Here is a 56,893-nt window from a genome sequence, read left to right as displayed (position 1 = left end):
CGATCTCGCTTGCTGGAACGGGTGGAACAGCCTCGTCCCAGCCTGCCAGATGACTTCGGCAAGAGCGGAGTTGTTGGCTCTCTCCGCCCTTGCCGATCAGGACACGGAGCGACTACTTGGCGGGATTGGGGCCGATGCGCTCGCCATGCTTGACCCGCTCGGGCGCCTTGTGAACATGCGTATAGGCATAGTCCACGCCCATGCCGTAGGCGCCGGAATGTTCCTTCACGATCGCCATCACGGCGTCGTAACTTTCACGGCGGGCCCAGTCACGCTGCCATTCCAGCATGACCTGTTGCCAGGTCACCGGCACGACGCCGGCCTGAACCATGCGGTCCATGGCGAATTTATGCGCGTCTGCGGAGGTGCCGCCGGAAGCGTCGGCAACCATGTAGATCTCGTAATCGGTGTCATGCATGCAGGAGAGCGCGAAGGTCGTATTGCAGACTTCGGTCCAGAGGCCGGCGACGACCACCTTCTTGCGGCCGTTCGCGGCGTTCTTCGCCAGCGCATCGCGGACGTTCTGATCGTCCCACGAGTTCATCGAGCTGCGCTCGAGTATCTGGTGCTCAGGATAGACGCCCAGAAGTTCAGGATAGGTGTTGCCCGAAAAAGCATCCGTCTCGACCGTCGTAATTGTCGCCGAACGCCAAATACCTTGGCCGCCTTCGCCAGAGCCACGACATTGTTCTTGAGCGTCTGCCGATCGATCGACTGGACGCCGAATGCCATCTGAGGCTGCTGGTCGATAAAGATGATCTGGGAATTTTGCGGGGTGAGAACTTCGAGATATTTCGACATCATGGTACTCCCGTTTCTTAAGGCCTCTGCAAGAGCGAACTGCACTCCTCTCGTCAGCCTCCGACGTTCCGCCAGAAGTCTGAGCCTGCCCGCGACCGTAATTGCTCATTCTGGAACCGGATTGTCATTTATGACCCTGATTGGTCGAAAATTGCTCAGAGTTTTACCGGCGACGGCAAAGCTTCGCAGCCGATGCAACGAAGAGTATTCGACACGACATCCAGTTCGCGTGAAATGTCGAAGCGCTGCCCGGCTATATGTGTAAGCAGTTGATAAGGTGAGGCTTTCCGGACCTCTTTCAATCGTGGTTGCCGGCAAAGGCGGAAACCACGATGGACTCGGGTGAGCGCCTGTGTGAAGATACCAAAATTGGGCAGGCTTAGGTGGGGTAGGTAGTGTTGGCTGCGCGACCGCAGATATCGTCGCTTCAATCCAGTTCGGTCAGCGTTCTTCGCATGCGCAGCGAACATACAGATCACGCCGAGAGCAAATCGCTTCCTCAGGCCGAAGCCTACAGCATCATCACCCAGCTCAAGCCGTTCGAGCATCATCATCTTTGGCGGGACGGCAAGCTTATATACGATGGCGGGCATGACGTCGGCGCGCTCTCCATAACGGACCTTCGCGATCTTTGGCGTTGCCATCATCGTTCGTCGTTCGACAATATCCGGTTCAATGTCTCCCGGCAGGCGCTTTCGGAATTCAGCTATGCCGCGGGATGTCCGCGATTCGACGGGCTGGACAGCCGTCAGGGGCAGTTCGACCCCGTCGTTCAGGGTCTTGCGATAGCGTTGCTTCCGGCACTGAACGAACCGAAGCACACCTCCACGCTGTTCATCGACCATATCCTGCTCGCACTTCAATCGCATCTACTGACGCGGTATGGCGGCCTCAACCTGCCGGCGATACATCGCGGCGGTCTTTCCAACCGGCAGCTCAATCTTGCCACGAGTTTTCTGGCGGCCGCCGCAAACGACCGTGTGGGAATATCGGAGATTGCCGATCAATGCGGATTGTCGACCAGCTATTTCATCCGCGCTTTCAAAAAGTCGACAGGCCGCACGCCGCATCGTTGGCTGCTCGAACACAAGATCGAAATGGCAAAGCAGATGCTGCTCGGCACGGCCACCATCGCCGAGATCGCCGTCGCTTGCGGCTTTGCCGACCAGAGCCATCTCACCCGTATTTTCACGAGCGTTCACGGCATCTCGCCGGGCAGCTGGCGCAGGGAGTTCCGGGAGTAGATTTCAAGGCCGTTTGGCCCGAGAGCGTTCAGGGCAGGAGAAGCCGGAGAGGGAGGTTGCGGGGGACGGGAACCGATGAAACTTGTGACGTGGCTGGCGGTGGCAGCCGGCGACGTCTGACAGGGATCGGAATGCGACAGAACTGACGTCGATCGCTGACGTTCGAGGGCCTGGGCGTGTTAGCCCGCCAGGCTGGACAAGCAGCGCGCGTGCCGTCGTTCAAGCCGCTTCGATCCCATACATGCAAAGCTTTGGCCGGACGCGATCCGGCCGGCTGTTGGCGGATCGACGGCTGAGGGAGAGGCCTCGATAAAATCCGGCCAAACATCATGCCACAGCATTCTTCGGGAGGGACAATACCGTCGTGACGGAACTGATATCGGACAACCGCAAGGCTGAAGCGAGGCTGGCGGATTGGAGACGGCCGTCGCTGCTGGTCGGCCAGGGCAACAGAACGGTCAATTTCTACGAGCGCTCCTGGAGCTCGATCTATGCCTATATCAAGGAAAGCGAAGTGGATGCCTGCTACAGGGTGGAGCTGCGCCAGGAGGTTGCGCGTCTGACGGTCACGCTCGATATCGTCGGCAAGCATCCCGAAGCGCGCGAAAGCCCAACGCGGCCGACGCTCGTGAATGACGATACGCAGAACCTCATGAATTTCGCACCAGCCGAGTCGACGGTTTGGGCATATTCCGAGGGCACGCGTTTCATGCGCAATATCTCCTTCCTTTTCGACAGGGCCGCGATTGCGGCGCTGGAGAACGATGCGATCAAGGTGGCCGTCCTGACGCCGCGGCTGCTGTTTTTCGACGCTGGCATATTCCATCTCGCCAAGCTCTTCGAGGCCGAGTTCGAGGGCTGCACTCCGCTGGAGACACTGTATGCGGATAGCCTTTCTCTGGCTCTTCTCATTCGCCTTGTTTGTCTGGGGCAGTCCTCGATACCTGCGCTGAAGATCAAAAGCGGCCTCTCGTCCCGGCATCTGAAACTCGTCAAGGAGTATCTTTGCGCCCGGCTGGGCGAGGCGGTGGCGCTAAGCGAACTGGCAAGCCTGACCAATCTTTCGCGCCCCTATTTTTGCCGTGCATTTCGCAATTCCACGGGCCTCACGCCCTATCAGTGGTTTCTCCATGCCAGAATTGAAAGGGCGAAGGAGCATCTCAACGAAGGGATATTGCCGATTTCGGAAATCGCGCTTCTGGTCGGTTTTGCCGATCAGGCACATTTTTCGAAAGTGTTCCGGAAAATTGTCGGCTCGAGCCCCGCCCTTTGGCGGCGGGAAGTCGCAAAATAGTTACGCGTCAGAGGAAGCCCGCTGCCGGTCGCTACAGGCCGAATGCGCGCGACAGCATCGAGCGAAACATCCATTCGGGGAGGGCCTGCATCACGCCGAACATTCGCTTGCCGGCACCGAGAGCGTAGCGGATACGTTTGGAGGGGGAGCCGGCGATATGCACGATCTCCCTGGCAATCAGGTCGGGCGGGCTTGCCGACGACATGCCTTTTTTCAACCGCATCTCCACCGCATCGAGACCGGACGCATAAGCGGGGTGACGCAGGATCTGCTGCTTGAACTGTGTGCGGCTTCCGGTCAACTCGATCAGTTTCACGCGAATGCCGAAAGGGGCGAGCTCGTATTGCATCGCTTCGCTCAGCCCCGCCAGGGCGAACTTGCTGGCGCAATAGGGCGCCAGGAACGGCAGGCCGGCCGCGCCGGCCAGGGATCCGATATTGATAATCATCCCGCGCCGGTTTTCCCGCATGCCGGGCAGCACGGCCTTGGTGACCAGGGCTGCCCCGACCAGGTTCACGTCCAGCAGCGCGTGCAGCTCTTCACGGGTCATCGCTTCGACCGGGCCGCCAAGCCCGACGCCGGCATTGTTGACCAGAAGGTCGATGGCGCCGAAGCGCGAGACCGCGTCCGATACCGCCGCCAGGATCGAGGCATCGTCTCCGACGTCGAGCCGGCCCATTGCCAGCTTTTCGTTTGCGGCGACATCGATCTTCTCCGGATCGCGGGCCGTCGCATAGACGTTCCAGCCGGCGGCAAGGAATTGCCGCACGCACGCTTCGCCTATTCCGCGTGCAGCGCCAGTAATGAAAACGGTTTGTGTCACCGGAAACTCCTGCCCGACGATGGGATTTGAACTGTTGCGGGAAGTGTGTATACATTATGGACTGAATTGTCCATAATGAGTGAGTTGCGTAGATGAATCTGAGACAGCTTGCCTATTTCCGTGCCGTCGTCGAGCATCGTTCCCTGGCTGCCGCGGCCGACGTTCTGCGGGTCGCCCAGCCCAATCTGAGCGTGGCGATCAAGCAGCTTGAAGAGGAATGGGGTGTGTCGCTGTTCGAACGCGCCGGCCGTGGCCTGACCGTCACGGATACGGGCAGGACGTTATACGAACGTGCGGCCGAACTGCTGAGCGGCGCCTCGGCGCTCGATCAGGACATGCGGGCGATAGGGCGCGGTTTTACCGCTCGGCTGAGGGTGGGATTTACGCAGGTCTCGCTGGAGATCATCACGACCGTGGTGGCGCAGATCCGCGAAGAGGGTGCCGCCGTCAGCTTCTCGCTGCAGCAGGGGGAGCCTCAGCTCCTCGAAACGATGGTCGAGATGCGCCAGCTGGATTTTGCCGTCACGCACATGCCGGTCGCGAACTTCGGACTTGGCGTCGAGGCCTTGGCTCCGATGAGCATTGTGCTTCTTTGCCGGGAAGGTGACGACCGATGGACGGCGGGTTCCGAAATCAGGCCGGAGGCGCTTGCCAATATCCCGCTCGTCCTGCTGCGCCGGCGATCGGGCGGCGGCATCTACGAGCGGATCATGGAGGCCTTTGCAAGTGCGGGCGTTTCCTGTTCCGTCGTGGCCGACAGCACCGATATTTCGGCGATCTATACGCTGGTTGAAAGAAATGTGGGGCTCGGGCTGCTGCCGATCCATGCCTTGCATGTGCCGCGGCCGGGATTCGCGATGCATCCGGTCGCGCTGTTGCCCACACCCGAACGCCTGGCGCTGATCTACCCGCGTGGCTGTCGCCAGCTTCCCGCTGTTCACCGGGCGATGGAGCTGTGCCGGGCGATCCTGCGAGGATGACAGGAATGCTGAAAATAACTGCGCCGCCTTCCAGCGGAAGGTGGCGCAGGGGTCGAATGCGATGCGTGGTTACTTGGCGTCCTTGGCGGCCTGCTCGATAAGCTTTGCCACGGCCTGGGGCTGGGACATGTAGATGGCGTGGCTACCCTTCACCTCGATCGTGGTGCTGCCCGCGCGCTTTGCCATGAAACGCTCGAGGTCCGGATTGATCATGCGATCGTTCGTCGCAACGGCATACCAGCTGGGCTTGTTGTGCCAGGCGGCGTTGGTGATTGCGGTGCCGAATCCGGTGACGCTGATCGGTACCTGGGAAATCGCCATGAAGTGAGCTTCCTTGGCGGGCACGTCCGCCGCGAAATCGGCATGGAAGGTCTTCGGATTGACGATCACGTAACCTTCGCCTGCCGGTACTGCGCTATTTGCGGCCGGCGGCGTCCGCTTCAGAAGGTCGCCGAGGGTTTCGCCGCTATCGGGCTGGAAGGCTGCGATGTAGACCAGGCCGCGCACCTGCGGCTCGTTGCCTGCCTGGGTGATGACGGCGCCGCCATAGCTGTGGCCGACGAGAATCAAGGGGGCGTTGACGCTCTGGATGATCCTTTTCGTGGCCGCTGCATCGTCCGCCAGGGACGTTTCGGGCTCCTGGACGACCGAGACCGTATAGCCGTCGTGCTCGAGGATATCGGATACGGCGCGCCATCCCGAACCGTCGGCGAATGCGCCGTGAACCAGGACAACATTTTTGATCGGCTCGGCGGATGCAATGCCGGACATGCCAAGAGCAATGGCTGCGAATGCGACCGAGGAGGTGAGAAGGCGTTTCATAGCTACTTCCTTTCTGATCTTGCTGAGGGTCAGCTGGTTGGGACAAAGCTTCCCCGACCGGCCGGGACACAGCCGATTGAACGGGCAGGGAAGAAGTGAATGCCGTTAGCGGGTGGGGGCTCCCCCTCTCAACGGCGCATTTTCACCGTCGTCGCCGACGGGAAAGGCTTCGAACAGTGCGCGGCGTATCTCGTCTGCCTGACGCCCGGGATCTTGGGGGCGCCGCGCTGTACGTCGATCGAAAAGCTCGACCGGCTTCAACAGAAATCCGGAGAGCGGTTGGTGCGTCAGCAGGCTGGCATTGGCCACCACGCGACACTGGATTTCCCAGCCGCCGTCTCCTTCCGACAGGATCAGGGTGGCGCGCCGGGTGGCCAACAGCGTGGCGCAACATGTCGAGGCGCTCCAGAGAGCCAGGCGGAACATGCCGTCCTCGCCGAGCATGATCTCGTCGCCGCTCAGCGAGGTGAATTCGGGCCAGTTCAGCGCCGAGGCCGCAGCGATCTGGATTGCGTCGCTGCCGTCCCGTTGCGCATCGCCGGCGAGCAGATGCCAGATCCCCTTGGGGAGCGTCATCGAGCGTTGCGATTGCTTGAGTAGGTTGTTTTCCATGACGCTAGAATTGCGCCACGGAGGGTCGTAAGACCAATACTGTTTCCGTCACGATTCTGACGACTGTCTTAAGAGTCGCGACTGGAAAAGGAGCGCGTGGGTGGCATTTGATCATCGAAAGACTAACGGCCACATCGAACCGGAGGCCTGCAGACGAGACGGGAGTCGCTGACATGCGCAGGTTTCGAATAACGGACGAAGGAGCGGATCATGGCGAGGCCTCGAGAATTCGATCATGACGCCGCGCTGGACAAAGCGGTCGAACTTTTCCGGGCCAAGGGGTTTGCCGGGACATCCACCGACGACCTGAGGACTGCGATGGGCCTTGGCAGGCAAAGCCTCTACAATACCTTCGGCGACAAGCGGACACTGTATCTGCAAGCCCTTTCCGCCTATCACCGGCGAACCGTGGATGCCCATATCGGCAGGCTCCGGTCATTGCCTTCCCCTCTGGACGGCATTCGCGCGATGCTGTTGGGATTGATCGTCGACGATCGAGCCGAGCGTGAACGAGGCTGCATGGGTGTCGGGGCGGCGAGCGAGTTCGGCACGAACGACGCCGAGCTTGCGGAGCTGCAGAACAAGGCGGGCGCCGCATTGCATCGGCAGTTGGTCGAGCGGATCGACGAGGCATCGGCTCTCGGTGAAATCGATCCCCGGCTCGATGCCGACCAGACCGCTTTCTTCATTCAAACTACGATGAACGGACTGCAGCTTGCTGCCCGGGCCGGCGCTCCGGCGGATATGCTTCGTGCTGCCGCCGAATTTGCCGTCGATCGATTGCAGGCCCGGTTGGATCGTGACAGACCGCAATCGTGACCGATTGTGGTCCGCATGCCGCAAATTCTCCTGCGGCACCGGCATCGTTGCGATCCCAGCTTCAGCGAAGCTTTGGCTTCCATGGGTGACGAACTAGGATCGCTGCTCGCCACCGAACGGTTCTTGAAGACTGCTCATCCAGCCGAGCCGGCGCGCAGGCGGACGATTTTTTTCGGCTCGCCGTACGATGCGAAGGACGCCTCTCCGTTCGATGTGGCCATGGCTGCACCCAAGTGGCTTGACTGCGCCGGCAGCTTGAAGCGCACGACCATCTGCCGCAGCTTTTCGGCCTCCTGGGCGAGCGTCATGCTCGAGGCCGTGGCCTCTTCCACCATCGCGGCGTTCTGTTGCGTCACCTGATCCATCTGATTGACGGCGGAGTTGACTTCCGACAGCCCGGTCGACTGCTCGTTCGCCGAGACCGCGATAGCCTGCATGTGCTCGTTGACCGTCGTGATATTGGCCTGGATCGTCTTCAGCGCATCGCCCGTTTCATGGACGAGCTTCACGCCATGCCTGACTTCGTCCGAAGAATTGCGGATCAGCTCCTTGATTTCCTTCGCCGCCTTTGCCGAGCGCTGGGCGAGCTCGCGCACTTCCTGGGCGACGACGGCAAAGCCCTTGCCTGCTTCGCCGGCACGGGCCGCCTCCACGCCGGCATTGAGCGCCAGAAGGTTCGTCTGGAAGGCGATCTCATCGATGACGCTGATGATATTGGCGATGCGGTCGGAGGATTGTTCGATCCGCGCCATTGCGCCGACCGCGTCGGCAACGATCTGGCCGGAGTGGTTTGCGCTGACGTTGGCCATTTCGGCTGCCTGGCGAGCCTCGTTGGCACGCTTCGAGGCATTCCCGACATTGACGGTGATCTCATCGAGGGCCGCCGCCGTTTCTTCCAGCGCCGCGGCCTGCTGTTCCGTGCGCCGCGACAGGTTGCCGGCGCCGTCGCTGATCTCGCGCGCGCCGTCGTCGATCAGTCCGGTGGAGAGGGAGACGGAGGCGAGCGTCTGGCCGAGCTGCTGCGTCGCCGCGTTCATGTTTTCCCGCAAGGCTTCGAAGTCCTTTGCGAAGGGCCGGTCGAGCGAGAAGCTGAGGTCGCCGAGCGCCAGCTTCGACAGGGCCTCACCGACGGTGCGGACCGCGAACACGCGTTCGCTGACATCGGTCGCGAACTTGACGACTTTCACGACCTTTCCGGAATCGTTCGTGATCGGATTGTAGGAGGCATTCAGATAGATGGGCCTGCCGCCTTTGCCGAAGCGCACGATATCGCCGATATGGGGCTTGTTGGCGCGGAGGTCCGTCCAGAGCTGCTCGAACAGATGGTCTCCCGTCTCGCCTTCCTCGAGAAACATCCGGTGGTTCCGGCCCTTGATCTCGGCAAGAGTATAGCCGACGGCCGTCAGGAAATTATCGTTGGCGCTGACGATCTCGCCCGCCGGCGTGAATTCGATCACCGCCTGCACGCGGTTGATCGCCAGCAGCTGATTGCGATAGTCGGTATTTTGGATTCTCGCTCTTGCGTCGGCCCATTCGACGACGAAACCCAGGATGCTCTCTCCCCGCTTGAGGGGCGTCACGATCAGATCGAAGACGCGGTGGCCAACCGTTATCGTCGCCTTGTGTTGCGACTTCAGGGCCGCAAGCATGCCACGCTGATGCGCCGGATTCCGATGGAAAATATCGATATTGGATCCGACGAGGGTGGACATGTCGAAGCGCGACAGCTCCTTCTTCAGGTCGCTTTCCGCTTCCTGCAGCAACTCCCGGGTGGCCGGGTTGATGTAGATGATGTTGAGCTTGGCATCGGCAATCATGATATTGGCGCTCATCGCATCGAGCGCACCGGTTTTCATCGTTCCAGCAGCACCATGGAGTCCTAACATCACCGTCATATCCTTCCGGCTATTCAACCACTGATTTATTCAACGCGGGGGGCTAATTCGTTCGAATTCGTAAAATTAGTATTCTCAATTTTATTAATCTATAATACTTAACAAAGACTTTAGCATGTGGTTTTACGCTTTCTTTACTTCGTGAACCGGATTGCAATACCTGAGGCGGGTAGTTTAGTTTAGCGCGTATGTAGAATTCCATGTAACGTTCGCGTTCTTGTTGCGCTTTTATGTTTTCGAGTGCCCACGAGACGAAAGCTGTCAATTTGCAATTCGAACCTAGGTTGCAGCGCCTGATGATGATTTCGATTGCTGGCGAACGATCTGCAACCTAGGAGTTTATCCCTTGCTCAAGTGCATGGAGGCTTCGATTCCCATGCGCCCCTCGAGCTATTCTCGGATTTCCATGAGAAGCAGCCATTGCTTTCCTGAGATTGAAATTGCGCGACCACTACATTCATTCGCGCGCAATATTCACGCCGACACCGGCGCGTCCGATGGCGATCCGGACTCCCTCCGCTGGTATCTTCGTTCAGGTGTGCCCGCGCTTGAAGTAGCGCGCGGGTGTCGTGCCGAAATGGCCGCGGAACAATTCGATGAAGGCACTCACCGTTTCGTAACCCAGATCGAAAGCAATGGTGGTGACCGAGTTTCCGGCCGCCAGCATTTCCAGGGATCGCAATAGCAGCGCGCGCTGTCGCCAGGCGCTGAATGTCAGGCCGGTTTCCAACACGAATCGCCGGCTCAAGGTACGCGGTGCAATACCCGCAAAAGCGGCCCAATCCGCCATGTGCTGCCGTGTTGCCGGATCATCGGCAAGAGATCGCGCAATTTTCTGCAGTCGCGGATCGGTCGGCATCGGCAATTCAAATGCCTCTTCCGGCGTGGCGGCGATCTCATCCAGAATGACGCCGGCGATGCGTTCCTGCGCCGGAGTAAGCGATCCGCCCGGCCAATTCGCCGCACGGGCTACCGCCTCGTTCAACAGGCCCGAAAGGCGGATGACGCGCGGCCTGTCCGGCAGGGCGAGGCAGGCAGCTTCCGCCACATACACGCTCCAACCGTGGAAGGCGCCGTGTGAAACAAACTCGTGCTCGACATGCGGGGGAAGCCATATCGCGTTGATGGGCGGAATGAGCCAGCGACCGTCATCGGTCCCCAGCGCGATCAGGCCCTGCATCGTACCAAGCAATTGACCGCGCGCATGGCCATGTCGATCGGTGCGCCGCATTTCGCCCTGTTGCCGGCGGGTGGCAAGGATCACCGGTTCCGCCGTTGAATCAAGACGAAGGGGATCGATCAGGAAATCGCGCATGGCCTCAAACCCGTATTGAATGGCCTGAATACGTTAGCAGCGCAAAATCCTTCGAGCTAGATACGAGATCGTCGCAACTCATGAAGCACCACGGAGAACCCAACCATGACCAAGACCGCCATGACACAAGAGGAAGTCCACGACCTGCTCCGCCGCATGTTTGACGCCTTCACCAATCCAGCCACCAAGGCGGAGCAATTCGCCGAACTGCTGACGCCCGACTGCATCCAGCGTGTCGATGGCAAGCAGCTCGACTATGAAGGTTTCCTTCGTCACAGCGAGGCGCTCAAAGCCAGCCTTGTTTCGAGCAGCGTTACGTTCGAGCACATCGTTACCGACGGAGTTTCCGCGGCGACGGTTCACATTGCCGAAGCCGTGAAGACCGGCGGCGAGCGCATTCGCCTCAAAGTGGTCGCCTACTATCAGTTTTGCGGAAATCGCATCAGCCTGGTGGACGAGCTGACACACCTTGTCGAGGGTTCGGCGCAAGACCAGGATTTGGGTTCGCGAATGCCGGGCTGAGGGACGGGACACGGCAACGGACGTGTGACCGATGGCGCATCAGTATCCCCGGATTGACGCCTCGGTCTCCAGAAACTCTCGAAAATGACATCCCATCTGCGTGCTCGCGTCGCCCATGTCGCGTACGATCGACATGTGATCGGCGCCCCGGATATGAAGCTGAAGGCTTGATGAAGTCATGTTTGCAAGGGCTTGCGCCTGTTCGATGAAGGGCCTCGTTTCCTTGCCGCCGACCGCGATCGTGATGCACGTGCCGGGGCGAGGCTTCGAATTGAGCGGAGACCATTCCACGGTCTCGTCATCCCGCAGCGATATTTCGGCCTGCAGGAAGCTGGAGACGATCGGTCGTAGATCATAAATTCCGCTGACCAGAAGGATCGATTTGACCGGTGTCGGCTGAAAGCCGGTCTCGGACGGCCCGCGGGCGGTGAGATAGAAGGCGAGATGCGCCCCGGCGGAATGACCACTTGCCGATATCGCCTCGGGATTTCCGCCGAAACTCGAGGCGTTGCGTTCCAGCCAGCGTACCGCGCCGCGAACCTGCTCGACCAGCGCGGCCATCCTCATTTTGGGGAGCCGGCCGTATTCCACTATGGCGGCGATCGAGCCTGCGGCGCAAACCGTGTTCGCGATGAAGGCATAGTCTTCCTTGACGTTTGCCCGCCAATATCCGCCGTGAACGAAGATATGGATCGGGCACCTGCCATCCGCATTCTCGGGGAAGAACAGGTCGAGACGATCGGAAGGACCGGGACCATAGGCCATATCGGTCCTCGCCGACCATCGTGATCGTGCGGCATCGCTTGCCCGGCGATATTCCTCGGAGATGAGATCGAATTCGGGAACATGCGCCCGGATACGGAACGGATCGGTCTCAGACATGGGTCAATCCAGAATTGGCAAGGTATGCCTGCACAGAAGACAAGAGAGCGTCTTCCGTCAATTGATGTGTCTCAAATGGACGACTCCCCACCATGAAACGGCGTGGCGAGTTCGAAACCGCCCTCATATCCTTCTCGCCACCTGCCGCCAGAACGACCGGCGGAACCATGTGGAGGAAAAGAATGGGCTCTTATCTATTTCGAAACGTCACGGTCTGGGACGGCATCAATGACGAAGCCTACAACGGCGAGGTGCTCGTCGAGGGCAACCGGATCAGGACCGTCGCGCGGGGCTCGAACCAGATCAGCAGCGAGAACGCCGCCGAAGTGATCGATGGCCGTCAGCGCTTTCTGATGCCCGGCCTCGTGGAGGGCCATTGCCATCTTTCCTTTGTCGGACCGACGCGAAACCAGGACCTCGGCGAGATCCCGCCAGAGGAGCATCTGCTCAAAACCTGCCGCAACGCCACGATGATCCTCAACCACGGTTTCACGTCATGCTATTCCGCCGCCTCCGCGAAGCTGCGCATCGACGTCGTCGTCCGCCAGGAAATCGAGGATGGCTATCTTGCCGGCCCGCGCTACAAGGCGGCCGGCCCCGAAATCACCGTGACCGGAGGTCTCGGCGACGAACGCAAGGCGCATATGCATGCTGAAAGCTTCGGGATGCTCGCGGATGGGCCGGACGAGATACGGCGCGCTGTTCGGCTTTGCTGCAGGGAAAACGTCGACAACGTGAAGTTCAACGTTTCCGGCGACGAGTTCGTGGGGCATGCCAGAGCGGAAATCGTGTCTCTGTCGGAAGAGGAGCTGCGTATCGGAGTGGAGACCGCCCATGATTGGGGAAAGCGCGTCGCCTGCCATAGCCGGGCGGCGGAGTCGGTAAAGCGGGCGGTGCGGGCCGGCGTCGACTGCATCTATCATTGCGATTTTGCCGATGAGGAAGCGCTCGACATGCTAGAGGCGGCCAAGGATCGCGTGATCGTCGGCCCGGCCTTCGGCCTTGTGCATAATTCGGTATTCGAGGGGGATGTCGTCGGGCTGACGAAAGACGTGGTCGACAGAATGGGGCTGCCGAGAAAGCTTGAGCATACGGTTGCCACCTATCACGAAATGCGCAGACGCGGCATGCGCGTCGTCGTCGGCGGAGACTATGGTTTCACCATTACGCCGATGGGGCAGAACGCCCGGGATATCGGCCATTTCGTCAAGTTTTTCGGCTACAGCCCGGCTGAAGCGTTGAAATGTGCAACGGCTGTTGGCGGCGACCTCATGGGTCACAAGGGCGAGCTCGGCGTGATTTCCGAGGGTGCCTTGGCGGACATCCTGCTTGTCGACGGGAATCCGCTGCTGGATCAGTCCGTTCTGGTCGGTCCCTCGAAATTCGACATGATCATGAAGGACGGGTCCATGTATCGCGATCCCCGCACGTCGCAGGCGTGGCGTTCGCATTGAAGCCAGCTGCAGGGTTTCGGCCGGACGGAACCCTGCCATGCCCGGTAGGGCTCACGAGCGAATTGCTCAGGCGCGCAGAAAGTTTTCCAGTTCCCTGGCCGTTGTCGCCGCGAGCTCCTCGCATCGTCCGAGGTCCTCGGCTCCGGTGTCGGGGTGTGGCGTGACGCGCAGCAGCGCGACTTCGGCGCATTGATATTTAAGGGAGATCATGATCGGTGGCTTGCGCGGCTTGCCGTGATCCCATCTGGCGGCATAGTTCAGCAGCATCGTGAACTTGGCGCCGTCGGAGGCGAGCAACGCTATCGAAGCGTTCGTTCTTTCGCGAAGCCAGGGAAGGAGTGTCTGCGCTGGACCGAACAAGGGTCCGACCCGCATTCCCGCATAGGCGAATTCTCCGGCGGCATTGCCCGGCAGAAGGTGTCCGTTCGGTTGCCTCGATACCAACCCCGCCGCTTCCATCCGCTTGACGACGTCAAATGCGGTCGAGCGCACGATTCCCTCGCTCTCGACGAGGCTGGCGACATTCTCCACGTTGCCATCCGCGATCCGTGAAAAGATCCGGGCGAATGCCGCGATGCCGGCCGATTCCTTGCTCATGGACCGAGCCTCGGTTCGGCGGAGGAGCGATTGTGATGGTTGCCCGGATAGTTCACCTTGAATGCCGCCGGGTTATAGGCCGCGCCCAATCCCGCGCCCATGATAAGCTCGTCCGGCATATCCCACCGCACGCGTTCTTCCGCCCAGAGGTGCGGTTTCGTCGGCCTTGTTCCACCCGTCCTCGTCGTGATGAAGGGAGAGGCGACGTCGAGATATTTTGGAATCCAGCTTCCCCTCAGGGCGCATAGCAGGATTTCAAACGCCCTGATCCCCATCACCGGCGGATAGTCGATCGATCCAAGCGGTACGCCCGCTCCCAGGGCAAGCTTGTACGAAAGGTTGAGATCGCCTCCGGTGTGCGGCGGAACGTGGCCAGGCTTGTAGCCAGCATCCAGAAACGCCTGGATCGAACCGGCGGAATTCAAACCGCTGTCGCACCACACGCCGGCGATCCGTTCGCCATGGTGTTCGATGACCTCCATTGCCGTTCCATAGGCTCTGTGCCGGTTGAAGTCGGTGGAACTGGCGACGACCGTGCGGATATTCGGATATCGCGCAAACACCTGCGCCGCCGCCGCCTGCCGGCTCTGCGTGAGTTCCGGATCCGCATGGCCGAAGAGCATCATCACGAGCCCGTTTCCCTCAAGCGTCCGGGCAAGCCATTCGGCTGTGAGTTTTCCGATCGTCACGTTGTCGGACGTCACGAAGCTGGCGCAGGGCAGGTTCGGAGTGCCGCCACGCTCGACGAAGACGACCGGGACGCCGTGTCTCATGAGATGTGCGGACACAGGCGCGAGTTTACGGGGGGAAACGGCGCTGACCAGAAGTCCGTCGACACCGCTTTTTTCGAGAGAGAGAATATCTTCCGTCTGCTTTTCCGCATCGCCGTCGGCGTGCACGACGGTAACGCATTCCAAGATGTCGCTTAGTCTCGAGGCGGCAAATTCAACGCTGTGGACGAGGGCGACCTGCCATGGATTGTCCATTGCGCCATTCGAAAAGCCGATGCGGAACCGCTTGCGGCGCGTCGCTATCGCCGGCCGTGACAAGGGCGGCGGCTTCGGCGCTGCGATTTCGGTCGAAGTGACGACCGGACGAACTGCCTCGCCCAACAGATGATCCCGCTTTCGGTCGGCGACCTGCATTTCATGGCAGAACGCCGAAACCAGCTTGTTGGCTACCGGTCCGACGCCGACCTTGCCTCTGGAACAGATAACGATGCCATGCTGTGCGAGAATCCGGGTCATGCGGTGAAAGCTGGCGCGAGGGATTCCCAATTCCGCCGCCAGAGCCGAGCTGGGACCGCTTCCGCCGCGGCGCGCGAGCGCCAAGATGATGTCGAGCGCGGCATCGACGCCATTCCGTTGCAAACCAGCCATATCGTCTCCTCCCTACGACATTGCCAGGGAGAAGAGTCGCTTAAAATCGATGCAAGTCAACGGGATTGTCTCAAATGCCGGACTCGGATCTCCGATTGACAGGTCATCGTCATCTGCCGATCGCCATTCCATGCGCGTCGAAGGCATGGACCCGGTTTTCCTGGAAGCCGATGCGAATTTGCTGGCCCACGGCGGCAGCGGCATCGCGCGGTGCCCGTATCGTTATGAGATCTCCGTCCTTCAGAGCGACGTAGGCGAACGTGTCCGATCCCAACCGTTCCACGACTTCGACCTTCGCGTCGAGGTGCCCCTTGCCGTCCTCGGCGATATAGATGTCTTCCGGCCTGATTCCGATATGGGTCGCCTCGCCTGAGGCACCGGGCATCGAAATTCCACCGAGCCGGGCCGGCAGAATGTTCATTTTGGGCGACCCGATGAATTGCGCCACGAAAAGATTTGCCGGGCGCTCGTACAGGTCAAGCGGGCTTCCCGTCTGCTGGATAATGCCCTTGTCGAGGACCACGATGCGATCCGCGAGCGTCATCGCTTCCGTCTGGTCATGCGTGACGTAGATCATCGTCGCCCCGAGTCTCTGGTGAAGCTTTGCGATTTCAAGCCGCATCTCGACCCGCAGCGCCGCATCCAGATTGGACAACGGCTCATCGAACATGAAGGCGACCGGTTCGCGGACGATCGCGCGCCCGATGGCAACCCTCTGGCGTTGTCCGCCGGACAGCTCCCTCGGCTTCCTCTCCAGCAGATGGGTAAGCTGCAGGAGCGCCGCAACCTTTTCGACCTGACGCCGAATCTCCTCGCGCGGCACCTTGGCAACTTCCAGCGCGAAGGACATGTTCGCGCGCACGGTCTTGTGCGGATAGAGCGCGTAGGATTGGAAGACCATCGCCAGTTCGCGTTCGGCCGGCCCCAGAGCCGTCACGTCCCGGCCATCGATCATGATCGACCCGCCGGTCGTCTCCTCGAGGCCGGCGACAAGGCGCAGGAGCGTCGACTTGCCGCTGCCCGACGGGCCGACGAACACCACGAACTCCCCGTGCCCGATCGTCAGATCGACGCCGGGAATGATATTGAGCGCCCCGAACGATTTGCGGACGGACTTGAGCTCGATGACTGCCATGGAAACTGCTCCGAATTGCCTGGTAGGTCCACTACGCCTTGACGCCGCCCGAACTGAGGCCGCCTTGCCAATAGCGTTGCATGAAGAGAAAAGCCGCAACGACCGGGAGGATGCTGACCAGCGCACCTGTCATCACGACGGAGAAGAGAACGGATCCGCCGCTGCCCGCCGTGGCAAGCTGATACCATTGCGACAGGCCGACCGTGACCGGGAAATTGTCGGAGGAGCTCAGCATGACCAGCGGCAGGAAGTAGTTGTTCCATGTCGAGACGAACGCCAGGATCAGCACGGTCGCGAAGCCGGGCATCAGCAGGCGAAATGCGACACTGGAGAAAATATGGAACTCGCCGGCGCCATCGACGCGACCTGCTTCGATCAGTTCGTTGGAGAGCGCGTCCTGCGCGTAGACGCGCATCAGAAAGACGCCTGGCGGGAATACCAGCGAAGGCAGGATCATTGCCAGCGGTGTATTGACAAGGCCCACCTTTGACAGAAGCAGGAAGATCGGGATGACGAGCGCCGTTTGCGGGATCATCACCGCGCCGAGCACGAGTGCGAACATGAGACGCTTGCCGGCAAACTCGTATTTGGCGAAGGCGTAGCCGGCAAAGGTTGCGAAGAAGGCCGCTCCAGCCCCGGATATCACGGCGTAGAGGATGGTGTTCAACAGCCATCGCGAGAAGATCCCGTCCTGAAACGTGAAGAGATCGCGAATGTTCTGCACCAAATGGAAATCGCTCGAAAACCACAGGCCGAACGTCCCGAAGAGGTCGGCGTTGGTCTTCGTTGCGGAGACGATGACATAGAGCAGCGGGATGAAAGTATAGATGAAATAGAGGACCAGGGCTGCGGTGAGCAACCGGCGGCTGCGGCGAAACGAAGGCGAATTGGCGGTCTTTGAAACGATCGTCACCGTGAAGCCCTCCGATTGGCAAGAAGCATGAACGTGTAGGAGGCGATAGCCACGATACCGCCAAGCACGAACGAGATCGCGGCGGAGTAATTGTATTGCTGGTTGGTGAAGGCGAGAGTGTAGGCATAGTAGTTGGGCGTATAGTGGCTGTTGATCAGCCCCGGCGCGAGAGTTCGGATCAGATAGGGCTCGGTGAAGAGCTGAAGCGTGCCGATGATGGAGAACATGATCGTGACGATGACCGTGGGCAGGATCAATGGCAGCTTGATGCTCAATGCGTGCCTCAGGCCGCCGGCACCGTCGACGGCGGACGCCTCTTCGAGATCCTGTGGAACCGCCTGGAGAGCGGAATAGTAGATGATCATGTTGTAGCCCATGTATTCCCACACGGCGATATTGGCGATCGACGGCAGGATCGTGGATTCGGACAGAAAGTTCGGCGCGGGCATTTTTAGGAATGCGGCCAGCTGCGCGAACGGACCGAAGGCAGGCCCATAGAGATATCCCCACAGCAGCGCCGCGATCACCGCCGGCACCGCATAGGGGACGAAGAAGCTGACGCGGAAGAAGTTGCGCGCATAGACCCTGCCGCTGTCGAGGATGAGGGCATAGACAAGCGCCAGACCCAGCATCACCGGAATTTGCATCGCGCCGAACTTGAAGAGAAGAAGAACACCCTCCCAGAAGGATCTATCCGTTAAAGCGCGGACATAGTTCTCGACTCCCACGAAGCGATTGCCCGCGGCCAAGGTCTGGCGGAACAGGCTGAGCCAGAAGGCATAGGCGAGCGGTGCGATGAGAAACGCCGTGAACAGCAGCATGAACGGGAAAAGAAAGAGGTAGGGCGCAACGGACTTGCTTACGAAAATTCGAGCACGCCGCTTTGCTCCATGGACATTGGGCATGGAGTTTTTCCTGGATGAGCTTGATCGGGAGGCGGGGAGGGGCCGGGAGGATGGCCCGACTCCCCGGTCGGGATCAGGAGACAGTAAAGCCCTGATCCTGAGCATAACTCACCACTTTGTCCTGAAGTCTGTCGAAGGCATCCGCCAGAGTTCCGCTTCCTGCGATGGCGGCGGAGAATTCGTCCTGTATCTGCTGGTTCACGTAATCCTGGAACGGCGCAAATTCGAAGGACGGATCGACCTGGTTTTCGGATGCCGCGAAGATCTCGTTGACCGCCTGGCCGCCGTAGAAATCATACTTGTGGCCCATCAGTTCCTTGTCGTCGATGAGTTCCTTCAGCACCGGGAACAGGAACTGCTTGGTGTTCCACAGCCGCGCGGCGTCCGGATCGCTCCCCATGAAGGCCGCGAACATAGCCGCTTCCTTGGGGTGCTTGCATGAGTTCATCACGACGATCGTCGAGCCGCCGAGATTTGCGGTGATCTTGTCGCCGGCCTTCCATTGCGGAAGCGAGGCGGCTCTCCATTTCCCAAAGCTCTTCTTCATCGACTGTTGCATGAGGATCGGAGCCCAGGCGGCCGTGACCCAGGTCGCATAGGTGCCGTTGTCCAGCCCAGCGAACCATTCCGTCGTCCAGACGGGTTTCGTGTCGATAGCCTTCGCATCGAGAAGCTTCTGCCAATAGGCGGCCCACTTCTTCGCGACGTCGTCATTGAGCTTGATCTTGATGTTCGTTCCTTCGGTATGGAAAGGTCGCCATCCGGCCTGCCAGAGCAGCGCGACGACCCAGCCGGGATCCGCGGCGCCGAAATCGGTGAGGTAGGTGCCAGGCGCGTCCTTGGCCAATTTTACCGCCGATTCCGCAAAGGCGTCCCAGGTATCGGGCGGCGTGATCTTGTGCGCGTCGAAGACGTCTTCCCGATAGAGAACGCCCATCGGGCCGCTGTCCCATGGAACGCCATAGACCTTGTCGCCATCGCTCACCGCCTTCCACGTCCAGTCGATGAACTTGTCCCTGGTCGAGCTGACGTCCGTCCCAATATCGGTAAGGGCGCCGAGCTGCCGGAAGCTCAGCAGCGAGTTGAATTCCATCTGGGCGAGATCGGGAAGGCCGCTTCCGGCCTGCAGGGCATTGCGAAGCTTCACATAATGGGGCGCACCCTGGCCGACGTTCTCGACCTTTACCGTGATGTTCGGGAACTTCTTCGTAAACATGTCAGCCTGGACCTGCGTGTCGGGCGTCCAGGCCCACATGGTAAGCTCGACTTTCTCCTGGGCGTTTGCAAAGTCCGGCAGCCCCATCAGCATGGGGGCTGCCAATCCAAGGCCTGTGGCTTGCAGAAAATCGCGCCGCCCCAGCGCGCCATGCAGGAGCCGCTTTCCAATGTCTGTCATTATTTGTTCCTCCTCCGATGCCGAACTTATGGGATGGCAGGCCTGCTGCGCATCGATGACCGGCTGACGTTCGTGACGCTTAAGTGGCACCAGAAACGGGGATGGATGTCAAAGCGCCGACAGACCCCTTCGAGCCCATTGTCGCAAACTTCGGACTCGGGCAGGGCTTTCGTCCGGTGACGGGGTGCGGGCGGGCACGGGTCTCAAGCCACGGAAAATCGGACAGCGCGCCTGGAATGTCCCATTTCTCAAATGGCGGACTCGTCGGAGGGAAACGGCATGGTCGTGACGGCGAACGCCGAATAGTTCTTCTCTCCGGTCGCCGATCGACGCGACCGAACATTGGCGTCAATAAAATCGAGCGGAAGAGCACATGGCGGAAAAGCGTTGGAACGTTGGCATCATCGGATGCGGTCACATATTCGATGCCTATGCGCGCCTTTCGCGCGTCTTTAAGCCGATCAATCTTGTCGCATGCTCGGACGTGGATATGTCGATCGGCCAGCGGCGGGCCGGCCAATACGGCCTGGAGGCACTGACCGTCGACGAGCTTCTGGCTCGGCCGGATATCGAAGTCGTCATCAACCTGACGAACCCCAGCAGCCATGCGCTCGTCACCGAGGCGATCCTGAATGCGGGCAAGCACGCATATACCGAGAAACCGCTTGCCCTTGCGATGCCGGACGCAAATCGGTTGCTTGCCACAGCAAAGGCGCAGGGACGGCTCATCGGTTCTGCGCCGGACACTTTCCTTGGAGGCGCGCATCAGGCGGCGAGACGCCTGGTCGATGAAGGAAGGCTCGGCGTGGTGAAGAGCGGCAGCGCTCACTTCATGAACCATGGAATGGAACATTGGCATCCCAATCCCTTCCCTTATTTCCAGGTTGGCGCGGGGCCGGTCCTCGACATGGGGCCCTACTATGTGACGGCCCTTGTCGCGCTGCTCGGACCGGTGCGGCGGGTCGTGGCGCTGGCATCGAAGTTCTTCGAGGAGCGCCAAGTGACCGCGGACGGCCCGGCGAAAAATACCGTGGTGCCGGTGACCACGCCCACCACGAGCCAGGCCTTGATAGAGTTTCGATCCGGCGCTCAGATCCACTTCTCGGTGAGCTACGACAACTGGGGCCATGGACACACCAATCCGATCGAATTGCATGGAACCCGCGCCTCCCTCATGGTGCCGGATCCCAACTATTTTGGCGGCGCTCTGACGATCATCGATGCGGAAGGGCGTCATTCGGTCGAAACCGCGGCAACCGTTTTCGGAAATCTCAACTGGCAGGAACCGGCAGGCGCGACCATAAGCAACTACAGAGGCTTGGGGCTGGCGGATCTTCTCTCGGCAGCCGAGAGCGGCCGTCAGCCAAGAGCTTCCGGCGAACTCTCCCGCCACGTCCTTGAAGTCTTGCTCGGCATTGTCAAATCGGCGGAGATCAACGATTTCGTCGCGATCGAAAGTACGGTCGAACCGCCGGCTCCCCTCACTGAAAAAGACGCGGCGCTTCTGAAAGCCGCCGACGCTCCATCCACGTTCATGGCCTAGAAGAGGTTCCTCGATGACGCACTATTCCATCTCGTTCCAGCTCTATTCCTCCCGTCTTTCCCCGCCGATCGAAGCGCATCTTCCGTATCTTGCCGAGGTCGGCTACGACGCTGTCGAGCTCTGGCTTCCGGCCTACGAGACGAACACGACGGACTTCCGCCGACGCATGGATGACGCCGGCCTTGTCTGCTCGGGAATCCATATGCCGCTGGCCGGGCTGATCAACGAGCCGAACAGGTTCTTTGACTATGCCCATAAGCTGGGAACCCAGACCTTGATCCCACCCTACATTCCTGCCGCCGAACGAAGCGCGACGGCCGACGGATGGCGCAGGGTAGGGGAGAGTTTGCGGGTCGGAGCCGAAGCCGCCAGCAAGGAAGGCCTCAAGGTCGCCTGGCATAACCACGATTTCGAATATCATCGGCTGGAAGACCGCAGCCGGCCCATCGACATTCTACTGGAGGCAGCCGGTGCCGGCGTCGATTTCGAAATCGACATCGGCTGGGTTATCCGGGGATGGGCGGATCCGGCGCAGGAACTGCAGAAATATGCCGATCGGATCACGACAATACAGCTGAAGGACACAGCCCCTGCCGGGGTCACGCTCGACGAGGGCTGGGTGCCGACCGGTGATGGAATAATCGACTGGAAAGGCCTGTATCCGTTGTTTTCCAAGACCCGTGCCGATGTTCTCGTCGTGGAGCACGACAACCCGACCGACTGGAAGGTGTTGGCGAAACGTTCGGCCGATTACATAAAGGCGCTGATCGCATGAGCGACATGGCTGCGCACCCACGGGCTCGAAAGCGAAGCAGGGCCGGGTGATTTAGGCTCCGCAACGGGGACTGTCCGGTCAAACCCTGTATCGCCTCTCTCCGAGGCTCGTCCCTGTCGTCTTGACGCGCATCGGAGAGAAGGAATGACGTCGAGCCGCCGCGCCCTCATGATTGGGGAAAGGCACTCGCCGTCCGCTACCGGGATCGCAGCGTATCCTCGACCATCGCCTCGAGGCTGCTGGCGTAAACGCCGAGCAGCTGCTCGGTGTCCGACGCGTCGACGATGCAGGGACGCTCGAAGAGGTAGGCCATTTCCGGAATTTCGCGCATGAGCTCGTCATCGCGCCCCAGCACCTCAAGGTGGTCGCCCGTCAGTGCCTGCAAATCGGGAAGCGGAGCGCCGGCGAATTCGGTGAAGCGAACCGCAAGGTCTCGAACCGAAGCATGCTGTGACGGGACATGGAAAGCCCGTCCCCAATTGCCTGAATAGCGCGACGCTGCAACGAGGGTTCGAGCGACATCCTTGGTAAAGGACCACGCGTGCAGGGCGTCGAGATCGCCGGGCATGAAAGCCGGCTTTCCGGCGAGCAGGGGTGGAAGCGTCATGAGCGTGAACAGCGAGCCTGCGCCATCACCCAGATAGTCGCTCGCGCGCACCTCAAGGGCCGGAACATTGGAGGTCAGGGCACGCTCCCACATCGCGGTCCTGACCTGGCCCTTGATGCTTGTCGGCGCCAATGGCGCGGTGGGGACGAGTGGCGATGCCGCTCCTTTGCCATATCCGTAGACATTTCCAAGCACGACCAGGCGAGCCCCGGCAATTTCCGCCGCTGTCGCGACCCCATCCATGATCGGCGGAAAATCCGTCGGCCATCGGGTGTAAAGCGCCATGGCGCACATGAAGATCGTTTCCGCACCGGCACTGATCCGGGCGAGTTCCTGCCCGTTCCGGGCATCGAGTGCCACACCGTCGATGCCGGTGCCCTCGGGCGCGGCGCCGCCTCTGCTGACCAGCCGCACCTCATGTCCCTCGGCTGCGAGAAGACGCGCCGTCGCGCGTCCGACAGGGCCGGCGCCGACCACCACAAACAAAGCCATCTGAAATCTCCGTGGATATTGAACCGGAGGTAATATTTTCCCCCAAGCATTGAAAGTCGCGCAGGAAACGCCGATCTTTGAGCATGTTCTGCTTTAAGTCCGGGGCAATCTTCATGCATGATTTGACTGGCTCAACATGGCCGCCGATCGGCGTCAGCGTCTCGCCGCGGCGCAACGAGGCCGGGCCGATCCTTTTGCCGCCGATCGACCATCACCGTATTGTCGTCCATACCAGCCGAAAAACCTGGTCCATCTGCCTGGCGGCAGGCACGCGTCACCTGCGCCAGGAAGGCGACATCGATCTCGTTCCGGCCGGTGAGGAGGGTGGTTACGAAGCCGAAACGGCCTGCGAGGCGTTGGAAATCCGGCTTGCGCCTGCCGTCCTCCAGCGCGTCGCCCACGAGATGGGCCGCGGCGACAGGCAATCGAGGTTCGAAACGCGGCACATTTTGAGAAACGAAAGCATCGTCCATCTGGCGCGGGCACTGGACAGCGAGCAGCAGGCCGGCGCGCCCAGCGGCTCCCTCTATGCCGACACCATCGGCATCGCGCTCGCGACGCAACTCGTGAGCCTGTCGAAGACGACGATCGATCGGAGGGGCGGGCTTTCGTCCGAGCAACTGAGGCGGTTGTTCGATTTCGTCGAAGCTCATATCGATCAGTCCTTGACGATCGAGGTGCTCGCTCGCGAGGCTGGTGCAAGCAGCTCGCACTTGCGCCATTGGTTCAAACAGGCCACCGGCACAACCGTTCATCGCTATGTCGTGCAGCGGCGCGTCGAAAGGGCGCGATTCCTGCTCCTGCAGGAAAGGTTGAGCGCGGGCGAGGTGGCGTTGGCCGCCGGCTTCTCGCATCAGTCGCATATGGCGCGATGGATGCGCCTTGTGCTGGGCTACACGCCGCGCCGGTTGCGAGGGGAGCAGTGACAAGATCGAACCGATATCGCAAGCCACGCAATGCGCCTCCCGTTCTAAAGAGCTGCCTTGCGCATGAGCCAGAAAAAATATGGCCCCCCGATGAACGTTGCCAATAGCCCAGCGGGAATTTGCGATGGGAACACGGCATTGCGCCCGAACCAATCGGCAATAACCATTATCAAAGCGCCCAAAATCGCCGCGCACACAATCTGAGCCATGGGGCGTTGGAGCCCAAGCATTCGCGCCATATGCGGTGCCAAAAGGCCGACGAAGCTGAGCGGCCCGACGACGAGCGTGGCCGAGGCCGTCGAGACCCCGGCGACAATGAGCAAGACCAGACGCGCCAACCCGATATTGACGCCGATTGCCTTCGTGCTGGTTTCGCCAAGCGGCAGGATCTGCAGCCATCGCCGCATAAATGGTAGTAGCATGAATATCAGGAGCGGCATCGCCGCCAGCCAAAGCGCCTGCCCCGCGTCAACGCGATAGGTCGAGCCTGACAGCCACGAAATTGCCGAACGCAAGCGTGGATTGTCGCCAGCCATCAGGAATGACGTCAGCGCGCTCACAACCGTGCCGAGAGCGAGTCCGGTGAGGAGCATGCGTTGCGGGGAGAACGCGCTGCGACGGCCAGTGAGCAGAGTGACAAAAAGAGTCGCGAAAGCGCCGACGCTGGCTGCGAGAAAGAGCATCCCGCCGCCAGGCGATGGCAAGATCAGAAGCAAAAGCAACGCGGCGAGCGATGCGCCGGACGATATTCCAAGAACCTCCGGGCTTGCCATGACATTGCCGGTCAGATGTTGCATCAGAGTCCCAGCCACGGCAAGCAGGGCGCCGGCGCTGAGAGCTGCGGCAACGCGCGGTGCGCGAAGCGACAGAAGTCCGCAGAGGTCGTTCCATGTGTCGAACCGCCAGCCGTCGAAACTTCGCGCGAGATCGAGAGCCGGCAGGAGTGCCAGAGCCAGCAAAGCCAAAATCGTATAAATCAGTATTTGCGGTCTTGGCGTACGCTGGGAGGATGCGCCCTTTGCCGGAAGATCCTGCTCCATGCGAGGTAGAAGCCAAAGCAGGAGGGGAGCGCCGATCATGGCCGTTGCGGTTCCTGTCGGCACGCGCCACCCTAAGTCTGCAATCAATTGCACAAGCTGATCGGTCAGCCATAATAGCAGTGCACCGAAGACAGGTGCCCAGATAAGCTGATCCTTGAAGCGGCGGGCGCCCATCAAGCGCGCTAGCGTCGGTGCGGCCAGCCCGATGAACCCAACTACGCCGACGCTCGCGACAATGAATCCCGCAATTGCGGTCGCCGGCGCCATGGCAAGCAGCCGGATGGCCCGAAGTCGCAGGCCGAGGCTGCGTGCGGCTTCGTCGTCGAGAGCAAGGATGGTCAGAGGGGACGCGATCACCGCGATTGCAAACGCCGCTACGGCAAGGCGAGGCGCCAGGTAGCGAAGGGTTTCCCAGTCGTTCTGGTTGAGCGAGCCGGAGCTCCAGATATAGACATTCCCAAGGGCGCTACCAAAAAGCTGCGCCAGGACCGCCGCAAAGGTGCCGGCGTAAAGAGACATCATAAGTCCGCCAAGGATGAGGCCCGTTGGCGACAAGGTTCTCCTCCAGGCGAGCGCTGCGATCAGGCAGGCGGCAAGAATGGCGCCACTGACTGCGATGGTCTCGGTGCCCAAAATGAGGAGCGAGGGCATAAAGAGCGTCGCCAGAGTCAGGGCCAGCTGAGAACCGGCCGATATGCCAAGTGTTGTGGGCTCGGCCAACGGATTGCGCAATACTTGCTGAAATACGCAGCCGGAAAGAGCAAGACCAAGGCCGCAGAGCAGTGACACGGACAGGCGCGGAAACCAGGCGTAGTAAACGACGACCTGTCGGAGATCGGCGAGGTCTGGATCAAAAAGTGCCTTCAGTGCCAACGGAAGAGGCAGCAGCCGGGAAAGAGACAACACGCTTAAAACCAATGCCGCCGCGGCCATCGTCAACGCGGCGCGAACAGGCGTTTGATCTCGACGATCGGATACTACCATTACCAACCGCTCACGTAGTTTGCATCCGAAGCAACGTCTGCGCGAAAAGCGCAGCGAATTGCGGCGCGGACGGCAGGCTGCCGAAAACTTCGAACCGGGGGATGCGGTAGACCCTTCCGGCGGCCACCATCGGCAGATTTATCCAGAAAGGGCTATGGGACAGTCTTTGAAGTGCGGCATCGGTCGGCCATCCATAATCGATATGCAGGATGGCGGCGTCCGGAGCAGAAGACAATTCCTCGATGCCGGCATTTGTAAAACCGAATTCGTTGGTGGCGCCATTCCAGGCGTTGCGGATCCCGAATTGCGACATGACATCATACATGATGCTGTTGCGGCCATAGACCGTCATGTTTCGCCCGTCGGGTGCAAGGGCAACGAGGAAGATCCGGCGCGACGAAGCCTCGCCAACGCGTCTGGCGTATGCCGCTATCATTGCCTCGACCTGATCGACGACCGCCTTTCCTGCGCCGGGGACACCAAGGACATCGGCAAGCCTTACGGTTTCCGCTTTCGCCCGATCCAGCGCGCCCTCGCGCCCCACATAGATTTCGAGCGGGAATACGGGTGCAACGCGGGCAAGAACGGCGCGGACGTCGGCATCAATCGTCGCAGTCACGATGAGCTCAACGCTCAATCGTTTCAAGACTTCCAAGTTCGGTTCCACGGGATTGCCGCTATCAACGACATTGGCCGGCATGACCGGTTCGATTCCCATTTCGTTGAAGAACTCGGCCGATACGGAAGCGATGGGGATAATACCCAAGGCAAGAACAGTCTGTGCGGCGGCGCGATCCGGCGCTGCTACCCGGTGCTTGTCGATCGAGGCCAAGGCCACTTTCGATTGCAGAGCCGCCAAACCGGCACCACACAGGATTTTGCCGGCTGCGATGAGCGCGTGCCTTCGCGTTAGCAGCGGCACGCCTGATGTCCCACACACCAGGCATGCGTCAGCGGGCAGCTTGCCCGCGGATCGAGAAATTTCATGAAGCAGCTGCAGATCCATTATGGGCTAGAACTTCGAATGCAGCGTCACGCTGACACGACGGCCTTCTCCGAAAGCCACTCCTTGGTATGTGGTCAGCGGCGTGAAGTATTTTTTGTCGAAGATGTTTGTGGCGTTCAGCGTCAGGGATACGTTGTCATTGACCTTGTAGGCGATACGCGCGTCAGCCGTCAGGAACGCCTTCTGCGTGATGCGTTCGGCGCCGCTTCCGCCATAAAGCTCGCTGCTGGCATTTATGCCTGCGCCAATCTGCCATTGATCATGCTCGCCAGGAAGCTGGTAGTTCGTCCAGATCTTGAAGAGATGCTTCGGTGCAATCTGGGAAAAGGCCGACGCGCTGGAGTCCAGGCTATCTTCGTCCAGATATTTGCTGTTGGTATAGGTATAGCCCGCCATAACGGTCAAATCGGGTATGATCTCGCCGGATAGGCGCAGATCGATACCGCGCGAGCGCGCCCGGCCAGCGGCCTCGAAATATTGATTGGTGGCATCGGTTGCGACCGCGCGATTGCTTTGCGTCAGCTGGAAGAGCGCGATCGTGGTTTGCAGCTGCCCGTCGAAGTAGCTCCCCTTCAAGCCGACCTCATATTGCTCCCCTTCCATCGGCTTGAGCAGGGCGCCGTTTACGTCTCTGAGCGATTGAGGTTGGAAGATCGAGGCGAAACTTCCATAGACGGAATAGGTCTTGTCGATATCATAGACCAGGCCGGCATAGGGGGTGAATTTGGCATTGTAGCGATCGCCACTCTCGGAATAGTCGAAGGGATTGTAGTCGGAATCTGGTCGAAACGCGGTGTCCCACCAGGAAAGCCGTCCGCCGGCGATCGCTGTCAAGTCGTCGGTAACATGGAAGCGCGTGTTTCCATAGACGCCTGTTTGCTTGATCTCCGTTGCGCCCTTGGACGTCGATGCCGGCAATCCGCTCCAGATCGGCTTGGAGAACACATAATTGCTGATATCGATCGTTTCGAAGTTGAAGAGGCTATCAGTGCCGTAATAGCTCGTTCCGAAGTTATACATTCGGGCATAGTTGGCGCCGATGGTCAGGTCGTGCTCCCGGCCGAATAGCTCGTATTTGCCTGTCGCGTTGAGGTCGTAACTTTGGTTGCGTTCGAAGTAGTCGGTGTTGGTCGTGCCGAAAGTCGCCTCGTTCGTCGTCTTGTCGACCATGCCGAATATTTCGCCGGAGAGTACACGGGCTGTCTTGTAATCATAGGTTCCGGTGGCCGTCAGCTTCCAGCCATTGTCGAAGCTGTGCTCGATGCTGGCGAAGGTATTGGTCTCTGCATAGCGATCACGGTTCCAGGGCGTGCCGTAGAAGTCCGATCGATCTCCCGCGACCGTGTAATCCGAGTAGAGCGGGATCTGATTTGCCCATCCGACATTTGAATCGCGGCGACTGTAGCTGGCGCCCAGGCGCAGGAGCGTATCGTCGGTAATGTCGGCTTCGACGGTCCCGTAATAGGATTGATCGCGATGCCATGTGGAGTGCTGGTCCAGGTCCCGGGTTTGCCCGGACGCGACGAAACGGCCACGCAGCGATGCGTCCGCGTTGAGTGCGCCGCCCACGTCGATGGTGCCGAGCAGATTGTCCTTCGTTCCGACTGTCGTGTCGAAGGAAGCGGCGAAATGATCCGGTGCGCGCTTTCGCACCAAGCTTATGACGCCCCCGGGGCTGCCGAAACCACCATAAAGACCGGCAGGCCCATCAAGCACCTCGATGCGGTCATACATGGCCAGGCTGGGCGCATTCGTGCTCGCGGTCGCGGACATGTCGGAGTTCATCACCACCGGCAGCCCATCGATGACAAGAGAGTTTATCGGAAAGCCGCGCGAATAGTATTGTACGCGGTCGGCATCGCTCTGCAGCACGGTGATGCCGGGCGTGGCCTTCATCGCTTCGTCGAGCGACTGAATGTTGCGTTCCTTGATCTCGCGCTGTGTCATGACCGCCACGGTCTGCGGGATCTCACGCTGTGCCAGAGGTATCTTCGAGCCCACGGTCGTCGGGGGATTGACGAGGCCGGCATAAGGATCGCTCGGATACTGGCCGGCTCCTTGCACCGTTATAGGGGCTAGCTGCGTGGCGCCGTCGGCGCCGCCTGCAGATACCGTCCCGCCGGGCGCGCGGATGGTAACAGTCGTCGCGTTGGAGAAGCGATAGTCAAGGCCCGTTCCCGCAAGCAGGATCGAAAGTGCTCGGGTGACGGTCATCGAGCCGTGAACCGGCTTGCCAATCACCGTTATCGGCGTGTTTTCGGGGAATACGACCGAGAGACCGGTCACGCGACCTATCTCGTTGACTGCCTGAGGGATCGGCTTGGCGACAATGTCGAAACGATATTGACGTTGAGTGGCCTGTTGCGCTTGCGCTGCGTCAATCGCCGTCGCGCTCACCGTGGCCAGCATCAAGGCTGCCAGTGCAAAAGCCGTCGACCGCGATACCCCATTCCCGTTCATTGATAAAAGCCCTTCTTGTCCGTGAGACCGTCTAAGGTGCGGTTCGGCACATTACGTCCCGTTCCGACCTGCTATTGACCATCACGTTTGAAAGGGTGGACTACTGAACCTTTCTCGGAAGATTTTTCCGAGAAATCTTTTATCCTATTGAACTTAAACTGTTTTTTATGGACTGATTATAGTCAGGGTTCCGCCGATGTCGGTCATGCGGAAGCCGACGCTTGACTGGAGCGACCCAAGGGCAGCGTCAGTGTCGTTGAGTGAGAAGCTGCCCGTCACCAGCTGATCGGCAAGTGCCGAACCGACTATGACAATCCTGCCGTTGCGATAGCGTCCGATCTCGGCCGCTACGTCTGCCAGGCGGGTGCGATAGAAGATGTATCGGCCGCCGTGCCAGGCGAGAGCGTCTTTCAGATCGACGACCTCGATCGCTCCGATACCGGAGCTGCCGAAGCGGACGCGCTGACCGGGGTCAAGGAGGACCTGTCGGGAGCTGTCCCCGGTCGCAACGGAAACCTGCCCGCTCTCGAGGGTGACGACACCGCCATCGTCCAGGAGATTGACATCAAAGCGTGTGCCGATATCGCGGATCTCGCCGTTGGCAGCCACCACTACGAAAGGTCGCTCTCCTGCGGCCACGTCAAAGAACGCAGAGCCGCGTAGGAGCGTGACGCGCCGCTCGTCCTTCGTGAATTGCTCATCAAGCGCGCTGTCTGCATCGAGCAGCACATTCGTACCGTCCGATAGAGTAATGTTGCGCCGCTCGCCGGCGTTCGTTGCATAGTCGGCAGCCAGATTCTGCCATAGATTGGGGCGTTCGAGCCAGAGGCCGGCAGCCAGGAGGGCAATGAGCAGCATGCTGGTCGCAGCCAGGCCGCGGCGGGCTTTTTTTCTCGACTTCGCGCGATCCATTGCTTGCAGATAGCCGGACAGGTCATCCGCATCAGCCGCCGCGATCCGCGTGCCCGGCTGCTCGGTTGCCTGCCATGTCGCGTCCACCAGTTCGAAAGCTTTCCGATGGGCCGGATCCGCGTCCAGCCATAATCGGAATCTTGCCTCGTCAGCGCTTGTCCAGGTCTGGAGCTTCTTGAGGAACCAGATTCTGGCTTGCGTCTTGACATCGTCATCCAGGTGTTTGGAGGATTGCGGCTCGGTCATCGGTTCGTCAAATGTCCATTCTGCCTGCGTGCTCTGCCGCACCGTGCCGCCCGACACCCGGCTTGTTTCGCCGCTGAAAAGCCATTCTAGATCGCTTCAAGCGTAATCGCTTCGCAGGCGGCGATGGCGCGTGCCATATGCTTGGCGACTGCACGCTCGGAAATTCCAAAAACCCCGGCGATTTCCGAAAAGCTTCTACCGTGAATGCGATTGAGAAGAAAGATATGACGCGTCTTTCTCGGAAGACCCGCAATCACCTCGTCGAGCGTTCGAATTCCGTCGCGAGCAATCAGGACGTCAAGCGGCGTTGCCGGTGGGGCTACGACTTGCTCAGGAAGCAGGTCGCTGAGTAATCGTCTCTTGCGCGCTTCGGAGCGCTGGTGATCAATTGCGGCATTGCGCGCGCTTCGCGTCAGGTAGGCGGTTGCATCGCCCTTGAGATCGGTTGTTCTTTCCCAGAAACGGAGGAAGATCTCCTGAACCAGATCCCCTGCCGTCGCCGCACAACCGACCTTCCGGAAAATCTGCCGCTTCAGTCTTGAAGACTCTGACAAATAAAGATTTTCGAGGTCTTCTGCTTTGATTGACATATTCTATCGGCTTGCCGGTAGGCGGCGCTTCCAAACGACCAAACATGGATGCTTGGCATAGGATCGTTGCAAATGGTCTGCAATCTCAATGATTTAGATTGTTTCTAATCCGCTTGGTCCGACAATCTGCGATTTTGGCCTAATCCATTGCTTTCATTGTCATCGCGCGAGACGACCATGTTGATTAATCTTGATTAAAATATTCATGATTTTATCGCTTTGTGTCATTGCTGCAACAGCGTGCGTGCATCGAACAATCCAGTTCAACCGAAATTTCTGCAGCCGCGCGTCGTCGTACGAGTTATCCGTTTCAGCGCCAACCCACCCAGTTTTGCGATTTGTCGCAACTCTCCTCCGATATGGAATGCATCTCGCTTGAGCCATTGATCTGGCACAAGGTGTTGGCTTGTGCTCAAAGCTGATCCCGTTCTCTTGTCGTGAAGTCCGGCGACACGCCAAGATGAGCGCCGGCCGGTATTTTTCCCTGGCCGACGCAGTCGTTCTTGTCAGATGGCGAAGGTCTCGCCGACCATTTCCTCGCTTTTGGCCCAGAGCGCCTTTGCGTGCTCGGGATCAAGCGCGTAAGAGCGCACGCCCTCGCTGATCGGATTGATCAGCCCTTCCGTCACCACGGATACATGGCAATTCTCACAATATTTGCCGCCGACTTCGCCTGCTTCGGCAACGACACCGGCCCAGACGGATGTGGCGGCACCCTGCGGTATCGTCTTGAACTGGAAGGGGGGCTTGCCATCTGCGGCCAGCTCGGCGTTGATCCTCGTCAGCATCTCCTCCAACGCATTTGAGGGAAGATGACGGCCGAGTTCGGTCTGGATGCCTCCCGGATGGATCGCCGTCGCCCGCACGCCGCGCGCCCGATGACGCCGGTCGAATTCGACCGCAAAGAGGATATTGGCGGTCTTGGAGCGGCCATAGGCCACCCAGGGGTCGTATTCCTTGCGCTCGAAATTGGGATCTTCGAGATCGACATCGGCGAAGCGATGGCCCGAAGACGAAACATTCACGAGCCGCCCACCGGGTGCAATCAACGACGCGATACGGTTGACGAAGACGAAGTGGCCGAGGTGGTTGGTGCCGAACTGCGTCTCGAAGCCGTCGGCGGTATGGCCGAAGGGGGCCGCCATGACGCCGGCATTGGCGATCACCACATCGAAGCGCCGTCCATCCGCAACCAGCCCGTCTGCAGCCTTGCGGACACTGGCAAGTGAGGCGAGATCGAGTTCAATAAGCTCGAGACCGCCGCCGTTTCTGGCATCGCTGCGAACCGGTGCAGTTGCAGTCTCCGCCTTCGCGAGATCACGGGCGGCTCCAACCACCTGTGCGCCATGCGCGGCGAGGGTGCGGGCGGTTTCGACGCCGAGGCCGGCCGAAACACCGGTGACGAGCACGCGTTTGCCGCTGAGGTCGATGCCGGCAAGCACCTCGTCTGTCGTGGAAGTCGCTCCAAAAAGTCCGGTCATGAAAATCTCCTTCAACCGTGGACCCATAGGCACGCCACGACGGCGGGCCATTGCCCGCCGCCCTCGAATGAATTAAGAGGAGGGTGCCTCCGGATTAAATACGGAGGCACCCTCCGTTTATCAAGAGGCATTTCGCGGACGTGACGAAAAAAGGTGATCAGCCCACCGCGCGCAGACCGCGCGCCGATGCCGAGCGAAATCGTGCCCGTCTCATGGAGGCGGCCAAGAAAGCCTTTGCGGAAAAAGGTGCCGATGCCAGCCTGGAGGAGATCGCGCGCATCGCCGGTGTCGGCATCGGCACGCTCTATCGTCATTTCCCGACCCGCGATGCGCTGATCGGCGATGTCTATCGCAACGAGACGGAACAGCTTGCCAAAGCGGCGGCCGAACTTGCCGAGAGCCTTCCGCCGAAGGAGGCGCTACGTCAATGGATGCTGGTATTCATAGACTATATGGCGACCAAGTATGGGATGTATCCGGTGCTGAATTCGCTGGTAGGCGGCACATCGACGCTTTACGCCGCCTCCGGCCCACTGATCAGCGGATCGATTGAAATGCTGACGGCGCGCGCAGTGGAAAACGGCGATATCCGGCTCGGCATTTCGCCCCTTGACCTTCTACGGGCCATCAGCGGTCTAGCGAACAACAACGGACCAGAATGGAAAGACGCCGCCAAGCGCCTGGTCGACATCATGATTGCCGGCATCGAAATCCGGCCGAATACGTAAGGGCTGGAAACTTCCTCTTTCATTGGTAAAGCGAGTGCGGCTCATACCGAGCCGTTGCGGGGTCTCCGCGACCGGATAACCGCGTATCGATGATACGTCGCTCCGCATCATGCCCGAATTCGCCGCTGAAATTTGCTTTGTCCATAACTGTTTCCCTGTCTCGGTTCCGGAAAACAAGGTGTCCATGGAAGCGCGGCCCTATGTCGTTGCGGCGACATAGTCGCGCCATCCGCCATAATGGGTGATGTCAGTCGCGTCAGCGATGGCAGTGGCCTCAACCAGAAATCCCTTGGCCGAAGTGCCATCAGACAAGAAGAGGGTGCCGATGCTGAGGGGGGATGGGATGGCCGCAACAAATTGACCGAAAGCGGCCGGCGCCATTTGCCAGATCTCGACATCGATTTGACCGCCGGTTCCTTGCGCGACGCGGATCAGCCCCGGTTTGGCCGGTATCTGGCCCGGCAGGGCATAAAGCCGGTAGCAGTCCGAAGTTCGTGCTTTTCCGAGAAGACGGCCGTCAAGGGCAAGCAATTGTGCGTTCAGAGGCATGCCGGAAAGATGGGCGCCGACGACCGCGATATCGACCAGCCCGAGGTCGTCAGCAAAGGTCGTGTCTTTCGTCGCGGGCTGCGGCCATCCAGTCGCGCCCAGCGCCAAGCCACTGCTCTGGTGAATCTCACGGGCGAGCGATGCCGTGAGACCGTCGCGTCCCCAAGGGGCCAAGAGGGTAACGCTGGCTGGGCGGCCATCGCTGCGCGTACCCGCCGGCACTGCTATGCCGCATAGATCGAGCAGATTGACGAAATTGGTGTAGGTGCCGAGACGCGAGTTCTCGCGGATCGGTTCGGCTTCAAGGTCCGCGCGCGTATAGTGTGTCGGGGCGGTTGGCACGCAGAGGACATCGACCGAAGCGATCAGCGGAGCAACCTTCTGTTTCAAGTCTTGCAGCGCATAGAGGCAACGGAAGGCGTCCACGGCCGAAAGCTGTTTGGCGCCGCCATAGATCTTGCGCGTGACAGGGTGAAAGCTTGCCGCGCTGGTGTCGAAGAAATCCTTCACTGCCGCATAGCGTTCCGCGACCCAGGCGCCTTCGTAAAGCAGCTCCGCCACGCGGTAAAAGTCGCCGAAGGGAACCTCCACGAGGCGATGGCCCAGCTCTTTCAACATGCGCAAGGCGTGGTCATAGGCTGCTTCCATGACGGCGTCGCCGAAAAAGAGCCGTTCCGCCTTTGCCGGCACCCCGATCGTTAGGCCCGATGGCGTTCGGACGAAGCCATCGGTTGGAACGGCTCTCGAGTAGGCGTCCGCGGCATCACGACGTGCGGCTACCTTGAAGACGCGCCAGGCATCATCGACCGTCAGTGCGAAGATCGACACGCAATCCAGGGTGCGGCAGGCGGGAATGACACCACTGGTCGACAATGCGCCGAGGCTGGGTTTCATGCCAACAATATTGTTGAGACCGGCTGGAATGCGACCTGAGCCGGCGGTATCGGTGCCGAGCGCGAAGCTGACGATACCCTGCGCCGTCGCCACGGCCGAGCCGGAGCTCGATCCCCCCGGCACCAAATCGGCATCGATGGCATTGCGCGGAACAGGATGGGGCGTGCGGACGCCGACAAGGCCGGTTGCGAACTGATCGAGATTGGTCTTGCCGATCACCAGGGCGCCGGCCTCTTTCAGCAAGCGAACGACGGTGGCATCCGTTTCCGGCATGTAGGCATAGTCGGGGCAAGCGGCGGTCGTCGGCATGCCCGCAACGTCGATATTGTCCTTGACGGCAAAGGGTACGCCCCAGAGCGGTCTTACCGTCGGATCGAAGGTTTCGAGAGCGATTGCCTGTTCAAGCACGCTCTCCTTGTCGGCAAGGTGCAGGAAAATGCCGGGATCTCCGACCTTGGCGATGCGTGCGAAGACGGCCTCTATAACGGCGGAAATGGTACCGCCGCTTGCATAGAAGGCGTGCAGGGACGAAATGTCGAAGGCGGGGCTGCTCATGGCGTTTCCTCTTCCAATATTCTGACTGGTCGATCCCATTGGATCAGCACGACGCAGCCTGTGTCGCTCCAGACCGAATGCTCAGTCCCGGCAACATTGACGATATAGCAGCCCTTGGCATAGTCCCCAGCTTCATCCGATTGTATGCCCTCGAGCACGAGAATCGTTTCCAGACCCTCGTGGCGGTGGCGGGGCACAGAAGCGCCGACGTCATATTTCAGCAGGGCGACGCCTGGTTGGTCGCGCTCGAAAGGCTTAATCCAATGGATCGTGACACCGTCCCGAAACGGGCCGAATGTCAGCTCCCTCCAGCCTCCCAGCGTCAGCAGTTCGCGTGTCGTTTCAGGCATGATTGATCGCTTCCAGGATATCGTCGACATGTGCCGTCCAGCCGACGATGGCGCCCTGCGCGCGGATCATCGCGATAGCGGCGGCCTTGAACTCGGGAAAATAGCTTTCGGTTGCGTCTTCGGCGAGCAGGCATTCATAGCCGCGGTCATTGGCCTCGCGCATGGTGGTCTGCACGCAGACTTCCGTGGTGACCCCGGCAAAGACAAGCTGCCTGATATCCTTGCTTTTCAGGATATTGCCGAGCTCGGTAGCGTAGAAGGCGCCCTTGCCCGGCTTTTCGATGACGATCTCGCCGTCGACCGGCGCGAGTTCGGGCAGGATTGACGTACCGGGTTCGCCGGCAATGAGAATGCGGCCCATGGGACCCTCATCGCCGATCCGGAGCGCGGGATTGCCGCGATCGCGCTTGGCGGCCGGAAGATCGGAGAAATCCGGCTTGTGGCATTCCATCGTATGGACAACCGGCAGGCCGGCATCGCGAAATCCCTCGATCAGCCGCTTCACGTCAGGGACGATCCTGGTGATGCGGCTGACATCGTTGCCGAGACTGGCGCCGAATCCGCCCGGCTCGGCGAAGTCGCGCTGCATGTCGATAACGATCAGCGCCAGCTGGTCGCGTTTCAGCGGGAATGCGAAGGGTTCAGCCTTGATCTCCGCCATCAGTGGTGCCCAGCCATGTGCGAACCGATCAAGGAAATATCGGCGGCGCGTGCTGCCGTCTCGTAGACAAGCCTGCCTTCGGAAATCACCATGATGCGATCGGACATTTCCAGCAATTCGTCGAGGTCTTCGGACAGCAGCAGAACCGCGGCCCCTGCATTGCGGGCGCGCATGATTCTTGCCCGGATTTCGGCGACAGCCGAAAAATCGAGCCCGAAGCAGGGGTTTGAAACGATCAACAGGTCAACCTCGCCGGTCAGCTCGCGGGCCAGTACCGCGCGCTGGACGTTGCCGCCCGACAGGGCGGCGATGGGGGACGAGGAGGAGGCGGTCTTGACCTTGAAGTCGGAGATCAGATCGATCGCGCGTTTCTTCATCTTCCCCTTGTTCAGCCAGATCGCATCCGTGCCGTCGGCCTTGAGATCGAAGGTGCGGAAGGCGAGGTTTTCGCTGACGGTCATTTTCGGTGCGCAGGCGTTCTGCAACGGCTCCTCGGGGATGAAGCGCACGTTGTTTTTCCGTGTTTCCTGCCGGGTCGCTCCGTAGGCTGCGCCGTTGACGCTGACCGTACCAGTATCCGTCGGGCGCTGGCCGGCGAGGATTTCGCTCAATTCCTTCTGCCCATTGCCGGAAATGCCGGCGATGCCGACGATTTCGCCGGAGCGCACCGTCAGGCTTTCGATCTCGATGGTCTTCAGGCCGGAGCGATCCGGCGCCTTGACCTGCTCGACCTTCAGCACCGCCTTTGCGGTTTCCGGCACAGGTATGCGCGTATCGAGTTCGGCAAGCTTGACGTCGCCGATCATCATCGCCGCCATGTCGTTGGTCGAGAGTTCGCCGACCTTGCCGCCGCCCATCAGCTTGCCGCGCCTGAGGATAGAGACGGCATCGGCGAATTTCGTGACCTCATGGAATTTGTGCGAAATCATCAGCACGGTGAGTTCGCCGCGCTCTGTCATGCCGCGAACGAGGCCGAGCATTTCGGCAGCTTCGGCTGGCGTCAACACCGAGGTCGGTTCATCGAGGATGAGAAAGCTGCGGCCGAGATAGAGCTGCTTGACGATCTCCAGCTTCTGCTTTTCGCCGGCGGCAAGTTCGCTTACCGGCCGTTCCAGCGGAATCTTGAAGGGCATCCGCTCCATGAAGGCCGCGAGATCCCTGCGTTCTCTGGCCCAGTTGATGACGGCGGGCACTTCGGCGCGGCTGATGACTAGGTTCTCCGCACCGGTCAGGGACGGGACCAGGGTAAAGTGCTGGTAGACCATGCCGAGGCCGTAGGTCGCCGCGTCCTTCGGGGAGGCAACGGTCACCTCCCGCCCATCCACCGACAGCGAGCCCGAGGTCTGGTGGTAGAAGCCCATGATGCATTTGACGAGCGTCGATTTGCCGGCGCCGTTTTCACCGAGCAACGCATGGAACGTGCCGGCGGGGATGTTGATCGAAACATGATTGAGCGCGGTAAAGCTGCCGAAGCGCATCGTCATGTCCAGCGTCTGGATGCCGACTGCCTTGCCGGCTCTGGGAAGGGGCGTGTCGCGGATCGTGCTCATGGCAGCTGGCTCACGAGCGTTTCCGAATTCGAGACGGAGCCGAACACCCCGCCCTGCATTTTGACCATCTTGATCGCGGCGAGGTGATTGCCGTAGTCGGTCGCGCCGCAGCAGTCTTCGAGCAACAGGCATTCGAAGCCCCGGTCGTTCGCTTCGCGCATGGTGGTATGGACGCAGACGTCGGTGGTGATGCCGGTGAGGATGATGTTTTCGATGCGCTTCTGATTGAGGATCAGCTCGAGGTCCGTGGCGCAGAACGAACCCTTGCCGGGCTTGTCGATGATGGTTTCGCCTTCGATCGGATGGAGTTCGTCGATAATGTCCCAGCCCGGTTCGCCGCGCACGAGAATGCGGCCGCACGGCCCGGGATCGCCTATGCCGGCGTTGATGCGCTGCGAGCGCCAGCGCTTGTTGGCCGGCAGGTCGGCGAGATCGGGGCGATGGCCTTCGCGGGTGTGGATGATGTGGTAGCCCTTGGCGCGCATGGCGGCCAGCACCTTCTTGATCGGCTCGATCGGCGCGCGCACCAGCGACAGGTCGTAGCCCATGTGATCGACATAACCGCCGGGGCCGCAGAAATCGGTCTGCATGTCGATGATGACCAAAGCCGTGTTGTCGGGCCGCAGATTGCCATTATAGGGGTAGGGATAGGGATCGGCGTCGAGATAGGTGAGCTTTTCACCGGTCAGCGCGGGGGCCGCGAGATTGTTCATGGCTGATCTCCTATTTCGTCAACGACAGGGCTCCCGGCGCGCCGGCGAGCGAACGGGTGGGGGAGGATGTGGCAATCATGATGATGAGGGTGAGCACATAGGGTGCCGCGTAGAACAGATAGTATCCCTGGGTGACGCCGACCGACTGCAGCGCCGGCCCGAGTGCGCCGGCACCGCCGAAGAGCAAGGCTGCAAGGAAGCAGCCGATCGGGTTCCAGCGGGCGAAGATGACCAGAGCCACCGCCATCAACCCTTGCCCGGACGAAATCCGTTCGTTCCACGAGCCGGGATAGTAGAGCGAGAGATAGGCGCCTCCGACCGCCGCCAGCGAGCCGCCGAGGGCGGTGGCCAGCAGGCGCACGCGGTCCGGATCGATGCCCATGGCGCGCGCCGCATCCGTACTGTCGCCGACGACGCGCAGGATCAGGCCGAGCTTGGTGTTGCGAAACGCCCACCACAGGAAGACCGCGAGCGCAATACCCAGCAGGAAGAGCACGTTGATGTTCAGCGCCGCCTGCACCTGCGGCATGCTGGACCACAGTCCGAACGGGATCGACAGCAAGTGCGGTGCAACCGGCTGGATGAAGGGCTTGCCCAGGAAGAAAGCGAGGCCGAGGCCGAACTGCATCATGGCGATGCCGATGGCGATGTCGTTGACCTTCGGCCATTTGCAGATCCAGCCGTGCACGGTCCCGAAGACCGCACCTGCCGCCATGGCGGCGAGTACGCCGAGCCAGGGCGATCCGCTCATGACCGCGACGGCATAGGCCGTCATGGCGCCGAAGACCAGCGTGCCTTCGAGGCCGAGATTGATGCGGCCGGAACGCTCGGTAATGGTTTCGCCGAGGCTGACGAAGATGAAGGGCGTCGATACGCGGATCGCGCCGGCGAGAATGGCGAGTGGAACGCCCCATAGACCGATGCCGGTATCGTCCATCATGCGCTCCTTTTCCAAAGGTCGGGATTGAAGATCTTGAAGCGGCCGTAGAAGGTCTCGCAGAAGAGAATGACGATGAAGAGCGTGCCCTGAAGCACCAGTACGGTGGCATCGGGCAGGCCCATGCGGCGCTGTATCAGGCCGCCGGAGGCATCGATGCCGCCGAGCAGGATCGCAACCGGGATGATCGCCAGCGGATTGTGGCGGGCGAGGAAGGCGACGAGGATGCCGGTATAGCCGTAGCCTGCGGCAAGCGAGGCATTGGCGCTGCCTTGCACGGCGGCGACCTCTATCATGCCGGCCAGGCCGGCCAGGCTGCCGGCAATCGCGGTAAATCCGACGATCAGCCGACCGACCGGCAGGCCTTGGATCTGCGCGGCGCGAACATTGCCGCCAGCGATGCGGGCGGCAAAGCCGTAGCTCGTCACTTCGATCAGGATCCAGGAGATGATGCATGCGACGATGCCGATCGCCAGCCCCCAATGGACGTCCATGCCGGGAATGTTGCCGAGCATGTATTCGGGCGGCAACGGTTTGGTCGATGGCTTGTTGAGGCTTGCCGGATCGCGAAGCACGCCTTCGACGAACTGGTTCATCAAGGCGATGGCGATATAGGCGAGCAGGAGCGAGGAGATGGTTTCGTTGACGCCGCGATAGTGGCGCAGGAAGCCGGAAATGCCGATCCAGATGCCGCCGACGACCATGGCGGCAATCGCCATCAGAAGCAGCACGAGCAGCGGAGGTAGTACGCCGACGACAGGCAGCGCGATCGCGGCAGCCGCGACGCCGCCGAGAACCACGGCGCCTTCACCGCCGATGATGACGAGGCCGAGACGGGCCGGAAGCGCAACGCAAAGTGCGGTGAGCAGCAGCGGGGCCGCCCGGCTGAGGCTGTTCTGGATCGAGAACCAGCTTCCGAAGCCGCCTGTGTACATCAGCCGGTAGAGGTCTGTCGGCGATTTGCCGACCGCCACGATGAAGAGAGAGAAAAGCGCCAGGCCGATCAGGATGGCGCCGAGGGTGATCGCCATCGGCTCCGCTCGCCGCGCCAGCCATTCGAGAGCTGGACGCAGCAAGGCTTGCCGTTGCGGAGCGATGGTTATTGCCGGCTCGTTGACTTCGACCGTCATGACGCTTTCTCCCCTTGGCAAATCAGGCGGTAGAACCAACCACGCCCTCGACCAGATAGCTCATGCTTTCGAGTTCGATCGCGTCCTCGGCGTAGCTCTTGCCGTCCGGAACGACCACGTTGCCCTTGTTGTCCTTCATCGGCCCCTTGAAGACCGAGAATCCGCCCTTCATCATCTCCGCCTTGGTGGCTTCGAACTTGTTGCGGGATTCGTCGGACACGCCGGGGCCGAGCGCGCTCATCTTGACGAAGCCGTCCTTGAGGCCGCCGCGCACGAAATTGCCGAGCTTTTCGCCGGCCTGGGCCTTCTTGACGAAATCGGAGTAGACGTTGCCCCAGGCCCATTCGGCGCCGGTCAGATATTTCTGCGGTGCCAGCGGGCTCTGGTTGGCATGGTAGCCGCAGACGAAGGCGCCGCGGCCGGCGGCGGTTTCCACGACGACCTTCGGGCTGTCGACATGGCAGGTGATGACATCGGCGCCCTGGTCGACCAGCGCGTTCGTCGCTTCGGCTTCCTTGACGGCCAGCGACCATTCGCCGGTGAAGATCACCTGGCAGGTGATGGCCGGATCGACCGAGCGGGCGCCGAGAAGGAAGGAGTTGATGTTTTCAAGAACCTGCGGGATCGGCTTGGCGGCAACGAAACCGATCTTCTTGCTTTTGGACGCATAGCCTGCGGTGATGCCGTTCAGATATTGGCCTTCGCCGATATAACCGAAGTAGGAACCGGTGTTCATCGGGTGCTTGCCCTCCTGCCAGAGGCCGCCGCAATGGCGGAACTGGACATTGGGGTATTTTGCCGCCATCGCCAGCATGTGGGGATCGAAATAGCCGAAGGAGGTCGGGAAGATCAGGCTGGCGCCGTCGAGGTTGATCATCGATTCCATGGTCTTCTGGACATCGACGGTCTCGGGTACGTTTTCCTCTTCGACGACGGTGACGCCGGGGATCGCCTTCACCACGGCTGCGCCCTCGGCATGCGACTGGTTATAGCCGTAGTCATCCTTCGGGCCGACATAGATGAAGCCAACGGTGAGCGCGGTCTGTGCGTAGGCGCGAGAGGCCAGAAGACCCGGCGCGACGCTGACGAGCGCACCTGCGGCCGAAGCGTGGAGAAAATTGCGGCGATTCATGTGAAGGAGTCTGGTCATGGAATGCTCCTTGAGGGCGGGAGCCCGGTTCGGAAAAATGGTTGCATGAAAGTGTATGCAATCGCCATGCCAGATATTAATTATATGATATTGCTATATAAAATATTCAGCCAATATTTGATGGCAAAAAGTGTATGCAGATTTACCCTCTGTTTTGCCTGATAATAGGCATTGCCCTTTTTTTAATCTTAATTTTGATGAGAAGAAGCGCGTGTGCTGCGGGGTGAAGTTCTCTGTTGGGAAATACCATTTGAAAACAAGTGATTAAATCGACAATTGACTTTGTTCCTCGTGGGCATACATCTGTATGCACAATCCAAGGATTCGCGTATTCCCGTGAAGCAGATCAAGCGCAAGGAAATTGTCAGGGCTGGGACGACCGTCGAACAGATGGTCCGGGCCGTTGCGGACATGATCGTAACGGGTGCGCTGCTGCCCGGCGAGAAGCTTGACGAGGTAACGCTCGCGGCCCGCTTCGAAGTGTCGCGGACCCCGGTTCGCGAAGCGTTGCGCGAGCTTGGCGCCATGGGGCTTGTCGGCCGCGAACCGAACCGCAGTGCTGTTGTGACGAATGTCAGTGGCGCCTATCTACATTCGATGTTCGAGGCCATGGCGGAGCTTGAGGCCATTTGCGCCCGCCTGTCTGCGGAGCGAATGACGATCGACGAACGTCGTATCCTGGAGCTCGAACACCGCAATTCCGCCCGGCTTGTGCGCGCCGGCGCCGAGGAGGATTATGCGACATACAATGTCGAGTTTCACAACCAACTCTATCGCGGTGCGCATAACGACCATATTTTCGAACTGGTGACGCAGACCCGCGCTCGACTTTCTCCCTTCCGCCGCGCCCAGTTCCGCCTTCCCGGACGCCTTGCCAAATCCTTTGACGAGCACGATGTCATCGTGACCGCGATCATGCGCGCGGATGCCAAGGCAGCCATGCAGGCCGCCTATGCGCACGTCGCCACCGTCAGCGACGCCAGCATCGTATTTGCCGGACCTGGCTAGCGTCTTTGGGCCCAGGCGACGCAAAGGTGTGAGGCTTGAGTTCGAACAATGATGGCTTTCAGATTGTTGGAATGGCGCGTGTAGTCCATCGCAAAACTTTCTCTTCCTTTTCGACGCTAAAGCCTTAACTGCACGGTTCAAGCGTTCGCTGCTGCTCAAGGCTTCCGATTTGCATTTACCGGATTATGGTTCCGGATTTGCAAGGACAATGTGTTGGAAACCGTGCCGCTCGAGCGCGTTCGCTCAATAGCTTGCATAATCCACCCTTCGTCCGTTAACCTCGGCGCACCGGAGTTCCGTGGAATGGAAGATCGCCTTGATAGCGGTGAAGTGGGAGCTCGGCTAGTGCTGCCCGACGGTGAATTTCGGCCATAGCAGGAGCAAATACACTATTGCGTCGTTCGAGTTCAGCGTGCTCTTCCAGCCAGGCCGGCACGAGTTCGGCCAATTCGGCGAAGACGGCTGTCTCGTCGACGGTCGTCAATCGACCGTTTTCCACGACGACTTGACCGGCGACCATCACTGTTTCGATGGACGAACCGTTTTCGGCATAGACGAGATGCTTTGCGGCATCGTTGAACGGCAGGAAGGGATAGGAACGCAAGTTGAGGATCATCAGATCGGCAGCTTTGCCAATCTCGAGCGAGCCGGTGATATGCTCGAGCATCGCCGTCTTCGCTCCACCGATCGTTGCCATGCGCAAGACTTCGTCGGCCGTGACCCATTTGTCGTACTCCGGTCCGGAAACCGAGTGGATGAGACCGGCGATGCGCATGACGTCGAAGATGCGCGCGGTATCGTTGGATGAGACGCCGTCCGTACCGAGGCCAAGCGTGACGCCGGCATCCAGAAGGCGCCTTAGCGGGGCTATGCCCGCACCGAGCTTTTGGTTGGACACGGCATTGTGGGCAACCGAGACGCCGGCCTGGCCCATGAGCAGTATGTCCTCGTCGCTGACCCAGACCGAATGCGCTATTGTCGTGTTACGTCGAAGAAGACCCAGATCCCGCATATAGGCGATAAGGCTCTTGCCATAAAGCGCGTGGCCGGTAATCGCCTGCGTCCGGGTTTCCAATACATGGGTGTGGAAAGGCACATGCTTTTCTATCGCCAGTTCCATGCAGGCGGCCATGAGCTCGGGCGTGCAGCGTTGCGGCGCAGATGGAGCGATCATGAAATTCACCCGTCCGGCGCGGCCATGTAGGCTGTCGAAGGCGGATTTGCAGAAATCGACATAAGCCTCTGCGGTCATAGGTGGTCCGAAATCGAGCAGAGACTGCAACTCGGCCGCCATGACGGTTCGCGCGAAGGGCAGTGCGTCGAGCGTATGGATATTCATGGCAGCGCTTGAGACATTCGCGCGGATGCCTACATCCTCGTAGGCGCGGAAAACCGTGCCGAGCCGATCGAGATCATGCGCCGGCGGATCGAAGAAATCGTCGCAGAGAGTGGTGACGCCGTTGCGCAGCGATTCCATCGCCAGCAATAGACTTCTCAGGTAGAGCAGCCGTTTACCGATCGGGTCATTCATCAGCAGCGGATAGGCGTAGAGCAACCATATCTCCAGCGGCATGCCTTCATAGCGGCCGCGAAAGAAAGTCTCGCTGGAATGCGTGTGGGCATTGACCAAGCCAGGCATGACAAGTCTGTCACGGCCATTGATGATGCGGGCGCCATCCGGCGGGACCAGGTTAGTGCCGATCGCGGCAATCAAACCATCCTCGATCAAAAGGTCGCCGGCAAAGGGCGTTGTGCCATGCGCGTTATCGACTGCCAGGATTGTTGCATTATGAATCAGGATTTTGCTCATAGCGGGTTCCTTCCCCTATTGGTCCTTCAGCTCGCCAAAGCTCCCCGCGGTCTTGGCTCCGCCGAGCCTGCCGGAAAGCCAGACGCCGAACACCGTGGCAACGTAGGGGAGCGCCTGCAGCAGATCATGGGGAACCTTCTCGCCGAACATCAGCTGGGCGCGGATACCGAGCGCACTGGCAATTGCGAAGAAGAACGCCGCCAGTGTCGCTCCGACAGGATGGGCTGCCCCGAAAATGACGGCGGCGAAAGCCATAAAGCCGCGTCCAGCCGTCATCCCTTGCGCGAAGAATTGCAGACTTCCGGCTGCAAGCTCTGCCCCGCCGATGGCACAGAGCACACCGCCAATCGACAGAGCAACGAGACGCATGCGTTGGGGTTGAATGCCGACGCTCCGCGCGGCGAACGGATGCTCGCCGCAGGCCGCGAGCTGCAGGCCGAACCGACTGCGTCGCAGCAAGAGCCACATGGCGAAGGCAACGAAGGGCATGGCGGCGACGAAGATCGACAACACGCCGAAGGAGCCGAAGGCCGGCCCGAGTTTCGGCACGCCGAAGGGAGCAGTGACCATCCCTTGGCTGCCAAAGATCGACTCCACCGCGAGAGCCGTGCCGCCAACGCCGAGGCCCGTCAGACCGAGCCCCGCAATGATCGGATTGGCCTTCAGCTTCTCGATGACGAACCATAGGAGTATCGAGGCTGCGACGCAGAACAGAATAGCTATGAGGATGGCCAGGACGAAGGAGTGCGTCAGCATGATGCCAAGGATGGTGGCGCAGGCGCCGATGATCATCAGGCCCTCGAGGCCAAGATTCCAGACGCCGGCCCGCTGCGCGATGACCCCGGCAAGGGTGACATAGACCAGCGGCGTACCGGAGCGCAGGATGGCAATGATGGCGTCATTCATTGCAAACGTCCTCCCAGACGCAGAAGCTTCTCGACAAGGTTGGATCTGGCAGTGATGAAGAGCGCGATGGCGGCATTGATGATGTCAATCGCCGCAGCGGGCAAACCTGCCATGATGGGCAGATAGAGCGCGGCCGATGCCAATCCTCCAAAAAAGATCGAAACGACGGCCGTGCCGACTACCGAGAGGTTGGCGACGAGTGCGATCAGGATAGCGGTGAAACCGTGCGTCGGCAGGAATCCGGAGGCAATACGGCCGTTGGGTCCCATCAGCTCTATCGTTCCGGCCAATCCGGCCAACGCACCGGAGATGATGAAGCTCGACAATCCCAGCCGCCAGAGCTTCGCACCCTGCCAGCGCACCATGGTGCCGTTTCGGCCGGCAAGACTTGCCAGAACGCCGAAGCTGGTACGATTGACAAGAAGCCACATGGCTATCCCAACAATGAGCGCGATGCCGATGATCGTCGGGGACAGACCGAGTGAGTTGGAAATGCGATACGCTGCGTCGATCGGTCGGCTTGAAGCTTGCTGACCGGTGCCGTAGGGGTCCTTGAGGGGGCCTGATGTCACGTAGACAAGAAGCAGGCCGGCCATGAAATTGCCCATCAGCGTGGTGATGACCTCATCCGTGCCGGAGTGCAATTTCAAGAGACCTGGCCAAAGCGCCCAGAGTGCACCACCCACCATGCCGGCTAGAAAGATCATTGGAACGACGACGATGGCAGGACCGCCACGCAAGGCTTCTGCCGCAAAGGCGGCAGCGATCGCGCCGACATAGAATTGCCCCTGCGCGCCGATATTGAAAAAGCCGGCACGGAAGGAAATGCTGACGCCGACAGCGGTGATGAACAGGGGGAGTGCCCATCTCAGACTTTGCTCGACAGCGCCCGGACGCAGAAATGCGCCATCGGCGACGGCAATCAGCATCTGCGGTGCGTTATAGCCCGCCAACTGGAAAAGGACGGCGCAGAGCAACAGCGACAGGACAACGAAGACCAGGCTGCGAAGAATGACGACTATCTTGTTCTTCATCGTCAGATTTCCCTTGTGGCGGGTGTCGCGCCGACCATGGCCGCGCCGACAGAGTGGATATCGTATGGCCCGACGAACTCACCCGCGACGCGACCGGAAAGCATGACCACCACGCGGTCTGAAATATCGAAGAGTTCGTCCAGATCCGAAGAGATCAACAGAATTGCTGCCCCCCTGTCGCGCGCCGCTCGAAGCGCTTTCCAGACGAAGGCCGTGGCGCCGATATCGAGCCCGCGCGTCGGCTGAGCTGCGATGATAAGCTTGGCATCCGCATCGATTTCGCGCGCCAGAATAACCTTCTGGGCGTTCCCGCCGGACAACGAGCCGGCATGCTGTGCGGAGGTGTGATAGTGAACGCCCCAGCTCTTCAGCGAGCGATCGCAAAGCTCACGAATTCGGCTTGGTTTGACGAGCTTCAGGAGAGATCCTTGCAGCAGCTCGCGTGCGCTCCAGTTTTCCCAAAGAGAGCTTGTCAGACTGAGGCCTTCGACGTTGCGCTCGAACGGAATGATGCGCAATCCGGCAGTACGTCGCGCGGCTAGCGTCTTTGCTGTGACATCCTGCCCGGCGAGAGTGATCGCGCCAGCCGACAGTGCCGCCAGGCTGGCGATGGCACGCACCAGCGTTTTCTGGCCGTTGCCTTCGACACCGGCGATGCCGACGATTTCGCCCGGCCGGACTGACAGGCTGACATTGTCGAGCGAAGACCCCTCTTCGTCCGAGACGGTGGAGACGGATCTCATCGTTAATGCCGACGGCTGCACCACATTGACGGAACGGCCGGAAGACGGATCGCTGTGCGGCTGTTCTATGCCGAGCAATGCGTCCCTGTCCTTGGCGCTTTGCGAGCGGACAGCATCGCCGACGATGAGTGCGGTAAGGTGCTCGGCGGTGAGCCCGGCTTTCGGCAGCGGGCCTTCCACTCGCCGGCCGCCGCGTAATACGCTGATGGTATCGGCGATGCCCAGGACTTCGCGGATCTTGTGGAGGATTAGAATGACGGTGACGCCGCGGTCCTTCAACCGCTGCACCCGGGCAAAGAGCGTTTCTATGCCGGCAGGAGATAAAACTGCAGTGGGCTCGTCAAGGATCAAGACTTTCGCATCGGTTACGAGCGCGCGAGCGATCTCGATGCTTTGCTGGGTTTCGACCGGCAGCTCGCGAATGCGCCGCGAAAGATCGACCTGGATATCCAGGCCCTGCAGATGCGCCCGCCATTTGTCCGCAAGAGCTTCGCGCGAATAGAAACCGCCACGACCGGGTGCGCCGAATTCCATCGCCTCTGCCACGGTGAAGGATGGCGGCAATGCGAAACTCTGATGAACGAGTTCTACGCCCGCCTCGCGGCTCCTGCGCACATGGCCGGTGCGGATCACCGTTCCGGAGATCTCGACCCTACCGGTGCTCGGTTGCACGAGGCCGGCGGCCACCCGGGCGAATGTCGTCTTGCCGGCGCCGTTCTGGCCGAGAACGGCGTGAATGAGGCCCGCCTCGAACTCGATCGAAACGTCCGAGAGCGCCGTGACGTCGCCATAGCGGACGGTCACATCGCGGCATGCCAGCGCAGGCGCAGAATGATTGGACATGAACAGAGCTTCCCGACGTGGTTAAGCGGGCCCGGCGTAGCCGCCAGGCCCAAGATGCTTTCGCCGATCGCCGTCGAGCGGCCGGCTGAATGGGCATTAAAGGGTGGTTTTGAAATCGACCTTGACGGAACCGTCGAGAATGCCGGCACGTACCTTTTCGACGTCCTTCAAGGCATCCTTGGCCTTCGCTGTCAATTCGGCCGGACCCTGTTCCGCAAAAAGCGGAGAGGGGATGAAGTTGATGACGTCGGTTCCCAGTCCGGTATGTTCGTGGGTGCCGCCTTTCCACTCAGCTCCCAGCGCCTTGCTCACCTCGTTATAGAGCGACACGCCGAAATCCAGCCCGACGATGGAGATCACCGATTTTGGTCCGAGCGCGAATTGCGCCGGCGACAGGCAACTGACCATACGGCCTTCCTTCTCGTTGGCTGAAGAGATGATACCGCCGTCGGTCGCGGCCGCATCGGTCTGGATATAGTCGATGCCGTCGTTATACATCTGCGTCGCGATTTCCTGACCCTTGGCCGGATCCTGGAACGAGCCCGCAAAGGCAGCCGTCACCGTGGCATTCGGATTGACCGAATGGACGCCGGCTTTCAGCGCATTGAAGTCGGCATTGAGTGGGGGGATGGAGACCCCTCCGATGAAACCGATCTTGCCGGTCTTCGACATCTTCGCGGCGAAGACGCCGGAAAGATAGCAACCGAGATAATAGTCATAGGAGACCGTGACGACGTTCGGGATTGCGGGCTCGAAGGGGTCGGCGAACAGCTGGATCCATTTGGTGTTCGGATAGGAAGGCGCCAGCGCCTTGAAGGGTTCGGCAACTTCGTTGAAAGTCGAGACGATGATGGAGGCGCCGGCATCGCCGAGCGTGCGAAACACCGTCTCGTATGTGGCGGGGTCCTGCGCATAGACGGCGCGATAGGTAAAACCGTGTTCCTCGGCCAGTTGTTTGAGTTTTACGATCATCGTGTCGACCGGACCGTTGTCTCCGGCCGCCTGGGTATGAACCAGTGCGACCAATCCACCTGCGGCGCGCGCCACTTGCGGCATCAGTCCGGCTGCGAGACTGAACGCCGCTGCGCCGGCGCCGAGCTGGAGAAAGGTGCGGCGATCGAACCCGTTGGAAAGATCATTGTCGATTCTTGAGTTTTTCATGTCTTCAGTTCCCTCTTTTTGTCGTTATGTAAAAGTTCTGCCTGCGTCGTTTGCCTAGACCGGCGGTGAATAAGGTGCTGGGTTCATGATCATCACATCCTGCTGAAGGATCGCATCGAGCGCCCAGATTTCGGCGATGAAGGATTGCCAATCCGGATCGGCATACATGGCCTGGCGGCGCGCCTCGCGATCGGCAAGGCTGTCATAGGCCCACATCAGCACCGTGGTGTGCAGGACCCCGATCTCGGAGACGTAAAGTCCGACAAACCGATTGAGATGCCGTTTCTGGATCGGCAGGCCTTCGGCTTCGTATTTCTTCATCCATTTGTCGACCGTGCCCGGTTTGAAGGTATAGGTGCGGTGTTCGAGGATCATTCTTTGGTTCCTTCAGGCGTTCAGGATGAATTCAGCGCATTTCTCGCCGATCATGATGGCGGGCGCATTGGTGTTGCCGCTGGAAATGATCGGCATGATCGAGGCGTCGGCCACCCGCAGTCCATCGATACCGTGCACCCTGAGCTCGGCATCGACGACGGCCATCGGATCGTTGCCCATCTTCGCGGTGCCCACCGGATGGAAAGTGGTCATGGCAGTGGCGCGCAGCCACGCGGTGAGCTCGGCATCGCCTTCCGCCGTGGGGCCGGGAGCCAGTTCAAGACCACGATAATCGTCGAAAGCTTTCTGGTTGACGATATCGCGCGTCAACCTGATGGCATCGATCATGGTGCGGACGTCGAAATCGTCGCGCAGGTAATTGGCAAGGATCTTCGGCTTATCCGTGGGATTGGCGGACCGCAGCGTGATCTCACCACGGCTGACCGGATTGACCGGCCCAACGCGAATGGTGAAGCCATGATTGGCCTCGACGCGTTGCTTCTTGCGAAAAGGATTGGGGAAATGCAGGTTGGCGGTCTTTTCCAGCGCCGGCATGAAGTGGAGCTGGATGTCAGGCGCCACAAGCCCGTCGTTGGAACGGACGAAGGCGCCGGCCTCATAGGGAAAGGTGGTAGTGATGCCTTCGCCAAACAGCATTCCCTGTGCGACAGCGGGGATCAGCTTGTCCGCACGCAAATCGCCGAACAGGGTTATGGGTTGACGGCACTCCCAACTCATGACGCAGTCGACATGGTCCTGAAGGTTTTTGCCGACACCCGGGAGATCATGAAGCGGCTTGACACCAATCGCCTTCAATTCGTCGGCCGGACCGATACCCGATAACAATAGTGCCTTGGGTGTATTGACGACCCCGGCCGACAGTACGATCTCGCCGGCGGAACGCGCCACCGACATATTTCCGGCCTTCAGATATTCGACGCCGGTTGCTCGGCCATTCTCGATCAGCAGGCGTGTGGTTTCCGCACCCGTGATCACCGTGAGATTGGAGCGGTATATTGCCGGCCGAAGGAAGGCCCACGAGGTCGACCAACGCTTGCCCTTTCGAATGGTGAAGTCGTAGCGGCCGAAGCCCTCCTGGGTCTCGCCGTTGAAGTCGTCGTTCAGGGGATAGCCGGCTTGCTGTCCCGCCTCGCAAAACACATCCATCAGCGGGTTGTGGCCGCGCGCCCGGCAGACCGTCAGCTCGCCGCCGTCCCCATGAAACCGTCCGTTCCGTTGCACATGGGATTCCGAACGGCGAAAGGCCGGCAGAACCTCGTCATAGGACCAGCCGGGCAAGCCGAACTGCGACCAGCGGTCATAATCGTGGCGATTGCCGCGGACGTAGATCATGCCGTTGATCGTTGAGGTGCCTCCGAGAACCTTGCCGCGCGGCCAATAGAGCGAGCGGTTGTTCAGCCAGGGCTCGGGTTCCGTGTGATAGTGCCAATTGTAGATGCCGGAGTGAAACAGCTTACCCATCAGCATGGGCAGGCGAAACAGCGGATTGCGATCCTTACCGCCCGCTTCCAGTAGAAGAACGCGGACTTTCGGGTCTTTCGACAGGCGGTTGGCAAGTACGCAGCCCGCCGAGCCCGCTCCAACGATGATGTAGTCGTATTCTGACGAAATTGTCATTGCTCACCATGCGATGGGGCTTGCGCCCATCGCCTCGAGATAGGAATTGCAGAGAAGGAAGGGATTCGTGCGGCCAAGCACACGCTCGGCGAAGGCTGGATGATCGCGCAGAATCAAAGCACAGTTGCTGGATGTTCCTTCGGTGAGCCCGGCTTCTGCAAGAATGCCGGCCGCGGCGTCGCCAAAGCCGATGAAGACGATGGGTTGATCCCGCTTGCGCAGGGAGGCGATCACCTTGAGCATAAGCGGCCGCCAGAAAGGCAAATGGCCTCGCGACTGATGTGGATCGATGTCGACCTTGAAGCGTGAGAGCGTCAGCGACGCATTGAGCAGCAATACGCCCTGGCGTACCCAGCGGTCGCCGATCGTACTTGGCCCCTCAAAGTCGCGATCAGCGTCGCAAAGCATCTGCCGAACATCCGGCCAGCGCTCGAAGCTTTCGGAAAGGCTCTCGTCGCCGGTCCGTGCCGCGGCGATGAGCTGCATATAGGCCCGAATGCTCTTCGAGAACATCTTGTCGAGCTCTCTCCACGAGGCAAGGTTGCCCGCCTCGAACGCACGGCCTGTCGCAAAGCCCGGCTCCGGATACGGATCCTGACCGAGGATCATGCAACGGACATCCGACGGTGCGATGCCGTCAAAGGCTGCGAGCGCATGCGCGCCTTTGGGTTGGCCCGGAAAATGCCGGCCGCGACGTGCCGGAAATATCGGCTCCCAGGCTTCGAATTCGAGATCCGCATCAATCCTGTCAAAATCGCTACCGATCGCACCCACAACGGCGTGCCAGTCGGGCGGCAGATCCCCCTCCCAGCCGGCGAGCACTTCCGTCATCGCATCTCTTAAAGTCATAGGCACGAAATCGTCCCCCCGCGTCTTGGCTTGTTGGCTGAAGACTAGACAAAACCTGACCAAAGTGTCAACTTACTAAAGATAAAAAATGACGATTTGGTCAGTTTTTCCTGATCGTATCGTCAGCTTTTGGACGGGCGCCGGCACTTGCTTTTCGGTGGAAAAGCAGGCTTTGGCGAATGTGTGCTGTTGCCATTTCCGGGTGCCGGTCCAAAGCATGGGAAACTAAAGGACGGAGCGCGCATGCCACGCGAACACAATGAGTTGGACGAAAAAATCCGCGAGCGCAACGTTCGGCTGATCATCAAGGCCGGGATCGAGATCTTTTCGCGGAAAGGCTACGATGGCACCCGGATCGCCGAAATCGCGGAAGCATCCGGTTTGCCCAAAGCAAACGTCTACTACTATTTTTCGTCGAAGGAGCAGATCTACACCGCTATCATCGGTCACTTGCTCGACGGATGGGACAATGCATTGAAATACATCACTGCTGATCGAGAACCAGCTGAGGCCTTTCGTCTCTATATCCGCGCCAAACTCGATTACACCCGTAAGAACATCGCCGAGACCCGGCTCTTTGCCAGCGAAATCATTCAGGGCGCTCGCTTCCTGACGAAAAAGGATCGTCAGCACATTCGCGATGTCACCGACAAGCACGTCGCTGTCATTGAGGGCTGGATCGCCGAAGGTAAGATCTTGCCGGTCGATCCCCGGCACCTGTTCATCATGCTCTGGGCCTCGACGCAGTTCTATGCCGAATTCGAACCGATCGCCGCCGATGGATTGAAAAAGACCCGGCTAACAGTTGGCGACTATGAGATGGCTGCCAAGACAATCGCTGAAACCGTATTGCGCGGTGTCCTGCCACACGAATAAGAATGTTGCATAGAGCTATTCGTGTTGTGCGAGGCAGTCTGCCGATCTTTAAGCCCTCAAGAGGTTAGCGATCGAGCCGTGGATGGGGATGTAGTGTAGGCATTGTCGTGGCTAATTGAACCGGTTCATGCCTCGCTCTCGTCATCGCACGGCCATCCGTGCCGCTGGATCCTGCATTCGATCGCTGCCCGGTTATTCGCTTGGTGAGCCCGTCCTACAGTTCCAGCAGCAGCTGACCCTTTGCCATGCTGGCAATTGGTGTGAGAGACGAAAGCGTTACACCGAGAAGCCGCACCGGCTTTCTGAAAGGGGCGACGGACGTCAGCAGCTGATTGGCAATTTCGAGGATGTCCTCGCCGGACGAGACCGGTACGTTCACGGTGCGGCTGCGAGTCGCTTGCTCAAAATCAGAATATTTGACCTTCAGTGTTACCGTCTTGCCGCTTATTCTGTGCGCCTGGCAATGGCGCCACACTTTCCCGATCAATGGGGGAGCTCCCCGCGCGCGAAGTCGATTCGATCAATCTCTTCCATGAACGTATCTTCGGCGCCCACCGACTTTCGCTCCCGGTCAGCCCGAACCTCGCGACCATCGATCCCGCGGGCAATCCCGTAGAAATAGGGACCGCTTTTGCCAAAATGTTGCTGCAGGAAAGCAAGTGACTTTGATCTTAGGTCAAGGCCAGTCTCGATCCCGTGTCGCCTCATTCGTTCGGCCGTGGCCGGCCCGACGCCGTGAAATTTATTCACCGGCAGCATCAACCGAAGGACGGCCGGTAGCGCTATAGAAAGGCCTCAACTGCGCCCGCAAGCTGTCAAGGTCGAGATGACGGTCGATCCCGCGCAGCAGGTGCTCGGCGGGGACATGATCATCAATGCAGAAGTCGTAGAAGAGCTGCGCCGGAGCTGCCTGACATCCCATCATCGCCCAATCCTCCGCTAATCAATGCAGCGATTGAATCACGACATTCCAGCACTGACAACGCCGAGTTTTCAATGATATCGGTCGATTGCAGCCGATGCGCAGTTGCAAGTATAGGCTATATTAGAAATTGGCCGCCAATATTAGCGGCAGGTTCAACATTGCTCCAGGGGATCAAATATGACCGGGCATTCCGATTTCACTGAAGATGAGGTCGACGCGGTTCGCCGCTTCTATGACTTCACGATTGCTAAAGAAGACCGAGTCGCCCGATTAATGGAACTTGAATTGTACGATCGGGATTGGCTTAACGACCGAGGAAAAGCAATCAGAAAGATGTTGGAAGGGCCTCGTAAAGGTTCAAAGGAGGAGATCGCCGCTCTAAGCCGCAACTACGGCGCTAGAACCCAAGAAGAGGAGACTGCCGCTAAGCAGCACTTACTTGCCCTAAATCTCGCTTATGTCTCCGCCAACGGTGGGATATTCCTGAATATCCGGGGCGAGATGTTACAGAACGAGCAGTTCAAGATTTATCGATAGCTACGCTGTCGACTACCCTCCGAGTTTTTCAACGCTATCGGCGCATTCCCGCCAACCGTCCCCGACAAATCAATGCGTTCTGCTACCCAAACCCGCCAGGATTCAATTGGGACAGTGGAATTGGCTTCGCAGTGTCATTTGCCTTCAGCCCGAACCGACCCCAACCAACGCGACGCCCTCAGAGAGAGCATCGGCCTGTCAGGAAGGTGTATGATTTAATCATACACCATGGTATAAGGGAGAAGAATGAAGGATATAAGCCATGCGCACAACTCAAGCCTTTAGCATCACCCTCCCGCTTGAAATGGCCGAAATGGTCAAGGCCAAGGTGGCATCGGGTGAATATGCTACCGAAAGCGAGGTTATCCGCGATGGCCTCCGTACTCTTGCCGCCCGCGACGCGGCGGTGGAGCGTTGGCTGCGGGAGGATGTTGCGCCTGCTTACGATGCACATAAGGCCGACCCTCGCCGTGCTGTACCGCTGGATGAGGGCATGGCACGGGTCCGAGCGCGCTTTGCGAAGGGCAAAAGCGCCTAGATGAAATACTACGCCATACGGCTGTCGCCCGAAGCGCAGACAGACCTTGTGCGGATTTACAGTCACATCGTCAGGAAGTCAGGCTCCGCCGTCACGGCCGAACGCTACATCGATCGCGTCAGCGGCTTTCTGTCATCGCTGAATGTGTTCCCGGAGCGTGGCACTGTCCGCGACGAAATACGTGAAGGCCTGCGCATTATCGGCTTGAACACAGCGCCAGCATCGCCTTTGTCGTGGAACATGACGATGTGGTTATTTTGCGTATCTTGGCCAACGGCCAGGAGTTTGGGAGTGAATAACTCCCGACAGAGAAGTTGATCTGACAACTTCGAAGAAGCCCCCGGCGCGAACCGGGGACAACAAATGGCGGCTTGCCATGCGAAGCCCGGTCAGGGTGCCATGGTCTTTACCCGCATTGACGCGGTGAAGCAGTGCTTTGTCACACAGCTCGATGCCAATCGCGCGCCGGCCGAGCGCCTTGGCTGCAACCAGCGTGGAGCCCGACCCGCAGAACGGGGCCAGCACAACATCGCCGGGACGGCTGAAGGCATTCACGAGATCCTTCAGCGGGCGTGTCAATCGGCCCGGAAGAACTGATACACTCTGCGGTTGGACCTGCCATGCCTATTTCGGCTTCGACGGCCACAATCGGGGCAAATACCGATCGTGGATCCGGCTACGGAAACAACCCACTCGCCATCAACAGTAAGCGCGACACCCAGTATCTTGACCCCTGGGCCAGGCGACTATTTCGATTTCGTTAGCATGCCCGCCCATAGCAACACCGTCGCTAACAGCGGATGAACCACCAAATTGAGGAAGAACCCGTTAACGTACCGCATCGGGATGCGCCGCGGCGAACGCTGGATGTTCCCGGCAGGTTTGCGCAATGCGACGTACTCGCCGATACGCCCCCATTTCGACGCCCCATCGCTCGGCATTGTAAACTTGCGGGACCAAGCAGAAATCAGCCATTGTCGGCTCGTCTCCATGCGAAAATTTAGCTGTAGCGGGACTGTTAAGGAATACTTCGAGCGCTCTGCAACCCTCTGACATATGCGTTTGCATCCACTGAACGCGAACCGCATCGTTCCCTTCGCAAATATCCAACAAGTGGGTCGTAAGTCGGGGGGTGAAAAGACGGTGAATTTCCATCGCAATTAAGTGCGACGAGGTCCGCACCCCCTTGTTTCCGCTTGACGATGACCCTGTTCGGCACAGACAAGCCGATGGGATATCTGGATATTTTGAGAGAAACTATCGGTCATCGCGAGACGGCACACTTGGGGTAAATTTAGTGTGGAATTCAACAGCCCCTTGGCATCACTGACAGATACGCGCATCGCGCGGACTCCTTCGAATCCTGATATCTTACCCCAAAAATGGTCCGTGACATGGTCCAAGTCAACGATGGAGTGAGAGCGACAGAGTACGGCCGGGAAAGAGGCGAGCTTGCGCGGGTCGAGAGAGTGTTGCGCAACTCCTCCTTACGCATCTCGAACGCGGCCAGCGCATCGATGCCGCTACGTTGCGCGACGGTTCCAACCTGTTCAGGAACGCCAGCCTCGACGATGTCCGACACG

At 59.9% G+C, this 56,893-nt stretch carries 52 protein-coding genes and 3 pseudogenes; 15 read left to right on the top strand and 40 right to left on the bottom strand.

Annotated features, from left to right (window positions below; all coding sequences use genetic code 11):
* Positions 1–112: 112 nt before the first annotated feature.
* Positions 113–801, bottom strand: a pseudogene (locus GR212_RS21945) (hydrolase).
* Between the two features lie 455 nt (positions 802–1,256).
* Here GR212_RS21945 and GR212_RS21940 point away from each other — a divergent pair.
* Positions 1,257–2,045, top strand: coding sequence for an AraC family transcriptional regulator (locus GR212_RS21940; RefSeq protein WP_163989386.1), 789 nt, complete (start codon positions 1,257–1,259; stop codon positions 2,043–2,045).
* 364 nt (positions 2,046–2,409) lie between these two features.
* On the top strand, positions 2,410–3,339 hold the full coding sequence (locus GR212_RS21935) for a helix-turn-helix domain-containing protein (RefSeq protein WP_163989384.1): 930 nt from the start codon (positions 2,410–2,412) through the stop codon (positions 3,337–3,339).
* Between the two features lie 31 nt (positions 3,340–3,370).
* On the opposite strand, the gene GR212_RS21930 is transcribed toward GR212_RS21935, so the two are convergent.
* Positions 3,371–4,162, bottom strand: a complete 792-nt coding sequence (locus GR212_RS21930) for an SDR family NAD(P)-dependent oxidoreductase (protein ID WP_163989382.1) — start codon at positions 4,160–4,162, stop codon at positions 3,371–3,373.
* A gap of 92 nt (positions 4,163–4,254) precedes the next feature.
* Between GR212_RS21930 and GR212_RS21925 the strand changes: the two genes are divergently transcribed.
* Positions 4,255–5,142: a LysR family transcriptional regulator gene (locus GR212_RS21925; protein ID WP_163989380.1), complete on the top strand. Its 888-nt coding sequence runs from the start codon at positions 4,255–4,257 to the stop codon at positions 5,140–5,142.
* Between the two features lie 69 nt (positions 5,143–5,211).
* On the opposite strand, the gene GR212_RS21920 is transcribed toward GR212_RS21925, so the two are convergent.
* Both GR212_RS21920 and GR212_RS21915 read right to left on the bottom strand, forming a co-directional pair.
* On the bottom strand, positions 5,212–5,964 hold the full coding sequence (locus GR212_RS21920; protein ID WP_163989378.1) for an alpha/beta fold hydrolase: 753 nt from the start codon (positions 5,962–5,964) through the stop codon (positions 5,212–5,214).
* A gap of 105 nt (positions 5,965–6,069) precedes the next feature.
* Complete coding sequence (locus GR212_RS21915; RefSeq protein ID WP_163989376.1) at positions 6,070–6,576, bottom strand: hypothetical protein; 507 nt, start codon at positions 6,574–6,576, stop codon at positions 6,070–6,072.
* A 210-nt stretch (positions 6,577–6,786) separates the two neighbouring features.
* Here GR212_RS21915 and GR212_RS21910 point away from each other — a divergent pair, with 210 nt between their 5' ends.
* On the top strand, positions 6,787–7,395 hold the full coding sequence (locus tag GR212_RS21910; RefSeq protein ID WP_163989373.1) for a TetR/AcrR family transcriptional regulator: 609 nt from the start codon (positions 6,787–6,789) through the stop codon (positions 7,393–7,395).
* 134 nt (positions 7,396–7,529) lie between these two features.
* Here the strand turns inward: GR212_RS21910 and GR212_RS21905 are convergent, their stop codons facing one another.
* Entirely contained in the window at positions 7,530–9,281 is a 1,752-nt protein-coding gene (locus GR212_RS21905; protein ID WP_163989371.1) for a methyl-accepting chemotaxis protein, read from the bottom strand.
* A 541-nt stretch (positions 9,282–9,822) separates the two neighbouring features.
* Positions 9,823–10,605, bottom strand: coding sequence for an AraC family transcriptional regulator (locus GR212_RS21900; RefSeq protein WP_163989369.1), 783 nt, complete (start codon positions 10,603–10,605; stop codon positions 9,823–9,825).
* A gap of 105 nt (positions 10,606–10,710) precedes the next feature.
* Between GR212_RS21900 and GR212_RS21895 the strand changes: the two genes are divergently transcribed.
* A complete protein-coding gene (locus tag GR212_RS21895) occupies positions 10,711–11,127 on the top strand; it encodes a nuclear transport factor 2 family protein (RefSeq protein ID WP_163989360.1) in 417 nt (138 codons plus the stop codon).
* 39 nt (positions 11,128–11,166) lie between these two features.
* On the opposite strand, the gene GR212_RS21890 is transcribed toward GR212_RS21895, so the two are convergent.
* Positions 11,167–12,009: an alpha/beta hydrolase gene (locus GR212_RS21890; RefSeq protein ID WP_163989358.1), complete on the bottom strand. Its 843-nt coding sequence runs from the start codon at positions 12,007–12,009 to the stop codon at positions 11,167–11,169.
* Between the two features lie 182 nt (positions 12,010–12,191).
* On the opposite strand from GR212_RS21890, the gene GR212_RS21885 reads away from it, so the two are divergent.
* Complete coding sequence (locus tag GR212_RS21885; protein WP_163989355.1) at positions 12,192–13,463, top strand: metal-dependent hydrolase family protein; 1,272 nt, start codon at positions 12,192–12,194, stop codon at positions 13,461–13,463.
* Positions 13,464–13,529: 66 nt separating this feature from the next.
* Here the strand turns inward: GR212_RS21885 and GR212_RS21880 are convergent, their stop codons facing one another.
* The 6 genes from GR212_RS21880 to GR212_RS21855 form a co-directional block, all read right to left on the bottom strand.
* Entirely contained in the window at positions 13,530–14,060 is a 531-nt protein-coding gene (locus tag GR212_RS21880; protein WP_163989353.1) for a MarR family transcriptional regulator, read from the bottom strand.
* Positions 14,057–15,439 carry a substrate-binding domain-containing protein gene (locus GR212_RS21875; RefSeq protein WP_163989351.1) on the bottom strand — a complete coding sequence of 461 codons (1,383 nt, stop codon included), beginning with the start codon at positions 15,437–15,439 and terminating at the stop codon, positions 14,057–14,059. Before GR212_RS21875 ends, GR212_RS21880 begins: the two co-directional genes overlap by 4 nt.
* A gap of 109 nt (positions 15,440–15,548) precedes the next feature.
* Positions 15,549–16,574: an ABC transporter ATP-binding protein gene (locus GR212_RS21870; RefSeq protein WP_163989348.1), complete on the bottom strand. Its 1,026-nt coding sequence runs from the start codon at positions 16,572–16,574 to the stop codon at positions 15,549–15,551.
* Positions 16,575–16,605: 31 nt separating this feature from the next.
* A complete protein-coding gene (locus GR212_RS37180) occupies positions 16,606–17,487 on the bottom strand; it encodes an ABC transporter permease subunit (protein ID WP_204326702.1) in 882 nt (293 codons plus the stop codon).
* The gene (locus GR212_RS21860) at positions 17,484–18,392 is read right to left on the bottom strand and encodes a carbohydrate ABC transporter permease (RefSeq protein WP_163989346.1); all 909 of its coding nucleotides are present in this window, start codon (positions 18,390–18,392) and stop codon (positions 17,484–17,486) included. The genes GR212_RS37180 and GR212_RS21860 overlap by 4 nt, the downstream gene beginning before the upstream one ends.
* A gap of 73 nt (positions 18,393–18,465) precedes the next feature.
* A complete protein-coding gene (locus tag GR212_RS21855) occupies positions 18,466–19,788 on the bottom strand; it encodes an ABC transporter substrate-binding protein (RefSeq protein WP_163989344.1) in 1,323 nt (440 codons plus the stop codon).
* Positions 19,789–20,161: 373 nt separating this feature from the next.
* Between GR212_RS21855 and GR212_RS21850 the strand changes: the two genes are divergently transcribed.
* Both GR212_RS21850 and GR212_RS21845 read left to right on the top strand, forming a co-directional pair.
* Positions 20,162–21,331: a Gfo/Idh/MocA family protein gene (locus GR212_RS21850; protein ID WP_163989342.1), complete on the top strand. Its 1,170-nt coding sequence runs from the start codon at positions 20,162–20,164 to the stop codon at positions 21,329–21,331.
* Positions 21,332–21,344: 13 nt separating this feature from the next.
* Positions 21,345–22,106: a sugar phosphate isomerase/epimerase family protein gene (locus GR212_RS21845; RefSeq protein WP_163989340.1), complete on the top strand. Its 762-nt coding sequence runs from the start codon at positions 21,345–21,347 to the stop codon at positions 22,104–22,106.
* A 196-nt stretch (positions 22,107–22,302) separates the two neighbouring features.
* On the opposite strand, the gene GR212_RS21840 is transcribed toward GR212_RS21845, so the two are convergent.
* On the bottom strand, positions 22,303–23,205 hold the full coding sequence (locus GR212_RS21840) for an NAD-dependent epimerase/dehydratase family protein (RefSeq protein ID WP_163989339.1): 903 nt from the start codon (positions 23,203–23,205) through the stop codon (positions 22,303–22,305).
* A 113-nt stretch (positions 23,206–23,318) separates the two neighbouring features.
* On the opposite strand from GR212_RS21840, the gene GR212_RS21835 reads away from it, so the two are divergent.
* Positions 23,319–24,131 carry an AraC family transcriptional regulator gene (locus GR212_RS21835; RefSeq protein WP_163989337.1) on the top strand — a complete coding sequence of 271 codons (813 nt, stop codon included), beginning with the start codon at positions 23,319–23,321 and terminating at the stop codon, positions 24,129–24,131.
* A 44-nt stretch (positions 24,132–24,175) separates the two neighbouring features.
* On the opposite strand, the gene fhuB is transcribed toward GR212_RS21835, so the two are convergent.
* From fhuB to GR212_RS21805, 6 genes are all read right to left on the bottom strand, one after another.
* Entirely contained in the window at positions 24,176–26,155 is a 1,980-nt protein-coding gene (fhuB, locus tag GR212_RS21830; RefSeq protein ID WP_281411067.1) for a Fe(3+)-hydroxamate ABC transporter permease FhuB, read from the bottom strand.
* 10 nt (positions 26,156–26,165) lie between these two features.
* Complete coding sequence (locus tag GR212_RS21825) at positions 26,166–27,077, bottom strand: ABC transporter substrate-binding protein (RefSeq protein ID WP_163989333.1); 912 nt, start codon at positions 27,075–27,077, stop codon at positions 26,166–26,168.
* Between the two features lie 90 nt (positions 27,078–27,167).
* The gene (locus GR212_RS21820; protein ID WP_163989331.1) at positions 27,168–29,621 is read right to left on the bottom strand and encodes a TonB-dependent siderophore receptor; all 2,454 of its coding nucleotides are present in this window, start codon (positions 29,619–29,621) and stop codon (positions 27,168–27,170) included.
* Between the two features lie 165 nt (positions 29,622–29,786).
* A complete protein-coding gene (locus tag GR212_RS21815; RefSeq protein ID WP_163989329.1) occupies positions 29,787–30,779 on the bottom strand; it encodes a FecR family protein in 993 nt (330 codons plus the stop codon).
* Between the two features lie 86 nt (positions 30,780–30,865).
* Positions 30,866–31,369, bottom strand: a complete 504-nt coding sequence (locus tag GR212_RS21810; RefSeq protein WP_204326701.1) for an RNA polymerase sigma factor — start codon at positions 31,367–31,369, stop codon at positions 30,866–30,868.
* 506 nt (positions 31,370–31,875) lie between these two features.
* Complete coding sequence (locus GR212_RS21805; RefSeq protein ID WP_163989326.1) at positions 31,876–32,850, bottom strand: SDR family NAD(P)-dependent oxidoreductase; 975 nt, start codon at positions 32,848–32,850, stop codon at positions 31,876–31,878.
* 140 nt (positions 32,851–32,990) lie between these two features.
* Here GR212_RS21805 and GR212_RS21800 point away from each other — a divergent pair, with 140 nt between their 5' ends.
* Positions 32,991–33,578, top strand: a complete 588-nt coding sequence (locus GR212_RS21800; RefSeq protein WP_348643501.1) for a TetR/AcrR family transcriptional regulator — start codon at positions 32,991–32,993, stop codon at positions 33,576–33,578.
* Between the two features lie 198 nt (positions 33,579–33,776).
* On the opposite strand, the gene atzF is transcribed toward GR212_RS21800, so the two are convergent.
* Genes atzF through GR212_RS21760 form a run of 8 tightly spaced genes read right to left on the bottom strand, consistent with a single transcriptional unit; the run spans position 33,777 to position 42,067 of the window.
* Entirely contained in the window at positions 33,777–35,576 is a 1,800-nt protein-coding gene (gene atzF / locus GR212_RS21795; protein ID WP_163989324.1) for an allophanate hydrolase, read from the bottom strand.
* Positions 35,573–35,926: a cupin domain-containing protein gene (locus GR212_RS21790; protein WP_163989323.1), complete on the bottom strand. Its 354-nt coding sequence runs from the start codon at positions 35,924–35,926 to the stop codon at positions 35,573–35,575. Before GR212_RS21790 ends, atzF begins: the two co-directional genes overlap by 4 nt.
* Positions 35,919–36,587 (bottom strand): cysteine hydrolase family protein, encoded by a 669-nt coding sequence (locus tag GR212_RS21785; RefSeq protein WP_163989321.1) that lies wholly within the window; start codon positions 36,585–36,587, stop codon positions 35,919–35,921. Before GR212_RS21785 ends, GR212_RS21790 begins: the two co-directional genes overlap by 8 nt.
* On the bottom strand, positions 36,587–38,137 hold the full coding sequence (locus GR212_RS21780) for an ABC transporter ATP-binding protein (RefSeq protein WP_163989319.1): 1,551 nt from the start codon (positions 38,135–38,137) through the stop codon (positions 36,587–36,589). The genes GR212_RS21785 and GR212_RS21780 overlap by 1 nt, the downstream gene beginning before the upstream one ends.
* The gene (gene biuH, locus GR212_RS21775; protein WP_163989317.1) at positions 38,134–38,850 is read right to left on the bottom strand and encodes a biuret amidohydrolase; all 717 of its coding nucleotides are present in this window, start codon (positions 38,848–38,850) and stop codon (positions 38,134–38,136) included. Before biuH ends, GR212_RS21780 begins: the two co-directional genes overlap by 4 nt.
* A gap of 10 nt (positions 38,851–38,860) precedes the next feature.
* Complete coding sequence (locus GR212_RS21770) at positions 38,861–39,787, bottom strand: ABC transporter permease (protein WP_163989657.1); 927 nt, start codon at positions 39,785–39,787, stop codon at positions 38,861–38,863.
* Positions 39,787–40,917, bottom strand: coding sequence for an ABC transporter permease (locus GR212_RS21765; RefSeq protein WP_163989315.1), 1,131 nt, complete (start codon positions 40,915–40,917; stop codon positions 39,787–39,789). Before GR212_RS21765 ends, GR212_RS21770 begins: the two co-directional genes overlap by 1 nt.
* 22 nt (positions 40,918–40,939) lie before the next feature.
* Positions 40,940–42,067 carry a BMP family ABC transporter substrate-binding protein gene (locus GR212_RS21760; RefSeq protein ID WP_163989313.1) on the bottom strand — a complete coding sequence of 376 codons (1,128 nt, stop codon included), beginning with the start codon at positions 42,065–42,067 and terminating at the stop codon, positions 40,940–40,942.
* Between the two features lie 336 nt (positions 42,068–42,403).
* Here GR212_RS21760 and GR212_RS21755 point away from each other — a divergent pair, with 336 nt between their 5' ends.
* Positions 42,404–43,075 carry an FCD domain-containing protein gene (locus GR212_RS21755; protein ID WP_163989311.1) on the top strand — a complete coding sequence of 224 codons (672 nt, stop codon included), beginning with the start codon at positions 42,404–42,406 and terminating at the stop codon, positions 43,073–43,075.
* A 274-nt stretch (positions 43,076–43,349) separates the two neighbouring features.
* Here the strand turns inward: GR212_RS21755 and GR212_RS21750 are convergent, their stop codons facing one another.
* The 8 genes from GR212_RS21750 to GR212_RS21715 form a co-directional block, all read right to left on the bottom strand.
* Positions 43,350–44,885, bottom strand: a complete 1,536-nt coding sequence (locus GR212_RS21750) for an amidohydrolase family protein (protein WP_163989309.1) — start codon at positions 44,883–44,885, stop codon at positions 43,350–43,352.
* A 15-nt stretch (positions 44,886–44,900) separates the two neighbouring features.
* Entirely contained in the window at positions 44,901–45,791 is an 891-nt protein-coding gene (locus GR212_RS21745) for an ABC transporter permease (protein ID WP_163989307.1), read from the bottom strand.
* Positions 45,788–46,825: an ABC transporter permease gene (locus GR212_RS21740; RefSeq protein WP_163989305.1), complete on the bottom strand. Its 1,038-nt coding sequence runs from the start codon at positions 46,823–46,825 to the stop codon at positions 45,788–45,790. Before GR212_RS21740 ends, GR212_RS21745 begins: the two co-directional genes overlap by 4 nt.
* Before the next feature lie 2 nt (positions 46,826–46,827).
* The gene (locus GR212_RS21735) at positions 46,828–48,411 is read right to left on the bottom strand and encodes an ABC transporter ATP-binding protein (RefSeq protein WP_163989303.1); all 1,584 of its coding nucleotides are present in this window, start codon (positions 48,409–48,411) and stop codon (positions 46,828–46,830) included.
* Positions 48,412–48,507: 96 nt separating this feature from the next.
* Positions 48,508–49,572, bottom strand: coding sequence for a BMP family ABC transporter substrate-binding protein (locus GR212_RS21730; RefSeq protein ID WP_163989300.1), 1,065 nt, complete (start codon positions 49,570–49,572; stop codon positions 48,508–48,510).
* Between the two features lie 54 nt (positions 49,573–49,626).
* Positions 49,627–49,947, bottom strand: coding sequence for an NIPSNAP family protein (locus tag GR212_RS21725; RefSeq protein WP_163989298.1), 321 nt, complete (start codon positions 49,945–49,947; stop codon positions 49,627–49,629).
* Positions 49,948–49,959: 12 nt separating this feature from the next.
* Positions 49,960–51,585 carry a GMC family oxidoreductase gene (locus tag GR212_RS21720; RefSeq protein ID WP_163989297.1) on the bottom strand — a complete coding sequence of 542 codons (1,626 nt, stop codon included), beginning with the start codon at positions 51,583–51,585 and terminating at the stop codon, positions 49,960–49,962.
* Positions 51,586–51,588: 3 nt separating this feature from the next.
* Complete coding sequence (locus tag GR212_RS21715; protein ID WP_163989295.1) at positions 51,589–52,416, bottom strand: uracil-DNA glycosylase; 828 nt, start codon at positions 52,414–52,416, stop codon at positions 51,589–51,591.
* 261 nt (positions 52,417–52,677) lie between these two features.
* Here GR212_RS21715 and GR212_RS21710 point away from each other — a divergent pair, with 261 nt between their 5' ends.
* Positions 52,678–53,310 carry a TetR family transcriptional regulator C-terminal domain-containing protein gene (locus GR212_RS21710; protein WP_163989655.1) on the top strand — a complete coding sequence of 211 codons (633 nt, stop codon included), beginning with the start codon at positions 52,678–52,680 and terminating at the stop codon, positions 53,308–53,310.
* 214 nt (positions 53,311–53,524) lie between these two features.
* On the opposite strand, the pseudogene GR212_RS21705 reads toward GR212_RS21710, so the two are convergent.
* Both GR212_RS21705 and GR212_RS21700 read right to left on the bottom strand, forming a co-directional pair.
* A pseudogene (locus GR212_RS21705) lies at positions 53,525–54,066 on the bottom strand (DNA polymerase thumb domain-containing protein); the annotation flags it as partial.
* 1 nt (position 54,067) lies between these two features.
* Positions 54,068–54,235 (bottom strand): annotated as a pseudogene (locus GR212_RS21700) (IS5/IS1182 family transposase); the annotation flags it as partial.
* Between the two features lie 177 nt (positions 54,236–54,412).
* On the opposite strand from GR212_RS21700, the gene GR212_RS21695 reads away from it, so the two are divergent.
* The 3 genes from GR212_RS21695 to GR212_RS21685 all read left to right on the top strand — a co-directional run bounded on the left by GR212_RS21695 (position 54,413) and on the right by GR212_RS21685 (position 55,628).
* Positions 54,413–54,772, top strand: a complete 360-nt coding sequence (locus GR212_RS21695; RefSeq protein WP_163989293.1) for a hypothetical protein — start codon at positions 54,413–54,415, stop codon at positions 54,770–54,772.
* A gap of 262 nt (positions 54,773–55,034) precedes the next feature.
* Complete coding sequence (locus GR212_RS21690) at positions 55,035–55,310, top strand: ribbon-helix-helix domain-containing protein (protein WP_163989291.1); 276 nt, start codon at positions 55,035–55,037, stop codon at positions 55,308–55,310.
* On the top strand, positions 55,311–55,628 hold the full coding sequence (locus tag GR212_RS21685; RefSeq protein ID WP_246725866.1) for a type II toxin-antitoxin system RelE/ParE family toxin: 318 nt from the start codon (positions 55,311–55,313) through the stop codon (positions 55,626–55,628). It abuts the gene before it with no gap.
* Here GR212_RS21685 and GR212_RS21680 read toward each other — a convergent pair.
* Together GR212_RS21680 and GR212_RS36880 are read right to left on the bottom strand one after the other, a co-directional pair.
* Entirely contained in the window at positions 55,563–55,835 is a 273-nt protein-coding gene (locus GR212_RS21680; RefSeq protein ID WP_348643506.1) for a DNA methyltransferase, read from the bottom strand. The genes GR212_RS21685 and GR212_RS21680 overlap by 66 nt on opposite strands.
* A gap of 781 nt (positions 55,836–56,616) precedes the next feature.
* Positions 56,617–56,893, bottom strand: a 277-nt coding sequence (locus GR212_RS36880) for a hypothetical protein (RefSeq protein WP_204326700.1), incomplete at its 5' end; no start/stop codon positions are given.

The sequence above is a fragment of the Martinezella lusitana genome (assembly GCF_010668395.1).
Lineage (GTDB): Bacteria > Pseudomonadota > Alphaproteobacteria > Rhizobiales > Rhizobiaceae > Rhizobium > Rhizobium lusitanum_A.
This window is presented reverse-complemented; position numbering and strand designations above follow the sequence as displayed.

Excerpts from the sequence above, each read along its gene's own strand:
- GR212_RS21940 (WP_163989386.1), top strand. The coding sequence starts at position 1,257 with ATGCGCAGCGAACATACAGATCACGCCGAGAGCAAATCGCTTCCTCAG.
- GR212_RS21925 (WP_163989380.1), top strand. The coding sequence starts at position 4,255 with ATGAATCTGAGACAGCTTGCCTATTTCCGTGCCGTCGTCGAGCATCGT.
- GR212_RS21920 (WP_163989378.1), bottom strand. The coding sequence starts at position 5,964 with ATGAAACGCCTTCTCACCTCCTCGGTCGCATTCGCAGCCATTGCTCTT.
- GR212_RS21915 (WP_163989376.1), bottom strand. The coding sequence starts at position 6,576 with ATGGAAAACAACCTACTCAAGCAATCGCAACGCTCGATGACGCTCCCC.
- GR212_RS21910 (WP_163989373.1), top strand. The coding sequence starts at position 6,787 with ATGGCGAGGCCTCGAGAATTCGATCATGACGCCGCGCTGGACAAAGCG.
- GR212_RS21905 (WP_163989371.1), bottom strand. The coding sequence starts at position 9,281 with ATGTTAGGACTCCATGGTGCTGCTGGAACGATGAAAACCGGTGCGCTC.
- GR212_RS21900 (WP_163989369.1), bottom strand. The coding sequence starts at position 10,605 with ATGCGCGATTTCCTGATCGATCCCCTTCGTCTTGATTCAACGGCGGAA.
- GR212_RS21895 (WP_163989360.1), top strand. The coding sequence starts at position 10,711 with ATGACCAAGACCGCCATGACACAAGAGGAAGTCCACGACCTGCTCCGC.
- GR212_RS21890 (WP_163989358.1), bottom strand. The coding sequence starts at position 12,009 with ATGTCTGAGACCGATCCGTTCCGTATCCGGGCGCATGTTCCCGAATTC.
- GR212_RS21885 (WP_163989355.1), top strand. The coding sequence starts at position 12,192 with ATGGGCTCTTATCTATTTCGAAACGTCACGGTCTGGGACGGCATCAAT.
- GR212_RS21880 (WP_163989353.1), bottom strand. The coding sequence starts at position 14,060 with ATGAGCAAGGAATCGGCCGGCATCGCGGCATTCGCCCGGATCTTTTCA.
- GR212_RS21875 (WP_163989351.1), bottom strand. The coding sequence starts at position 15,439 with ATGGCTGGTTTGCAACGGAATGGCGTCGATGCCGCGCTCGACATCATC.
- GR212_RS21870 (WP_163989348.1), bottom strand. The coding sequence starts at position 16,574 with ATGGCAGTCATCGAGCTCAAGTCCGTCCGCAAATCGTTCGGGGCGCTC.
- GR212_RS21860 (WP_163989346.1), bottom strand. The coding sequence starts at position 18,392 with ATGCCCAATGTCCATGGAGCAAAGCGGCGTGCTCGAATTTTCGTAAGC.
- GR212_RS21855 (WP_163989344.1), bottom strand. The coding sequence starts at position 19,788 with ATGACAGACATTGGAAAGCGGCTCCTGCATGGCGCGCTGGGGCGGCGC.
- GR212_RS21850 (WP_163989342.1), top strand. The coding sequence starts at position 20,162 with ATGGCGGAAAAGCGTTGGAACGTTGGCATCATCGGATGCGGTCACATA.
- GR212_RS21845 (WP_163989340.1), top strand. The coding sequence starts at position 21,345 with ATGACGCACTATTCCATCTCGTTCCAGCTCTATTCCTCCCGTCTTTCC.
- GR212_RS21840 (WP_163989339.1), bottom strand. The coding sequence starts at position 23,205 with ATGGCTTTGTTTGTGGTGGTCGGCGCCGGCCCTGTCGGACGCGCGACG.
- GR212_RS21835 (WP_163989337.1), top strand. The coding sequence starts at position 23,319 with ATGCATGATTTGACTGGCTCAACATGGCCGCCGATCGGCGTCAGCGTC.
- fhuB (WP_281411067.1), bottom strand. The coding sequence starts at position 26,155 with ATGGTAGTATCCGATCGTCGAGATCAAACGCCTGTTCGCGCCGCGTTG.
- GR212_RS21820 (WP_163989331.1), bottom strand. The coding sequence starts at position 29,621 with ATGAACGGGAATGGGGTATCGCGGTCGACGGCTTTTGCACTGGCAGCC.
- GR212_RS21815 (WP_163989329.1), bottom strand. The coding sequence starts at position 30,779 with ATGACCGAGCCGCAATCCTCCAAACACCTGGATGACGATGTCAAGACG.
- GR212_RS21810 (WP_204326701.1), bottom strand. The coding sequence starts at position 31,369 with ATGTCAATCAAAGCAGAAGACCTCGAAAATCTTTATTTGTCAGAGTCT.
- GR212_RS21805 (WP_163989326.1), bottom strand. The coding sequence starts at position 32,850 with ATGACCGGACTTTTTGGAGCGACTTCCACGACAGACGAGGTGCTTGCC.
- atzF (WP_163989324.1), bottom strand. The coding sequence starts at position 35,576 with ATGAGCAGCCCCGCCTTCGACATTTCGTCCCTGCACGCCTTCTATGCA.
- GR212_RS21790 (WP_163989323.1), bottom strand. The coding sequence starts at position 35,926 with ATGCCTGAAACGACACGCGAACTGCTGACGCTGGGAGGCTGGAGGGAG.
- GR212_RS21785 (WP_163989321.1), bottom strand. The coding sequence starts at position 36,587 with ATGGCGGAGATCAAGGCTGAACCCTTCGCATTCCCGCTGAAACGCGAC.
- GR212_RS21780 (WP_163989319.1), bottom strand. The coding sequence starts at position 38,137 with ATGAGCACGATCCGCGACACGCCCCTTCCCAGAGCCGGCAAGGCAGTC.
- biuH (WP_163989317.1), bottom strand. The coding sequence starts at position 38,850 with ATGAACAATCTCGCGGCCCCCGCGCTGACCGGTGAAAAGCTCACCTAT.
- GR212_RS21770 (WP_163989657.1), bottom strand. The coding sequence starts at position 39,787 with ATGGACGATACCGGCATCGGTCTATGGGGCGTTCCACTCGCCATTCTC.
- GR212_RS21765 (WP_163989315.1), bottom strand. The coding sequence starts at position 40,917 with ATGACGGTCGAAGTCAACGAGCCGGCAATAACCATCGCTCCGCAACGG.
- GR212_RS21760 (WP_163989313.1), bottom strand. The coding sequence starts at position 42,067 with ATGACCAGACTCCTTCACATGAATCGCCGCAATTTTCTCCACGCTTCG.
- GR212_RS21750 (WP_163989309.1), bottom strand. The coding sequence starts at position 44,885 with ATGAGCAAAATCCTGATTCATAATGCAACAATCCTGGCAGTCGATAAC.
- GR212_RS21745 (WP_163989307.1), bottom strand. The coding sequence starts at position 45,791 with ATGAATGACGCCATCATTGCCATCCTGCGCTCCGGTACGCCGCTGGTC.
- GR212_RS21740 (WP_163989305.1), bottom strand. The coding sequence starts at position 46,825 with ATGAAGAACAAGATAGTCGTCATTCTTCGCAGCCTGGTCTTCGTTGTC.
- GR212_RS21735 (WP_163989303.1), bottom strand. The coding sequence starts at position 48,411 with ATGTCCAATCATTCTGCGCCTGCGCTGGCATGCCGCGATGTGACCGTC.
- GR212_RS21730 (WP_163989300.1), bottom strand. The coding sequence starts at position 49,572 with ATGAAAAACTCAAGAATCGACAATGATCTTTCCAACGGGTTCGATCGC.
- GR212_RS21725 (WP_163989298.1), bottom strand. The coding sequence starts at position 49,947 with ATGATCCTCGAACACCGCACCTATACCTTCAAACCGGGCACGGTCGAC.
- GR212_RS21720 (WP_163989297.1), bottom strand. The coding sequence starts at position 51,585 with ATGACAATTTCGTCAGAATACGACTACATCATCGTTGGAGCGGGCTCG.
- GR212_RS21715 (WP_163989295.1), bottom strand. The coding sequence starts at position 52,416 with ATGACGGAAGTGCTCGCCGGCTGGGAGGGGGATCTGCCGCCCGACTGG.
- GR212_RS21710 (WP_163989655.1), top strand. The coding sequence starts at position 52,678 with ATGCCACGCGAACACAATGAGTTGGACGAAAAAATCCGCGAGCGCAAC.
- GR212_RS21695 (WP_163989293.1), top strand. The coding sequence starts at position 54,413 with ATGACCGGGCATTCCGATTTCACTGAAGATGAGGTCGACGCGGTTCGC.
- GR212_RS21690 (WP_163989291.1), top strand. The coding sequence starts at position 55,035 with ATGCGCACAACTCAAGCCTTTAGCATCACCCTCCCGCTTGAAATGGCC.
- GR212_RS21685 (WP_246725866.1), top strand. The coding sequence starts at position 55,311 with ATGAAATACTACGCCATACGGCTGTCGCCCGAAGCGCAGACAGACCTT.